Annotated in this window: 49 protein-coding genes and 1 pseudogene (1 of these 50 running past the window's edge); 11 read left to right on the top strand and 39 right to left on the bottom strand. The window is 57.1% G+C overall.

From position 1 onward, the window contains the following. Positions 1–127: 127 nt before the first annotated feature. From PSEMO_RS17705 to PSEMO_RS17725, 5 genes and pseudogenes are all read right to left on the bottom strand, one after another. A pseudogene (locus tag PSEMO_RS17705) lies at positions 128–1843 on the bottom strand (heavy metal translocating P-type ATPase); the annotation flags it as partial. A gap of 199 nt (positions 1844–2042) precedes the next feature. Beyond that, a complete protein-coding gene (locus PSEMO_RS17710; RefSeq protein WP_009394997.1) occupies positions 2043–2366 on the bottom strand; it encodes a DUF2790 domain-containing protein in 324 nt (107 codons plus the stop codon). Between the two features lie 155 nt (positions 2367–2521). Beyond that, a complete protein-coding gene (locus PSEMO_RS17715) occupies positions 2522–5683 on the bottom strand; it encodes a CusA/CzcA family heavy metal efflux RND transporter (RefSeq protein WP_009394998.1) in 3162 nt (1053 codons plus the stop codon). A 24-nt stretch (positions 5684–5707) separates the two neighbouring features. Further along, positions 5708–6958, bottom strand: coding sequence for an efflux RND transporter periplasmic adaptor subunit (locus PSEMO_RS17720; protein ID WP_009394999.1), 1251 nt, complete (start codon positions 6956–6958; stop codon positions 5708–5710). 66 nt (positions 6959–7024) lie between these two features. Next, a complete protein-coding gene (locus PSEMO_RS17725; protein ID WP_143502135.1) occupies positions 7025–8296 on the bottom strand; it encodes a TolC family protein in 1272 nt (423 codons plus the stop codon). 405 nt (positions 8297–8701) lie between these two features. Between PSEMO_RS17725 and PSEMO_RS17730 the strand changes: the two genes are divergently transcribed. Both PSEMO_RS17730 and PSEMO_RS17735 read left to right on the top strand, forming a co-directional pair. Then, complete coding sequence (locus PSEMO_RS17730; protein ID WP_009395002.1) at positions 8702–10045, top strand: OprD family porin; 1344 nt, start codon at positions 8702–8704, stop codon at positions 10043–10045. Between the two features lie 486 nt (positions 10046–10531). Then, the gene (locus PSEMO_RS17735; protein ID WP_009395004.1) at positions 10532–11206 is read left to right on the top strand and encodes a heavy metal response regulator transcription factor; all 675 of its coding nucleotides are present in this window, start codon (positions 10532–10534) and stop codon (positions 11204–11206) included. Positions 11207–11605: 399 nt separating this feature from the next. Here PSEMO_RS17735 and PSEMO_RS17740 read toward each other — a convergent pair whose 3' ends face one another. Next, positions 11606–12040, bottom strand: coding sequence for a hypothetical protein (locus PSEMO_RS17740; protein WP_037058650.1), 435 nt, complete (start codon positions 12038–12040; stop codon positions 11606–11608). A 298-nt stretch (positions 12041–12338) separates the two neighbouring features. On the opposite strand from PSEMO_RS17740, the gene PSEMO_RS17745 reads away from it, so the two are divergent. After that, positions 12339–13202, top strand: a complete 864-nt coding sequence (locus tag PSEMO_RS17745; protein WP_009395008.1) for a DUF5677 domain-containing protein — start codon at positions 12339–12341, stop codon at positions 13200–13202. A 258-nt stretch (positions 13203–13460) separates the two neighbouring features. Here PSEMO_RS17745 and PSEMO_RS17750 read toward each other — a convergent pair whose 3' ends face one another. Together PSEMO_RS17750 and PSEMO_RS17755 are read right to left on the bottom strand one after the other, a co-directional pair. Then, complete coding sequence (locus PSEMO_RS17750; RefSeq protein WP_043859632.1) at positions 13461–14546, bottom strand: IS630 family transposase; 1086 nt, start codon at positions 14544–14546, stop codon at positions 13461–13463. 54 nt (positions 14547–14600) lie between these two features. Beyond that, positions 14601–14813, bottom strand: a complete 213-nt coding sequence (locus tag PSEMO_RS17755; protein ID WP_037061891.1) for a hypothetical protein — start codon at positions 14811–14813, stop codon at positions 14601–14603. Positions 14814–15015: 202 nt separating this feature from the next. On the opposite strand from PSEMO_RS17755, the gene PSEMO_RS33015 reads away from it, so the two are divergent. Further along, positions 15016–15147: a YHYH domain-containing protein gene (locus PSEMO_RS33015; RefSeq protein WP_095158879.1), complete on the top strand. Its 132-nt coding sequence runs from the start codon at positions 15016–15018 to the stop codon at positions 15145–15147. Between the two features lie 72 nt (positions 15148–15219). Here the strand turns inward: PSEMO_RS33015 and PSEMO_RS17760 are convergent, their stop codons facing one another. Further along, complete coding sequence (locus PSEMO_RS17760; protein WP_009405340.1) at positions 15220–15816, bottom strand: TraX family protein; 597 nt, start codon at positions 15814–15816, stop codon at positions 15220–15222. On the opposite strand from PSEMO_RS17760, the gene PSEMO_RS33845 reads away from it, so the two are divergent. After that, positions 15815–15952, top strand: a complete 138-nt coding sequence (locus PSEMO_RS33845; protein ID WP_009405341.1) for a hypothetical protein — start codon at positions 15815–15817, stop codon at positions 15950–15952. The genes PSEMO_RS17760 and PSEMO_RS33845 overlap by 2 nt on opposite strands. Positions 15953–16003: 51 nt before the next feature. Here the strand turns inward: PSEMO_RS33845 and PSEMO_RS17770 are convergent, their stop codons facing one another. The 29 genes from PSEMO_RS17770 to rpmH form a co-directional block, all read right to left on the bottom strand. Next, the gene (locus PSEMO_RS17770; RefSeq protein ID WP_075804296.1) at positions 16004–17695 is read right to left on the bottom strand and encodes a TnsD family Tn7-like transposition protein; all 1692 of its coding nucleotides are present in this window, start codon (positions 17693–17695) and stop codon (positions 16004–16006) included. Between the two features lie 298 nt (positions 17696–17993). Continuing rightward, positions 17994–18812 (bottom strand): hypothetical protein, encoded by an 819-nt coding sequence (locus PSEMO_RS17775; protein WP_009405342.1) that lies wholly within the window; start codon positions 18810–18812, stop codon positions 17994–17996. A 324-nt stretch (positions 18813–19136) separates the two neighbouring features. Further along, positions 19137–19505 carry a histone-like nucleoid-structuring protein, MvaT/MvaU family gene (locus PSEMO_RS17780; RefSeq protein ID WP_009405343.1) on the bottom strand — a complete coding sequence of 123 codons (369 nt, stop codon included), beginning with the start codon at positions 19503–19505 and terminating at the stop codon, positions 19137–19139. A 102-nt stretch (positions 19506–19607) separates the two neighbouring features. Continuing rightward, positions 19608–21299, bottom strand: coding sequence for a TnsD family Tn7-like transposition protein (locus tag PSEMO_RS17785; protein WP_075804325.1), 1692 nt, complete (start codon positions 21297–21299; stop codon positions 19608–19610). Between the two features lie 15 nt (positions 21300–21314). Continuing rightward, the gene (locus PSEMO_RS17790) at positions 21315–22784 is read right to left on the bottom strand and encodes an ATP-binding protein (protein WP_009405347.1); all 1470 of its coding nucleotides are present in this window, start codon (positions 22782–22784) and stop codon (positions 21315–21317) included. Further along, positions 22781–24949 (bottom strand): Mu transposase C-terminal domain-containing protein, encoded by a 2169-nt coding sequence (locus tag PSEMO_RS17795; RefSeq protein ID WP_043860658.1) that lies wholly within the window; start codon positions 24947–24949, stop codon positions 22781–22783. The genes PSEMO_RS17790 and PSEMO_RS17795 overlap by 4 nt, the downstream gene beginning before the upstream one ends. Then, complete coding sequence (locus PSEMO_RS17800; RefSeq protein ID WP_037061886.1) at positions 24946–25800, bottom strand: TnsA endonuclease N-terminal domain-containing protein; 855 nt, start codon at positions 25798–25800, stop codon at positions 24946–24948. Before PSEMO_RS17800 ends, PSEMO_RS17795 begins: the two co-directional genes overlap by 4 nt. A gap of 281 nt (positions 25801–26081) precedes the next feature. Continuing rightward, entirely contained in the window at positions 26082–27917 is a 1836-nt protein-coding gene (gene glmS, locus PSEMO_RS17805; RefSeq protein ID WP_075804297.1) for a glutamine--fructose-6-phosphate transaminase (isomerizing), read from the bottom strand. A 2-nt stretch (positions 27918–27919) separates the two neighbouring features. Next, the gene (locus tag PSEMO_RS17810) at positions 27920–28696 is read right to left on the bottom strand and encodes a DeoR/GlpR family DNA-binding transcription regulator (protein WP_075804298.1); all 777 of its coding nucleotides are present in this window, start codon (positions 28694–28696) and stop codon (positions 27920–27922) included. 196 nt (positions 28697–28892) lie between these two features. Beyond that, on the bottom strand, positions 28893–30260 hold the full coding sequence (gene glmU, locus PSEMO_RS17815) for a bifunctional UDP-N-acetylglucosamine diphosphorylase/glucosamine-1-phosphate N-acetyltransferase GlmU (RefSeq protein WP_075804299.1): 1368 nt from the start codon (positions 30258–30260) through the stop codon (positions 28893–28895). Positions 30261–30383: 123 nt separating this feature from the next. Continuing rightward, positions 30384–30803, bottom strand: a complete 420-nt coding sequence (locus tag PSEMO_RS17820; RefSeq protein WP_075804300.1) for a F0F1 ATP synthase subunit epsilon — start codon at positions 30801–30803, stop codon at positions 30384–30386. A gap of 44 nt (positions 30804–30847) precedes the next feature. Beyond that, positions 30848–32224 (bottom strand): F0F1 ATP synthase subunit beta, encoded by a 1377-nt coding sequence (gene atpD, locus PSEMO_RS17825; RefSeq protein WP_075804301.1) that lies wholly within the window; start codon positions 32222–32224, stop codon positions 30848–30850. A gap of 27 nt (positions 32225–32251) precedes the next feature. Then, positions 32252–33112: a F0F1 ATP synthase subunit gamma gene (atpG, locus tag PSEMO_RS17830; protein ID WP_075804302.1), complete on the bottom strand. Its 861-nt coding sequence runs from the start codon at positions 33110–33112 to the stop codon at positions 32252–32254. A gap of 50 nt (positions 33113–33162) precedes the next feature. After that, on the bottom strand, positions 33163–34707 hold the full coding sequence (atpA, locus tag PSEMO_RS17835; protein ID WP_075804303.1) for a F0F1 ATP synthase subunit alpha: 1545 nt from the start codon (positions 34705–34707) through the stop codon (positions 33163–33165). Positions 34708–34728: 21 nt separating this feature from the next. Continuing rightward, entirely contained in the window at positions 34729–35265 is a 537-nt protein-coding gene (locus PSEMO_RS17840; RefSeq protein ID WP_075804304.1) for a F0F1 ATP synthase subunit delta, read from the bottom strand. A gap of 12 nt (positions 35266–35277) precedes the next feature. Continuing rightward, on the bottom strand, positions 35278–35748 hold the full coding sequence (locus tag PSEMO_RS17845; RefSeq protein ID WP_075804305.1) for a F0F1 ATP synthase subunit B: 471 nt from the start codon (positions 35746–35748) through the stop codon (positions 35278–35280). Positions 35749–35805: 57 nt separating this feature from the next. Next, the gene (gene atpE, locus PSEMO_RS17850) at positions 35806–36063 is read right to left on the bottom strand and encodes a F0F1 ATP synthase subunit C (protein WP_003097235.1); all 258 of its coding nucleotides are present in this window, start codon (positions 36061–36063) and stop codon (positions 35806–35808) included. A 145-nt stretch (positions 36064–36208) separates the two neighbouring features. After that, complete coding sequence (gene atpB / locus PSEMO_RS17855; protein ID WP_075804306.1) at positions 36209–37078, bottom strand: F0F1 ATP synthase subunit A; 870 nt, start codon at positions 37076–37078, stop codon at positions 36209–36211. A gap of 16 nt (positions 37079–37094) precedes the next feature. Next, positions 37095–37502, bottom strand: coding sequence for a F0F1 ATP synthase subunit I (locus tag PSEMO_RS17860; protein ID WP_009402534.1), 408 nt, complete (start codon positions 37500–37502; stop codon positions 37095–37097). Between the two features lie 149 nt (positions 37503–37651). Beyond that, a complete protein-coding gene (locus PSEMO_RS17865; protein WP_075804307.1) occupies positions 37652–38524 on the bottom strand; it encodes a ParB/RepB/Spo0J family partition protein in 873 nt (290 codons plus the stop codon). 9 nt (positions 38525–38533) lie between these two features. Then, positions 38534–39325, bottom strand: a complete 792-nt coding sequence (locus PSEMO_RS17870) for a ParA family protein (RefSeq protein WP_075804308.1) — start codon at positions 39323–39325, stop codon at positions 38534–38536. A gap of 18 nt (positions 39326–39343) precedes the next feature. Next, complete coding sequence (gene rsmG / locus PSEMO_RS17875; RefSeq protein ID WP_075804309.1) at positions 39344–39988, bottom strand: 16S rRNA (guanine(527)-N(7))-methyltransferase RsmG; 645 nt, start codon at positions 39986–39988, stop codon at positions 39344–39346. Beyond that, positions 39985–41877 carry a tRNA uridine-5-carboxymethylaminomethyl(34) synthesis enzyme MnmG gene (gene mnmG, locus PSEMO_RS17880; protein WP_075804326.1) on the bottom strand — a complete coding sequence of 631 codons (1893 nt, stop codon included), beginning with the start codon at positions 41875–41877 and terminating at the stop codon, positions 39985–39987. The genes rsmG and mnmG overlap by 4 nt, the downstream gene beginning before the upstream one ends. 566 nt (positions 41878–42443) lie before the next feature. Continuing rightward, positions 42444–43490, bottom strand: a complete 1047-nt coding sequence (locus PSEMO_RS17885) for a virulence RhuM family protein (protein WP_075804310.1) — start codon at positions 43488–43490, stop codon at positions 42444–42446. Positions 43491–43544: 54 nt separating this feature from the next. Further along, entirely contained in the window at positions 43545–44915 is a 1371-nt protein-coding gene (gene mnmE, locus PSEMO_RS17890; RefSeq protein ID WP_075804311.1) for a tRNA uridine-5-carboxymethylaminomethyl(34) synthesis GTPase MnmE, read from the bottom strand. Between the two features lie 82 nt (positions 44916–44997). Continuing rightward, positions 44998–46671 (bottom strand): membrane protein insertase YidC, encoded by a 1674-nt coding sequence (gene yidC / locus PSEMO_RS17895; protein WP_075804312.1) that lies wholly within the window; start codon positions 46669–46671, stop codon positions 44998–45000. Between the two features lie 2 nt (positions 46672–46673). Further along, positions 46674–46919 (bottom strand): membrane protein insertion efficiency factor YidD, encoded by a 246-nt coding sequence (gene yidD / locus PSEMO_RS17900; RefSeq protein ID WP_075804313.1) that lies wholly within the window; start codon positions 46917–46919, stop codon positions 46674–46676. Then, positions 46912–47316 carry a ribonuclease P protein component gene (rnpA, locus tag PSEMO_RS17905; RefSeq protein ID WP_075804314.1) on the bottom strand — a complete coding sequence of 135 codons (405 nt, stop codon included), beginning with the start codon at positions 47314–47316 and terminating at the stop codon, positions 46912–46914. Before rnpA ends, yidD begins: the two co-directional genes overlap by 8 nt. A 13-nt stretch (positions 47317–47329) precedes the next feature. Further along, positions 47330–47464 carry a 50S ribosomal protein L34 gene (gene rpmH / locus PSEMO_RS17910; protein WP_002551315.1) on the bottom strand — a complete coding sequence of 45 codons (135 nt, stop codon included), beginning with the start codon at positions 47462–47464 and terminating at the stop codon, positions 47330–47332. Positions 47465–48054: 590 nt separating this feature from the next. On the opposite strand from rpmH, the gene dnaA reads away from it, so the two are divergent. The 4 genes from dnaA to gyrB are packed head-to-tail and all read left to right on the top strand — an operon-like array spanning position 48055 to position 54286. Beyond that, positions 48055–49602, top strand: a complete 1548-nt coding sequence (gene dnaA, locus PSEMO_RS17915) for a chromosomal replication initiator protein DnaA (protein WP_075804315.1) — start codon at positions 48055–48057, stop codon at positions 49600–49602. A gap of 35 nt (positions 49603–49637) precedes the next feature. After that, positions 49638–50741 carry a DNA polymerase III subunit beta gene (dnaN, locus tag PSEMO_RS17920; protein WP_075804316.1) on the top strand — a complete coding sequence of 368 codons (1104 nt, stop codon included), beginning with the start codon at positions 49638–49640 and terminating at the stop codon, positions 50739–50741. A 19-nt stretch (positions 50742–50760) separates the two neighbouring features. Then, positions 50761–51864: a DNA replication/repair protein RecF gene (recF, locus tag PSEMO_RS17925; protein WP_075804317.1), complete on the top strand. Its 1104-nt coding sequence runs from the start codon at positions 50761–50763 to the stop codon at positions 51862–51864. A gap of 4 nt (positions 51865–51868) precedes the next feature. After that, positions 51869–54286, top strand: a complete 2418-nt coding sequence (gyrB, locus tag PSEMO_RS17930) for a DNA topoisomerase (ATP-hydrolyzing) subunit B (protein ID WP_075804318.1) — start codon at positions 51869–51871, stop codon at positions 54284–54286. Between the two features lie 171 nt (positions 54287–54457). Here gyrB and PSEMO_RS17935 read toward each other — a convergent pair whose 3' ends face one another. Further along, positions 54458–55747: a sigma-54 interaction domain-containing protein gene (locus PSEMO_RS17935; RefSeq protein WP_075804319.1), complete on the bottom strand. Its 1290-nt coding sequence runs from the start codon at positions 55745–55747 to the stop codon at positions 54458–54460. Between the two features lie 239 nt (positions 55748–55986). Here PSEMO_RS17935 and PSEMO_RS17940 point away from each other — a divergent pair, with 239 nt between their 5' ends. Together PSEMO_RS17940 and PSEMO_RS17945 are read left to right on the top strand one after the other, a co-directional pair. Next, positions 55987–56871 (top strand): MBL fold metallo-hydrolase, encoded by an 885-nt coding sequence (locus PSEMO_RS17940; RefSeq protein WP_075804320.1) that lies wholly within the window; start codon positions 55987–55989, stop codon positions 56869–56871. 36 nt (positions 56872–56907) lie between these two features. Next, positions 56908–57671, top strand: partial view of an NAD(P)/FAD-dependent oxidoreductase gene (locus tag PSEMO_RS17945; protein WP_075804321.1) — the 5' portion only. It continues 490 nt past the right edge of the window; the window shows 764 of its 1254 coding nt (coding positions 1–764); the start codon lies at positions 56908–56910; the stop codon falls past the right edge of the window.

Raw genomic sequence — 57671 nt, forward strand, 5'->3', positions numbered from 1 at the left:
CATCATTTCCATACTGATCACCCTGTGTTCTCCTGCTCAAAAATTGAGCAGAAGCAGTTGAACACCTGGGTCAGTTTTCAGTCGGCAGAACAGCCTCTACTGGGTCAGTTTTCGGTCAGCGGCAACACCCCACGCTAGAATTGGCCATGGCCGGGGCGTCATTCACACCATCCCCTACCATCGCTACTTTGGAGGTGATGCGCAGGTTCTTGATAGCCTGAACCTTGTCATCCGGCATTAGATCCCCCCACGCCTCATCCAAGCCCACCTGTTTGGCGACAGCTTCTGCAACGCGACGGTGATCGCCTGAGATCATGATCATGCGTTCAATGCCCATTTGCTTGAGCTCCTGAAGCGCCTCCTTCACTCCTTCCCTGGGCGTATCCAACAATCCAATCGCTCCCAGATCACGATCACCACGGCGCACAATCATCGTTGTGCGACCTGATTGACGCAGTCGCTCCACAGCTTCCAGAGCAGGTTCGGTGAGGGAGGGAATACCATCAGCACCAAACATCTCAACTTTGCCGATCCAAACTTGCTGACCATCTAGCTCAGCCTGGACACCCCGACCAACCAGGTTCCTCACATTCGTTGCTTGGGGTTTACTTCTGGTTCCAATCATCTCTTCACCGTCGCGCACAATGGCTACAGCGAGCGGGTGGTCGCTCATCGACTCTACGGAGATTGCAACAGTCAGAAGGTCTTCGATCTTGGTACCGCCCACGGGTACTACATCGGTAATACGAGGGCGTCCTTCGGTTAAGGTACCAGTCTTGTCGAATGCCATGGCGCTCAATGAGCCAAGCTCTTCAAGCGGTGCACCACCCTTGATCAACACCCCACCCCGAGCAGCTCTGGCGATACCTGAAAGAATGGCGCTGGGTGTTGCTATCGCAAGCGCACAGGGACTTGCGGCTACCAGAACGGCCATGGCGCGATAGAACGAATCTCGGAAAGGCTCGTCGAGAAAAATGCCGGCAAATACCAGGCCTGCCACCAAGAGCAGGATCAAAGGGACGAAAATCCGCTGGAAGCGATCCGTGAATCGCTGGGTCGGCGACTTCCGGACCTCTGCTTCACTGACCATTTTGATGACTCGCGCCAGGGTGCTTTCCGTGGAGCGCCGTGTCACCTCGATCTCGATCAGATTTTCGCCGTTGATGGTGCCCGCGAAAACCTTGGATGCAGCATCTACAGCATCCGGCTTACTGCGCGCGAGAGCTGCGCTAGCGACTGGTTTTTTGTCCACTGGGACGCTCTCACCGGTCACAGGAGCCTGGTTGATGCTCGAGAACCCTACGACCACAAAACCATCGGCTGGCAGGCGATCATTTGGGCGTACGATGACAACGTCACCGGGCACCACAAGATCCACTGGCATTTCCTGCGTACCATCGGAGCGTCGTACGATGGCGGTTGCAGGTGCGAGTTTGGCCAGCGCCTCAATAGCTTTTTTCGCCCGGCCCATCGCATAGCTTTCAAGGGAATGCCCCAGACTGAAGAGGAACAGTAGCAGAGCCCCCTCTGCCCAAGCCCCCATGCTTGCAGCCCCTACGGCCGCAAAAAGCATTAGCGTATCGATCTCGAAACGTTTTTGGCGAAGGTTGGTGATAGCTTCCTTGGTTGTGAACCAACCACCGAAGACATAAGCAGATACGTAGAGTATCAGCGGCAGTCTATCAATCAGGCCGAGTTTCCCTGCGAGAGCTCCGGCTCCCAGGAGAGTGCCACAGATTAGCGCGAAGACCAGTTCGGTGTTCATACCAAATATGCCACCATGCTCATGACTATGGCTTCCAGACCCTACTTTTTCGTCTGGGTGTTCAAGCAAAACTTTCATAACTCGTCCTTTCTGAGGCTACTACCTTTGGGGGCAGTTATTGGGCATCGTGTCTGGTGACCTGATATTTATTCCACTACGTACTCGCAGGCGCCGAAAAACAAGACCAGCCGTTACCAAATAGCTGCAGAGAAAATAAAAAATGCCAAGCATTGCTTGGCATTTATAAAATCGATTATTTTTCGAAGAAAAACGAACACTACTTATCATTTACGCACTGCGAATACAGAGAATAACGGACTGTCTTTAGCGTACCCTGGGAGTCTTCGAAGGTCATCAACCGCGAGTAAACCTTGCAGGTACGGGGGTCTTGAGATTGACGAACAAATTTTGCTACATCAATTTTCATACCGTATTTATAGTCCTGTATCTCCGGCATAGGTTTGCCATTTTTCTCCGCGTACTTTGCAACAGCAGTCTGATGCTCCTGGATATATTGCAGCTGTCTTTTCTCCGAAAAAGTGCTGGCTTGCGAAGCTATTGAAAAAATAACAAGTGCAGCAGCAACAATAATTTTCTTCATACATCCTCTCAATGTAAGACTTTCTCGGATGTAACTCTAGCAACCTACAGACATCACCGGCATGACGAGAGACTTACAATTTTGTAAGGTTGGCTAAACTAGTTCAGATAGAAAAAAGCCCACAATGCATATTGTGGGCTTTTTCTTAACGAGTATCAGTTGACGACTTCGACCTCATCGCCGTCTTCATCCTTGCGGTGCGCCCAATGATACAGGGCGGGAAGTACCAGCAAGGTCAGCGCCGTGGAAGACAAGATCCCACCGATCACCACCGTCGCCAGTGGCCGCTGAACTTCTGCCCCGGTACCAGTGGCCAAGGCCATCGGGATGAAGCCCAGTGATGCAACCAAGGCAGTCATCAGAACGGGGCGAAGTCGAGTCAGAGCGCCCTCATCGACGGCTTGTCTGAGCGTGCGTCCTTCCTCTCGCAGGCCTCGGATGAAAGCAATCATCACCAGGCCGTTAAGCACCGCCACACCTGAGAGCGCAATGAAGCCAACACCTGCGGAGATCGACAATGGGATGTCCCGCAGCCACAACGCCATGACCCCACCAGTGAGAGCGAATGGAATGCCGGTAAAGACCAGCATGCCGTCTTTGAGGTTATTGAACATCAGGAACAGCAAGGTCATGACCAGCAGCAAAGCGACCGGAACGACAATCTGCAGACGTTTGGCAGCCGACTGCAACTGCTCGAACTGACCACCCCAATTGGTCCAGTAGCCGGCGGGGATCTCCACATTCGTTGCCAGGGACGCGCTGGCCTCTTCAACGAACGACCCAAGGTCGCGGCCCCGGACGTTGGCACTGACGATCACCAGACGCTTGCCGTTCTCGCGGCTGATCTGGTTCGGACCCAGTTGCAGGTCCAGGTTGGCGACCTGCGACAACGGGATGAATCCAATCTGATTGGCGCCTTGAGAGGCATTGGCCGGCACAGGGATCAGAAGGCTGGACATACCTGCTACATCGGTACGCACGGCCTCAGGCAGGCGCACCACCATGTCGAAGCGACGGTCACCTTCATACAACGTGCCGGCCGTACGGCCACCGACAGCGATGGCGATCGAGTTCTGAACATCCGCAATGTTCAGACCGTAGCGTGCGGCTTTCTCACGATCAATGTTGATAGTCAGCACCGGCAGGCCGGTGGTCTGTTCAACCTTGACCTCCGAAGAGCCCGGTACCGCCTTGAGCGCTGAGGCAATCTTGTTAGCCGTGCTGTTGAGCACACCCATGTCGTCGCCAAAAACTTTCACAGCGACGTCGCTTCGAACGCCGGAAATCAACTCGTTGAAACGCAGTTGGATGGGCTGGGACAACTCATAGTTGCTGCCTGGAACGTTGGCAGCAGCTTTCTGCACTTCAGCAATCAGCTCATCGCGAGGCTTCTTGGGGTCGGGCCACTGGTCCTTAGGTTTGAGCATGATGTAGGCGTCGGAGATATTGGGCGGCATCGGGTCAGATGCAATTTCTGCCGTGCCCGAACGCGCAAACATCCTCTCTACTTCCGGCACCTGTTCAATCACGGCCTTCTCAAGGCGCTGTTGCATTTCAACAGACTGGCTCAAGCTCGTCCCAGGCACACGCAAGGCCTGCATAGCAAAGTCCCCCTCACTCAGACTAGGGATGAATTCGCTACCCATACGACTTGCAAGCACACCGCTCAGCACGACCAAGACTACTGCGGCCGAGAAAGCAATATTCCGATGCCCAAGTACCCATTGCAGAACCGGCTCATAACGGCGCCGCGCAGTGCGCATCACCACACCTTCCTCTTCCTTGACCTTGCCAGTGACAAACATGGCGATGGCCGCAGGTACGAAGGTGACGGAAAGAATCATTGCACCCAGAAGCGCCATCACGACGGTGAAGGCCATGGGGTGGAACATTTTGCCTTCGACGCCGGTGAGGGCGAAGATCGGCAGGTAAACCACCATGATGATCAACTGGCCGAAGATCAGTGGCCGGCGAGCTTCACCCGCGGCAGCGAAGACCTCATGGAAGCGCTCGGCTTTGGTTAGCATGCGGCCATGCTTGTGCTGTGCATGAGCCAGGCGACGGATCGCGTTTTCCACGATAACCACGGCACCGTCTACGATGATGCCGAAGTCGAGCGCCCCTAAACTCATTAGGTTGGCACTGACCTTGTTGTTGAACATACCCGTGAAGGTGAACAGCATGGACAGCGGGATCACCATCGCGGTGATCAGTGCTGCACGGATGTTACCGAGGAACAGGAACAGAATGGCGATTACCAGGATCGCACCTTCCACCAGGTTCTTCTTCACCGTCGCAATAGCTTTTTCAACCAGGTTGGTACGGTCGTAAACAGTTACGGCGACCACGCCCTTTGGCAGGGTGCGATTGATGTCAGCCAGCTTGGCAGCGACAGCTTGGGACACGGTACGGCTGTTTTCACCGATCAGCATAAATACGGTACCGAGCACGACCTCGCGGCCGTTCTCAGTGGCAGCACCTGTACGGAGTTCTTTGCCGATGCTGACATCAGCGACGTTGCTGATGCGAATAGGAGCGCCATCCACACTGGAGATCACGATGTTGGCGATGTCTTCGATGTTGCCTAGCTGACCCGGCGCACGGATGAGCAACTGCTCACCATTACGCTCGATGTAACCGGCGCCAACGTTGGCGTTGTTGCTCTCCAGCGCTGCGACCAGGTCGTTGAGGGTTAGCTTGTAGGTAGCAAGGCGCTTCGGATCCGGCGCGACCAGGAACTGCTTGGCGTAGCCACCAATGGTATTGATCTCGGCCACACCTGGGACGTTGCGCAGTTGAGGCTTGATGATCCAGTCCTGGATTACCCGCAGGTCGGTGGGCGTGTACGGTGTACCGTCCTCTTTGACTGCGCCATCTTCGGCTTCGACGGTCCACAGGAAGATCTCGCCAAGACCGGTGGATACCGGACCCATTACGGCCTCTACACCCTCTGGCAGCTGTTCCTTCGCAACCTGCAATCGCTCGTTGATCAACTGGCGAGCAAAGAAGATGTCCGTGCCGTCCTTGAAGATCACGGTGACCTGAGACAGGCCAGAGCGAGACAGGGAACGGGTCTGCTGAAGGCCCGGGAGACCGGCCATGGCCGTTTCAACAGGAAACGTGATCCGCTGTTCGGTTTCCAAAGGCGAATAGCCAGGCGCTGAAGCGTTGATCTGCACCTGGACGTTGGTAATGTCGGGTACCGCATCGATCGGCAGCTTCTGATAGCTGTAAATGCCGATGCCGGCCATGATCAGAACAGCGATCATTACGACGATGCGCTGCTCAATGGCAAATCTGATGATACGTTCAAACATGAGAAATCATCCTGTCAGTTCGCATCAGTGCCCGTGCTCGGCAGATGCTTTGCCAAGCTCGGACTTGAGTGTGAAGCTGCCACTGGCTGCAACCTGGGCGCCGGCTTCGATGCCGTCGGTGATTTCCACATACCCATTGTCGCGGCGGCCGGTTTTTACCGGGCGAGTGTCAAAGCCCTCTGGGGTACGCACGAATACCGAAGGTTTGTCTTCCACGGTCTGTACGGCGCTTTCAGGAACTGCAACGGCGACTCGATCAGTCTGAGAGGTGACCGCGATGTTCACGAACAGACCTGGTCTCCAAGCGCCGCTAGGGTTGGTCAGGGTCACGCGGACGGTCGCTGCACGGTTTTGCTCGCCCAACAGGCTGCCGACATAACCCACCTTGCCGTCGACCGAGACGTTCATGTCAGGCGAAGAAACCTTCACGGCGCGGCCAGTCACGACCTTGCCCAAGTCGGTAGGAGGAACTGCGAAGGTGGCCCAGACTTGGTTGAGGTCGGAGAGAATGAAGGCGTTGGTCGCCTCGCTGACGACTTCACCCATGGTCAGATGCTTCTCCACCACCACAGCGTCAAAGGGGGCGCGAAGCTCGTAGCGATTACCGCCAACGGAATTGACCGAGGCACCGATCGCGCCGACCTTCTGCTTGGCGTTGGCCAGCGAGATCTCGGCCTCCTGCAGCGCCTGGCGTGCCTGGAGGTAATCCTGCTCGGCAGAGATCTTGTCCTGCCACAGCTGTTTCTCACGGTCGAAGGTCACGCGGGCCAGTTCTAGGCGACGCTGTGCGGCTTGTTGCTCACTGCGCAGATCAGAGATCTGTTGGCTAGCGATCACAGCGAGGACTTGGCCCTTCTTGACCGTCTCGCCCAAGTTGGCCTGAACAGTTTCCACAACACCCGGTACACGAGGAACAACGTGTGCAGTGCGGTCTTCATCGAAGCGAATCTCGCCTGGGAAACTCACAATTGTGCCCAGGTCACGAGGAGCTGCAGACTCCAAGACGACACCGGCTGCTTTGATCTGCTCGGCACTGAGCGTCAGCTTGCCCTCTTCCTCTCCACCCTCTTCGCTATGGCCTTCTTCACCATGCCCCTCATCACCAGCCTTTTGGGCGGATGAAGTGGTCTTTTTTTCGTCGCCATGGCCATCGTTAGCGCCGTGCTCGGCAGCGCCGGCTGCCTGCAACTCGGAACTGCTATCCCAGGCAAGGCTGCCAAATCCGAGGGCTGCCACAGCGGCAACCGCGAGGGCGATCTTGCGTTTGTTATCCATTGCTACTCCTGCTGATCGTAGGCACCGCGTTTTTCAAAACCAGTGCTCAAGAATTGTGTGTCCTGTTCAGCGAACGCCGGCACTCGTACCAACGTCGCCATAAACCCTTTCCACCTGCGCACGCGCATTGGTCGCAGCTGCCAGCGAGTCGAGGTACTGGCCACGCGCGAGGATCAAAGTGCGCTGGGCATCCAGCACCTCGATGAAGCCGAATTTGCCCATCTCGAATCCGCGGGTTGCGGTTTCCACAGCCTGCTGGGCAGACGGCAGAATGGTCTTGTCGTAGGACTCAACCTCTTGCATGGCGGTGGTCCACTGGTTCAGTGCGGTCTGGGTTTCCGAACGAAGTCGCAGTTCCACAGCGTTACGCTGGTCTCGGGCCTGATCTGCACGTCGAGAAGCGGAAAGAATGTTGCCCTGATTACGATCAAACAGAGGTAGTGGCATGGACAGTCCAACCAAATTGATACGCTCACGCACGGAGCGGTCGTATTGGCTACCCACACTCACCGTTAGGTTCGGAATACGTTGTGCTCTTTCTGCACCAAGCGAGGCGTCGCTCTTGTCGATCTGCACTACTGCCTGACGCATCTCGGCAGTCTGATCGAGTTTCGAAAGCAGTTCTTCCGTCTGAGGAGGCACCCCCGGAGACAGGGTCGGAGAGTCCAGACGATCAAATACGGTCACCGAGCTACCAGTAATTTGGCTGAGCTGCTGGTAGGCGTTCGCTTTCTCCGTTTCAGCGCGGCGAACCTGCAGCTTGGCTTCGGCCAGTTGCACCTGGGCACGCGTGGACTCCACAGGGGAAGACTTACCTGCGCGGACGCGTCCATCGACAACCCGAAGGCCACGCTCAGTCAACTCCAGAGATTGTTTAGCCAAATCCAACCCAGTCTGGGCCCGCAGGGCTGCGTAAAAAGCCTGAACGACGTCAGCCCGCAGTCCGTTTACACGACGATCTAACTCCAACTGCGCGACAGTTTGGCCGTAGGTGGCGACTTCAACGCGGGCACCCCGCTTACCACCAAGCTCGAGCGTCTGGCTAAGCGTAACGGTCGTTTGGCTGTTGCTCCGACGAGTGTCCTCAACGTCGTACGAAATTTCGGGGTTGGGGATAAGCCCAGCCTGCTTGCGGGCGCCGTCCGCTATCCCAATCTCCTGTCTAGCTGCAGCGAGATCTGGGTTGGCATCCATTGCTGTGGAGAGTGCTTGCGGCAAGCTGATGCTTTGAGCAAATGCACCAGGTGCCATCAATCCGGAGATAGCCACACAGAGCGCAGCGATCTTCCAGGGCGAGACAGAGGTCTTGGTTAAAATATTGCGGTTATACCGGGGCACTTTGATAGTCCTCGTGCACAAACTTTGATAAAGCTTGGCGAGAACGCGGAATCAGCTGCCAAGCCCCACTGGATTAGGTGATGGCACTCTAATCAGCGGCAGCTATCAGAGGGGTGGCTAGAAAATTACAATTTCGTAAGAAATGCCGGTATCACCTGTAAACACTGAAGAAATCGGCCCATGTGACGGATTTTATTACAGACCAGGCAAATGAGTAGCACGCGTAAAACCGAGAAAGATAACGAACAGATGACGAAATTGTAATTGATCTATCACCCTCTCGTTATCTTTGCCCTGCAAATATTAGCTCGGCGCTACGCTAGGCGCGCTGCCGGGTTAGAACATATAAAGACGCCCGCGCAAGTAAAACATAATAAAAGCTGCCATAAATCAAAGGAGCATCGAATGAGAATTAAGGTACCACTTTATCTGGCCGCAGTTTCTGCGCTCTCTGGAAGCTATGCTATCTCGGCACAAGCTGAAGAAAAGCCGGAAGGCTTTATTGAAGGCAGTAGCCTCACTGTCCTGAACAGAAACTTCTACTTCAATCGTGATAATCGCGATGGTTCTGCCCCTACCTATAATAGCGGCAAGGGCAATACCAATGGCTATTCCGAAGCCTGGGCACACGCGATCATTTCCAAATTCAACTCCGGGTTTACCCAAGGTACAGTCGGATTTGGTGTTGATGCCTTCGCTATGATCGGCCTCAAGCTTGATACCGGCGACGGACGCAACGGCGGCCGAAGCTCCTTCGACGTGCTTCCCGTTGATAACAAGGGCGAAGCTCGCGATGAGTACACCAAGGTTGGTGGCGCAGCAAAAGTCCGCTTGTTCGATACCGTGGTGAAGGTGGGTGATGTTTTTCCATCGACGCCCGTGGTTGCATCGGGCGACTCTCGCCTGCTGCCAGAGAGTTTCCGTGGTGTGACGGTTGAAAACACCAGCATCCAGGGCCTCACCCTGCAGGGGGGTCGACTGCATGCGATGAGCCAGCCGGTTTCCAGCAACCTGAACGATAACTTCGTTACCTTCTATGGCGGCCCGGTAAACTCGCCTTGGATCGGTTACGGTGGTGGCGACTATCAGGTCAACGACAATGTCACCGTGAGCGTATACGCCAGTCAACTGAAAGATGTCTGGAATCAATACTACGCTGGCACCAGCGTCGTTTACCCACTGAGCGACAACCTCGCGCTGCTCGGTGGCTTCAATTATTACAAGGCTGTAGATGAGGGCAAGCGACGCCTGGGTGAGTTCGATAACAACATCTGGAGTGCTAAGGTCGGAGTACGTTATGGTGCTCATACCCTCGCACTGTCGCACCAGCGCAACAACGGCGATGACGACTTCGATTATCTGCGTCAGTCGGATTCCATTTTCGTCGACAACTCGATCCAATACAGCGACTTCAACTCTCCGAAGGAACGCTCCTGGATGCTGCGCTATGACCTGAACATGTCTAGCTACGGCATTCCTGGACTTTCGTTCATGACCCGCTACGCCAGAGGCTCAGGCGCAGACTACTCGAACGCCAACCAGTTCTACATGCGCACTGACAATAACGGCGATCCACTCACCAATCAGAAGCGTTGGGAGCGTGATGTCGAGGTCAAATACGTCGTACAAACAGGTCCAGCCAAAGACCTGTCCTTCCGGTTGCGCCAGGCCACTACTCGCGCCACTGCGTTTGAATCGGATCTGGATGAAACTCGTGTGATCGTGGAGTACCCACTCTCGATTCTGTAATCGCACCGGTTGATTCGGATATTAATAAATATCCGAATCAACCAAAGACTTAACATCAAGAATTCACCTTGAGTAGCTTAATTGCTCCTTTGGTAAAAGGTGGATATTTGGCGTCCTTTGGGCGCCTTTTTTTCACCTAAAATTTAAATATTCGTTCGAGTACATGCATCGCATGTCGATGTAGCTCATGACTGCACCAGTGCTCGGTCTCTTCAATGTGAGGAACCTCTCCGTCATCTGAACGAAACGAGATCAAAACAAAGAAGAAAACAACCAAATATTTCATAAGGCTAAATCACCTTCTAGTCAAAGGGATCATGGTGACGAAAACTGCGACACAGTATACCGAAAGGTTATCAGGCGCATTGCTTACAAATTACAAATATGTAATTTGAGCCCTAATACGTTAGTCATGATTTATCATCCGTTCAGTAACACCGGCGCAAGCGCACGGTTAATGGCTCAGTGATATCGAGACAAAATCAAATGCGAATTCTGGTAATTGAGGATGAGGTTAAAACTGCGGAATATGTGCGCCAAGGCCTAACAGAGTGTGGTTATGTCGTTGATTGCGTACATACCGGTCCAGATGGTCTATTCCTGGCCAAACAACACGAATACGAGGTGATCATTCTCGATATAAACCTTCCAGATATGGATGGTTGGCAGGTTCTCGAGCTACTAAGGCGAAAAAATTGCCCTTCGCGCATCATGATGCTCACCGCGAGGAGCCGCTTGGTCGACAAGGTCAGAGGTCTTGAGAACGGCGCAGATGACTACCTGATCAAGCCATTTGAGTTCCCTGAGCTGCTTGCTCGCGTCCGCGCCTTGATGCGTAGGTCCGATCACCCATCGTCTACAGAAACAATTCGAGTAGCTGATCTGGAACTCGACCAGAGCCGCCACAGAGCATTCCGGGACGGGCAACGAATTGACCTGACGACTAAAGAGTTCGCGCTTCTGCATTATTTGATGCGCAACACCGGACTGGTGCTTAGCCGTACGCAGATAATATCTCAAGTTTGGGATATGAACTTTGACTGCGACACCAATGTAGTTGAGGTTTCTATCCGTAGGCTCAGGGCGAAAATAGACGACCCCTTTGAAAGCAAGTTAATCCATACACTTAGAGGGGTTGGGTATGTACTGGAGAAGCGCTAAAGCTCCAGCAACCAGCATATTTAAGTAGATCTCACGTAAACTTTTGTCACTTGCGAATACCAACCTCCTGCTTGGTTGGGTTTGCTTTTTCTCGGGGGTAATACTACGACGCCGATATTATTTTCCCGTGGACTTGGCGATCGGTTTTTAGCCCCGGCTTATCCCAAAAGGATTCTTTCCTATTTCTCGATAAATAATTTTTTGCGAGTTTTAGCCACGAGGGTAGCCGCTTGGCGGAGCCCCCAGGCGCGCGCTGGAACGCCGGCTGCAGGCGGCGCTAAGCACTCCTGTCTTGGAACTGCATCCGACAATCGCATCGCTTCTCGAACTACCTATTTCGGATCAGGTTGGGTTTAGGGAGCGCCTACTATCCAAAAGCGCCTCCAATGTAGACCTGAACTAACCTTGGAGGAAGCTACAGACCTCGGCACGAGCCGCTGAGGAGACGAGCGCAGGATCGAGAAGCAAGAGCTCGAGTGGCTTCTTACCCGCGAGATAGCTATTGGAACTACCGAACCAGAGCGCCATTCCTAAGCCAGTTTTCCGGGGGGATAACGTCAGGATGATATCGTTCATGCATTGCAGCAACTCACCTTCGGGTGAAAATGCGTAGAGTGGATACAGGGCCTCATGATCCACAATGATCGAGAACACACGGTTCTCGGCTTCCCAGGTACTGAGGATTGATCGGGATAGGTTGGGTTGAAAATGGATGCGACTAGCTAAATCTTCAAAGCAAAGAAGATCGCCGCTGCCAAGGATCCTGGATACAGCTCTTTCAAGGGATTGAGCCTCTCTCAGACGCGTCTTACGTCGAATCTCATCGTTGTCCATCATCGCCTCCCCCCTCGCCAGACCCCGCAATCAGATCCACACCAAATCCGTACGCGCAATGAGCTCGCAGCTCATGCCCGTCTTCAGACTGATTCAAAATTTACCAATCCACGAGCAGATACGACCGCTATCCGATAGGTGGTTTCGACATGCTTCCGCGAAGCGAGCAAAGGCGCTATTCCGGGCTTGCACCGTCTCGCAGATCCAGGGTTGGCCTGTGCAGTCGTTGACGGCTCCCTGAGCGTTCACGCTCAGCCTAGACTCAGCGTACTGGAACGTTGCGATAAGGAGGATGTGTATGCAGTACAAGCGAGAGACCGGGCTGGAAAAAGAGTTCGAGGTCCTCATCGGGTTGATGGCTGAAATGATCACAGCCCAGGCAGAACAATCCGACCCGGCAGCCGACACCCCAGCGTGGATGTTCAGTCAACATGATTTGGCCAAGAAACTCTTTCGGCACATGTGCTCAGTGAGGACACTGCTCGAACCGTCTCCATTCAGGAACGAGACAATCCCTGCGGGCAGCTTCATTGATCACTCTTCGATGGCAGTTCTGACCCGTTCGGCGCTTGAAAATTACCTGGTAATGACGTGGCTCCTTAGCGGCGGGGATGATTCGCTGCGAGAGTTTAGGCATAACGTTTGGGAATACTGCGGCTGGAAGAAACGAAGCAAAATAGCAGCAACCATCGATGACGCCAGAGTAGCCCGAAACAAGGCAGAGACCGATGCAGCAGCACTATGGCCCTCTATTCAAAGCTCACCGCACTTCCAAAAATATGCTGCTCCCCAGCAAGACCGCCTTCGCAAAGGCAGCTGGGACGTAGGGTGGCATTGGAACGACCTAGCGGTGGATGCGGGGCTACACAAGACTTATTTCACCTCCTACTACCCGTTTCTAAGTGGCCACGCACACAGCGATTTCATCGGTACCCTCCAAAGTAGCCAAGCGAGAAACCTCGCAGATCAATACATGCTAGGGTCGGCCAACTTGCAGGTAATTCTGATGCTGATCGGGCATTTTTCCCATCACTACTCAAGCCTGTTTCCTCCCGCTCGTGAGGTACTGCTCAATGCTGAAGGTGCCCGGGAAACTGCTGAAAAATGGAATATCCGCGCAGAGGATATGGATTACGTTTACAAGCCAGACAGCCATGTGTAATTGCACCCACGTGACCACCTGTTTGCATTCGATGTGACCATCGATTGGCGTTCGATCTGACCAGTCGCTTGCATAGCTGAGCGGCGAAAGTATCCATCGACGATTGAGAGCTAACGACCCAAAGCTGCTCTTGGCGGAAGGCTGCTAATGACCCCAGCAGCCCTCCATAAAAGGCAGCTTTGGGTCCAGAGGGGCAAGAGAAGCTGTAGACATAAACCTTTAATGAAGAGGCCTAGTGTGGTGTTTCACAAGTAACATTCATATTTTTCGGCCTAATACCTCGGCCGCCCGGCCGACGCTCGCCAAAATGTCCTCGGCCTTTCGATACCAGCGAAACGGTCGAGGGTTGGCGTTGTAAGTGGACAAGTAGTACTCAATCGACTCCTCCAGATCCTTCACGCTGGTGTGTGCCTGGCGCTTGATCCACTTCTCGCTCAGCGTCGAGAAAAAGCGCTCCACCAGATTCAACCAGGATGCCGATGTCGGTGTGAAATGCACTTGGTAGCGCGGATGCGCTGCCAACCATGCTTTCACTTTGTCGGTCTTGTGTGTCGCGTAGTTGTCCATCACCAGATGAACAGGCATGTCCTCTGGTACGTTGGCGTCCACCTCTTTGAGGAAGGCAAGAAATTCCGTGCTTCTATGTCGACGCTTCAATCTTCCGATGACTTCACCCGTAGCAATGTCCAGCGCCGCGAACAACGATGTGGTTCCATGGCGTTTGTAGTCGTGTGTGCGAGTGACGGGATTGCCGGGGGCAAGAGGTAAGCTTGGCTGGGTACGGTTCAGCGCCTGAATCTGGCTTTTCTCGTCGATACAGAGCACCAGAGCCTTGTCGGGCGGGTTGAGATAGAGCCCAACAATGTCGTGGACCTTGTCGACGAACAGAGGATCGGTCGAAAGCTTGAACGTCTTCTCAAGGTGAGGCTTGAGTCCGAAGGCATGCCATATCCGCATGACGCTGGCTGGAGAAATACCGGTTGCCTGACTCATCGAGCGAGTACTCCAGTGGCTGGCATCTTCGGGTTTGGATTGCAGTACCTGATTAACCACGTCCTGTACTTGTTCATCGGTAATGCTGCGAGGCCGACCTGAGCGATGTTCGTCATTCAAACCATCAAGCCGCAACCGACTGAATCGCACCCTCCAACGTGAAACCGTGTGCACGCCAATACCGAGCCTGTGGGCGATCGAGGTGCCTGACTCTCCACCTGCACACGCCAAGATGATTTCGGCCCGAATTCGGGATTCGGCGGGGCCTTTACGTTGCCGGGAGCGGCGAAGCAGTTCGAGGTGTTCTTCGTCGCTCAACTCAATCAGGGCAGCAGGTCGGCCGGTTTTCATATCGTTGCTCCGAGGCATTTCTGATGCTGAAAAGCCTAGACCAAAATATGAGTGTTACTTGTGAAACACCACACTAGTTGGGCCTCCAAATACTTGAAGTTGGTACTCCGAAACGGCCTCAAGTAACGACTCCGCCAGAATTCTCAGGTGCTCGGTCTCATCGGATGGGCGCCCCGCAGCTTTGGCTTCGTGGTACCTTCGCAATGCCTCAATGGCCTGCTGCATCAGTGGCTCACCCGCCTCTATCTTTTTCCGTAAATCGTCCATGCCGTCCTCCGGTTTTGCCAACGGGAGTATAGGACGCATAGCAGATCACTCCGTTAGATACCCGTCATGAACGACAGCTAACGACCCATACCAGTCATTCCTTTCATCGGCTTCGCGGCAATTAGGATTGTTAACGGGAGGCACTTGGCCATATGCTCGCCAAGGCAATTTGCCACTACAACGCTGAGCATGGAGTAGCCTGATGAAAATCGTTTCCCTCGTGATTGCTGCCGTCCTTTCGTTCTCCTCGATAGCCGCCTTCGCACACAGCGGTGGTACTGACTCCAAGGGTTGCCACACCAATCACAAAACGGGCGAGCGCCACTGCCATTAAGGCAGTGCGTGGGCTCTTTCAGCGCTGGCGTTCTTGACCCAGGGGATGCCAGCGTTAAAGCAAAGCCCGCAGCTAAAGCAGGTTGTGAATTCCCAGAAGCCCTGACGGGTAGAACCAATAGCTCCACTGTGTGACTGGCAAGATCTTGAATGGCAGCCGGGCCCAGAACAGAACCAAACCGAGCAAAGGAGCCAAAGCCGCGATCAGCAGCGCCAGAACAGCGAACGGCTCAAGCTGCGCCGCCTGTTCGAATAGGCCAGTACGAGAGTTGACGATTAGTTCGGGGCGTTTGATGGCAAGCACCAGAGCCGCCGGCACGAACACCCCGTAGAAGCAGTACATCAGCGGCTCGCTCAGCAGATAACCCACCAGAATTGCACCGCCAGCCATTACTAGGCTTTCGAGCGTCCGGTGCTGAACTCTCCAAGCGACCAGAAGCCCTAGCGCCAACGTGACCAGGACATTGAAGGTGCCCGAGGTGCTGACCATCCGGTAAGGGACTTCAGAAAGAGCAGCGAACAGCACCAAAAATGCGAGGTACCGACCATTGCTCTGAGTGAATAACTCACCTGGCTGATTGCGTAAAACGTTGATCACGACTGCCAGACAGAACTGGGGAAAAGACAATCTCGGCTCGCGAGCCCTGAAGAATGGCTGGCTGTGGGCCATGGCCGGCGCCTCGTTCGTGGTGATCTTCGCCCTCAACGTGCCGTTCCCGCTGATCGTGCTGGTGGACGCCATCATCCTCGCCATGTTCTTCGGCTCTCACGTGCTTTGGCCACAGAGCTTCAGTGGGGGCATTTGATTGGCCTTCCGCGATGATCGCGGTGACGGCAGCGATTACTCTGCTCCACTGTTAGCTCAGCACGTTGCTTGAGGGCCCGCTTGATGACTTTCTGCGATAGTACGCGTTCCCCCCAAGCAAAAAGTCGAATCCTGGGGGCCCCTGCCAATCCCTAAGAACACCGGTTGATTTGAGAAGTGCTTCGGGGTCAACACCGTTCCTGGAAAAGCTGTCTAAATCCCACTCAAAAAAACTGACAAGAACAGAGAAGACCGGATTAGGTACCGTGGATACCAAATTTAGACCGCCGGTGTTAAGTGGCAGCTTTAGTCTTGTCATATCCGCAATCGCACAAATCAACCTTCTCAGTCGAAAATGCCAAACAGACTCCAAATGAAGTTCAATCTGCTGCACGGTGAGCGGGAATCTGCTCTTACGTACTGATGGACTCGGAGGCAGGCGAACAGGAAGTAGTTTTTGCAGATTGGCGAGGTTCACCCGTTTCTGTTCTTTAGAAATCAGGTAAAGATCCTCAACCTTCGCTTTCAGAATGGCGGCGAACGCGCTGTCTCGCTTATCGCTGACGTCCTCGACCTTAAGCGATTCGGGCTTCGATCCACTAAGCTTCGCCATCAGCCAGGTGTTATCGTTTTCGTTAAGCCACCGTGTGGCTTGGTAAGCCTTTCTCCAAAGATACTCCAGACTGACATCTGTTCGTGCTGCTAGAATCGTCTCGATTTTTTGCCGACACTGTTCTTTTTTACCGACTTTTGGCTTTTCCAAGTTCGAACGAGATCTTGCACCTGAAATACTTTGAAGAATTAGTTCTTGCCTCAATGCGCTCTCAAATTCATCTACTGTTCCAAAAAGATGTAGCGCAATAATTAGATGACGCGCGAGCGGCATATCCATCTGACCTCGATGAGAAGTAAACCTAAGCCACTGCGAACGCTTACCTGCTCCATAGGCTTTGTCCATTTCCGATAGAGATTCATCACCATATTTAGATTGGATACTGTCGAATAGCTTTGAAGTGCCTGTAAATCTACCGTGTATAAACCCGCGCTTTCTGCATTGGCGCAGATAGCAAGAACACAAGGCCTCACTACTCATCGTCTGTATATTTCGCTGAAGCAGTTCGTGTGCGAACTCCGCGAACTTCTGTTGAAGATGACTTCCCTTCTTTGCCGCCGCTGGAGAGAGAGCACTCCAACCGCATGCGCAAGGCTCGGTAAGACTCGGAAGCAACCGAAGCTTTCGGAAGAACGGATGGGTGCATTCGGGACAAACATGCATCAGTAAGTCACCGTGACGCCAACAGACGGAGACACCCGGTATATGGTGGGACCGGTGCCAATAGGCATAACCCAGTTCAAGTAGATCCTGCTGCACACAGCTGGGGCACAGTTTAGCCTTGCCGTGGACGGATCCTTCGCGACGGGGAACACGCGCAACCCGGCAAAAACTGAGCCCTGTCGCCCCATCATTCCCCTCTTGAGCGATGCCTAGAAAAGGTCTGTACAAAGGGAAAGTGGTGTTCGTGGAAATCAGCTCCTCGAGGTTGGCCTCTGCATCGCCAGGTAGCCTGGCAGCGAGCACCTCTAGCCGCTTGGGTAGCGTACCTATGGAGAAAACGTCCGAGCCAAAAAGGTCACGAAAAGTTTCCCCAACGGTTTTGTTACCTGAAAGGAAGTGATAGCGAGTTATACGAGAGTGCAGCATCTCGCCCGGCATAGTCATGGGAAAAAATAGAAGATCAGACATCGGTTACCGACTTACAAATTAGGTTCGGGAAGAACACTCATTCCGTGATCGGTACACTTGTATCACACCAAACCCTGTATCAGGGTCAGGACTTTTAGAAATTTACAAAAGTGTGATGGCGCATAGCCAGTATACTTTCAACACTTTTTTGCCAATATGGCTGTGTGCATCTGCTCGGCAAATATCAAGTGCGCGCCATGATTTTCGGGGGGTTGAGGGCAGTGCCACTCTCAAATTCTTTAACACTTTCTTGAAAAAATGTGTGCATCACATGGCGAGCTGACCACCACCCACAAACTCAGTTTTCGCTCGGCTTTACGAATTCCAAGGCAGAGGCAACATTCTCCTGGGAAGGGCGCTGAGGCGCAGCGGCGCTTCGGACAGGCGGCTTGTCCTCCTCTTCGAGCGCCGGCCACCGCGTATCGAAACCTCGCACTAAATATCGGTTCGTCCGGTCAAATTGATGCTCGTTGTGAAACTCACCAGGGCGGAACGAGACCAGCTCCATGGCATACAGCTGCGTGATCGTATCGGCGATGTGATGTCTGGGAACCCCTGTGTAGCTCGCCAGACGGTCGTAGCTGATGGTCGCTATTCCGCGGCGATCTCGGAATGCCAAGATCGCCAGATAGATCTTCATGGCGTGAAATGACAGCTGCGTAAAGTTGAATTCGCTCAAACGCAGCATACGTCCGAGGTTGCCGTCGTATAGCCACAGCTTCGGGATTTTCCCCCAACCGTAGTCATCATTCCATTTCTCGATTTTGATCAAGGACCCACTCTTGAGGGCGCGCGTCTCGCGAGCGATCAATCCGGCATTTTCGAGTCTGAGAAGGGACCGCGCTACCACCGCTCTAGACATCACACCAAGCTTGCACAACTCCGTATAGGTGACCTTGGCCATTCCTGTGGAGAAGTCCGCGCGGCAGCACAGCACCAGAAAGAGCTTGAGCGCTGCCAGGCTCTCGTTGCGCAGTGCAGGAGCATCGACCTCTGGCTGCACAAGGTGCAAAAACAATCGGCTGCTTGGCCTGGTTGATCGGCCGCGGAAGTCTACAAGAGCTCCCTCGTGGATCCATCTGATCGGCAGCTTCGCCCACTCACTCTTGGCCGCCATCACGCCTTCCCCCATGCAAGCCAGACAACATAGAACATCAGCGCAAGGCTGATCATTAAGCAAAATAACGCAAGATTAACTGGATTGGAGGAAAGCGCTTTCTCAAAAAAACTAAGTAGGTTTTTCACTGTTGCAGCTCCGAAAACTGATCAAGGCTCAACTGTGAAGATCTCGCGCCGCCTTATCTAGATGGAGGCATACCGATTTTCCTTCTCTAGCCCATGTAATACGTGGCTTTCAGGAAAAATTTATAGTTCATTTGAGTTCAGATTCAGAGCCCAAATCGGGGGGGAGGAGACCAATCAAGGATCAGTCTCCTTTCATTCATCGCTGAAGCCACGACTCGACCGTGTCAGCGCCGTGTTCTGACTTCCAGTACTGGAGGCGCTTGTGGTTACCCCCTTTTGTCTCGATGACCTCACCACTGTGAGGATTGAGGTAGACCTTCAGCGCGCGCTGCTTACGCTCCGCTCTAATCTTGGGCTCCCTGACAGGGCGTACGATCGTGGCTTTCGGATCCAGCAACTCAATCACCTGCGGCAGGCCAAAGCCATGTTCGGCCAGAAGGGCTCGAAGCTTTGTCTCAAACTCGATCTCGCGTTTAAGGCCCTCATCGTTTTTCAATGCTTCTAGTTCAGCCAGCTGAGCTGCAAGCTGTTGTTCAAGTTGACGAAACTCCGCCAAGCGCGACATTTGATGACTCCATTTTTGGGATTGGCTGACATCGTAACACTATGGATCAGGTGGACAGGTGGGCCGAGCCCGTCAGCTTGAAGCTCGCGCGGTACCTGCCGGCTAAAAGCCTTTACCCTTCTTGGACGACACCCTCGGCCTTATGCAGGCAGTGCGGTACAACGACGATTGAGTCACGCTTCGTTGCTCCGACAACAGTTTCTCCTGAGCCCATTGCAGACGCCGACGATGAAACTGCTCAGCAGACTCGCATTCCTGCTCCAATGCTCCCGCACAGAGTGGGAGTTTGGCGAGTTGCTTCTCGAACCGCGACAGTGCGTTGAGCTCCCTACCAATCCTGGTACGCGATACTCGAACGGGTTTTCCAGATACTGCTCGAAGCCTCTGAGCACAACTTCTGATCTGCTCAGCAAGTTCCGCGTCGAGGACAACGAATACGCCGGCACTATGCGCCCGGCCTCCGTGGGCATTGCGATGCTCCGCGATGCAGTCCGTAAGCCATGCGCGATCGCATCGATAGAGCCACGCATAATCACGACATTCGCGAGCCTGGAGCCGACGATGAGCCTCCTCAAAGGCTGTTCGCCGCTGCCGGCGCTCGTTTAAAAATCTCGCTTCTCGCCAGGCGCTCGGACCACCTTCCACGGCGCGGATGGCCCGATAAACGTAAACCACGGACACATTCAGCGAGTCGGCGATCCTCAATGCATCGTGTCCGGAAAGCGCTAGCTTCCAAACTGCCGCTGGCAGACCATCCAGCTCTTCAACTCTGGGACTCGCCACCCTCAGGTGTGATGAGCGGACCTCAATTGGCAGTGCTCTCCCCTCCCTGGGCAATAGCAGCTCCCCAGTGTGTGGGATGCTTGCCAGTTCAACTTTCAAAGCGCTGGCCAGCAAGATGTACTTGAGAGGATGGTGGGTGCCTCTGGGCCTTCGAAGCAGCTTGGTAACCCAAGTCGCAGGCAGTCCTGGAGAGGCCTCACGAAGAATCGAATACTCCCCTGCGACCGGGAGTTCGTTGAAAAAACTGTTCATATGCGCAGCCAAACGGCACAGATCCAACCGATGCGCTTCACCGCAAGCCAGATCAAGAGCTGCAGCGCCTTGCAGGAGAAAGGATTGCACTACAGTAGCGGCTAGCGGACCTAGACGTGAACGGAGCAATTGCTGTGAGTTCAATGCGACCTGGTGCAACCTGGGGACGTACTCTTGGGCAACCTCCAGTTGGACTGAATGGCCTTGTACTTCGTCATCGTCTGGAAGATTGAGCTGTCGTGAGTTTCGGCTATGCCAGCCGTGATCCACTACCTTTAGCAACTGGCAATGGTCGGGACATACCAAAACACCGGGTAGTTGGTGGGTTCGATGCCAGTAGGCCGCCCCATCCCGAGCGATATCTTCGTCGATACACAGGGGACAAAACCGCACTCTCGAAGCGCCCTCGATCCGACTGGCATTGATGCCCAATTTCAGCATCAGTCCTTTACCATCTACCGCCATCACGCCCTGAGCGTGCTGCATTTGGTCATGGGTGAGGAAGGGTGCGTAGTAAGGCAACACGGTATGCAGCTCGATGATTCGAGCAACGGAGAGATCAGTGCCGTGGGGAAGTAACTCGGCCAAATCAGCCAACCGACTCGGAAACGCCACGTTCTGCGTAAACGAGGCCGCGGCGAGCTCGCCAGCGAAGGCAGCTTTACGGCTACCTCCACAAAGCCGGGCGTATCGAGAGAGGACACTGTGAAGTGTCTCGTCGAGAAAAGCTGCTGGGAAGAAATGGAATTTGAGCCCCATCTCCATACCCTCGAATCATGATTTACGGTAGCTTGGTGAAAACTCAAAGAGGTCCGTAGAGATCCAACCAGCTGACTTCAGCGCTGCCAGGGTGTCAGGCTGTTGACTCAAGGCCTTTGCCTCCGATGATTCCACAGCAACAGCTGCGGGCGCGGTAGGAGCTGTAGGCTTACTCTCTACAGCTGTGGGAGCCTGGGTCTCCGGCTTAGAGTGCGGCGTCACACCACGCAGCAATGCAATACGCTCTGAGCGAGGGAGTCCGTCAAACGCCATCATGGCTATCAGCTGCTCCTCGATAGGAAGCAAGTCGTCGAACTGCCGCATACGTGCAGGGTTGCGGCTGCGTAAAGCCGAGATAGCCGGTTTGAGAATCTGCATCTTGGCATTACTGACCTGGGTAATTATCTCGGCAGTCAGACACTCAACACCGCTCTGAATAGCATATCGCTGGCTAAGTACCAAAATCTTAACCAAAAAGTCCGTTACGCCTTGGGTGTGCTCGTACAGCGCGTCGAAAATTTTGGGAGTGAGTTCAGCCTGCTGCTTGCACCATTGATAACTCCAGAGGTTCTGAACCAGAAACTGCCACTCTTCATCATCTTTCTCGAATCGCTTGAATTCGACCATACCGCCACCGCAACTGCGCCGTGCAACACGCATAACGTCAGAGAACAGGCTGATCATCGAATTCGTACCGATGAACACGACAGGAATTCCGATATTGTTTACGAGGTGGAGGAAGAAGTTGAGCATGCTGTCCTTCCCACCCGTCTTCGCCAAGTGAAGGTTCTGAAGCTCATCAATAAGCAAAGCACCAATGTAGAACGTGCTGGCGACCTGCTCCATCTGCTGCAGCGCATCGTCGATGTTCCTGTACCGATGTCGCTTGTGATAATCCGCATCTCCCAGTGCCTTACCAACGGCATGGAAAAACTGTCGGCAAAATCCAGCAAGCGAGCCATCTCGCGGACAATCCAGCTTGAGCCACGTGATTTGTGTTTGGACGAACTGCTTGCCCTCAAAACGCTCATGCCGAATCGTCTGTGGATAAAGGCTCAAAATGGCGTGCAGAGCAGTGGACTTCCCAATTCCACTCAAGCCTACAACACTGAACGAGTCAGCGGTCGACTTGAATGAGTCATGGTAACGCTGGGCCCCTGACAGGGAATGTAGATGCCTTACCGTGGTAGGTGAGGTTGGGTTGCGTCCAACGTATCCCCGGCGGATCAGCAGGGAAATCATGGACTCCAGCTCCAAATGCAGCAGGAAAGGTTGAACGACTGTCCTCAAGCGCTCGATGCAGTGAACCCGTGTTGCACCGTCGAGATCAAGCTCTGCGGGTGTAACTGGCTCGGGGAAATTCGATATCAAATCGATAGCATCCGTATCAACAAGAATCGGCGGCAGAGCTTCGATCAAGGGGTTTCCCGCGTACTCAGCGATCGCTTGTTTGGTATAGCTCGCAAAAATTTGTGCGCCTTTCATTGAGTTTTCCCCGGCCGCGTTCTTTTAAGGAGATCGATCACCTGCGCGCGGCGAGGTCCCGCATACGAATCATGCGTAATTAAAGGTGTGTCGGCAGCGGGTTTTGCAGGCTCGGCACGGACGCCATCAGGAACAAACGCATTCTCGCGCTCACGCTCCCGTTCCTCGGACCGGTTTTGGCGGATATTACCCACCGCCTCAGCCTTGGTGCTGGCAGCTGGTTCATCCTTTCGCTCGGCCCGCGCATTGCTGATGATTTGTTCGACCGTGTCGACCAAGCTCACACGGCTCTCCAGCTCCGCGCGTTTATGAGATGGGGGCAACTGTCGATACGCTTCCAAAAGATCGTAGATTTCATCCGAACGGTAGTCGGCGTACTTGAAGTCCGAGCCTCGAAGGTCACAGCGGACGAACTGCTTGTTCTCACCCTGAATCCAGATATGCGCCGCGGAATTCGGATCAAACCGACAGTCAATCGACCAGACACCATTACGTCGAGCCTTGGCAAACCAGTTCTCTTTGATGGCGAGCTCGCAAACATAGTGCATTCCGCGAAAGAGCATGCCGCCCTTTTGCACGGTGGCTCGTTCGCGAGGCAGCAGGTGGAGATAGATCAATTCGTCAGGCCGGTTATTGGCGTGAATCAGGTCATTCTCCAAAGCCCAGGTCCATATGCCCGTCGGAGTAGGCTCGACGCCATCGTTCATCATCGCCTGTGTGAGGCGATCCGGCTGCCGATGAAAACGGTTGTAATGAAGAACGGACTCAATGACGATCTGGGTAAATTCCTTCAGGTTCAGCGTGGCATCGAGTCGACAGTCCCGCTCGCCCCGCTCTTTATCTCGTGCGGCAACGCCGCCTGGAAGCCACCTGATATCGGTTAGATCATTGAGGATACCGAATCGACTTTCGACCATGGGCTTCCAATCTGGTCTGTACGGAGGTGCCGTACCCATCTCGATGCCCAAGCCGCTTGCCAGCCCTTCTGCTGCAAGGGACAGCATCTCGCCCCGGTCGGCGTAGATCTGATGTGGCAAATGATGACAGTCCCAATCACCGGGGGCGATCTCGACACCGTTCTTCGCACAGAACTCCACCTTGGAGGTAAAGGCGTTGAACAATGCCTGCCGAGCGCCGTTCCAGCTAGGCCCCTCCAGGCCGACATAGAGACCAACAATCATTCCCGAGAAGCTGTCCACAACGACGTATACCACCGGACGACCGATAGTCATCCGCCGCGAGTAGCTGTTAACCAGGTAGATGTCCGCAATCGTCGCGTCGATCTCAAACTGGTGGCACGGGCCACGAAGCCAATCGCGAACAGTGCCTGCGATTGGGCGGCAATCCTTAAGCCACTTCGTCAACCCTTTACGCCCACGATCAGTTTCAATTTCATCAAAAAACTGCTTTCCCCAGTAGTCGAACTGAGTGAATGTTGGAATTTCCGATTCCGGAAGAAGTCGTACCCGATTTTCCGAGTTTTTCGAAAGATCCTTTACAGAATAAAATTTCTTAAGCATCTTGTCGTAAGCAATACGAAGAGATGATGTTTTATTTTTTGCATAAAGCGCATAACCTACTTTTATGCATCGCTTATCAATAGCACTGAGCAATTTACAAGGGGATACAAGTACCCCCTGAAATTTTGGTTTCCGTCCTGGTCGTACGCCAGGCGAGTAGTTTCTGTTCGCCACTCCTACAGCCGAATAGTTCTTAAGAAACGCATTTCTTACCTGACCATAAAACCAGTATCGATACAGTAAGCGGTAAATGGTCTTTCGCTGGATACCCAGCTCAGCGGCCCTGTTCCCAACCAGCCGGCCCATCTCGCCCTGCACGAAAATCTGTCCTGGATAAGCCGGGTCTAGGAGAGGCTCGATAATTGCCCACTTCTCATCTCGATCACGCTTAGTGCTGTCATCGAGGTCATCCTCCAGAACGAGCAGAAACTCAGGCACGGCAGTCACTACCGGCTTGGTGTCGCCAGACTCTAACGACAGCCTGAGCTCCTCAAGGCCCAAAGGATAAGGTTTACCTGGCGGCTCGGTCAGAGCTATCACCATTACGGCGTCCTGAGCCTCAATGAGGTGAAGAACTCTAACCATGGACGAGATCACAGAGTGTTCCGTTACAGGTTCAAACACCTCATTCACTGAAATATTCATGATAATTTCTCAATGAATGAGGTCATCTCGGCGGGATAAACTACCTTGAGATCTGGTAACGGCGATTTGAGGTGAAGCGGAGCGCTGCTCAAATCGACCTGAATCATCTTGCTCCAGATAAGATGGAAGAACATGTCCCGCGCCTCGGTATACGGTATAGACAAACGGGTTGCGATTTTTCGCAAAGACTCAGATGTCGACCAAGGGTAAGCCTTACTAGCCTCAAGGATTTCGAGAAAATCGGAGTGCAGAGATGAACTCATCAGAGGCCGGGGTAGCCGTGCATATTGTCTCAACAGCCCGAGATTCTTAATCAGATTAGGTGTGAACAACTCCTCGGTGACAATGCTCCAGTCCACGTCCTGGCTCATCCAGAATCGTCTCTCAATCTCCAATTTCTCCAATGTCCGGACAGAGTCCTCCCCGACGAGATCTTGCTGATACTTGATTGTCCTTGCGACGGACCTGAAATCCCCATTCGGCTGCTTCACGGTCAAAAGGAAGTCTGTCGTCATGACTAGCGGGAGGGTGGTTCCTTTGTATCTCGGATATCGGACACCAATTGCCCGGGCAATTGCTTGGGTGCTTTCCACCTGGAGCAGCGGATACTGCTCACGGATGTCCACGACGTCTTCAGAGAATTCGCAAACCAGGAAAAAGGCGCGTTCGAGATCGGACAAAAAGTGATGTATACGATCGATTTTCACGCCTTGGATTTTGTGAGACCGCCCCCGCGACGGGACGTCCTGTACACGCAACCAGGGCACGTAACTGGCTCCGGCTCCGGCACCAAATCCGTTGGCAATGTGCCGTTCAATATCCTGCTTCGAAGCAAACCTACGACCGCGCAACACTGCCTCCTCAGACCAAACGAAGCGCTGTACCTCACATTCAAAAAAATAGTTCTAGGAAAACACCGCCCACGAGGAGCTGCTCAGAGGGTCGTACCTAGACTACTCCGGCTGAAAAGCGAAGCAGCTAATCCGGACCAATGGCGTGGTCCAGAAACGGGAAACCCCCGTAAATACGGGGGTTTGCGCGTTGTGTCAAACTTTAATAGCTTGTGTCAAACTTTATTATTTTGTGTCAATCTTTATTATTCAAAGCCATCGAACGCTTCAGTTCCTGCCCTTTACTCGACAGTCACCGACTTCGCCAGATTCCGCGGCTGATCCACATCAGTCCCCTTCAACACCGCCACGTAATACGAAAGCAACTGTAGCGGAATGGTGTACAGAATCGGCGCCAGCGCATCAGCGATATGCGGCATGGCGATCACGTGAGTGCCTTCGCCATTGCTCATCCCCGCCTGCTCATCAGCGAACACCACCAACTGACCACCACGGGCACGCACTTCCTGCAGGTTGGACTTGAGCTTCTCCAGCAGTTCGTTGTTCGGCGCGACAGTGACCACCGGCATGTCGTCATCTACCAGTGCCAGCGGGCCGTGTTTCAGCTCGCCCGCCGGGTAGGCTTCGGCGTGGATATAGGAGATTTCCTTGAGCTTCAGGGCACCTTCCATCGCCACCGGGAACTGCGCGCCGCGGCCGAGGAACAGGGTGTGGTGCTTGTCGGCGAACAGCTCGGAGATCTTCTCGACCGTGGCGTCCATCGCCAGGGCTTCACCAAGGCGTACCGGCAGGCGACGCAGTTGCTCGACCAGCTCGGCTTCGACGCCGGCACCGAGGGTGCCACGCACCTGACCCAGGGCCAGGGTCAGCAGCATCAGCGAGACCAGCTGGGTGGTGAAGGCCTTGGTCGAGGCGACGCCGATTTCCGGACCGGCCAGGGTCAGCAGGGTCAGGTCGGATTCGCGCACCAGCGAGCTGATGCCGACGTTGCAGATCGCCAGGCTGCCGAGGAAGCCCAGTTCCTTGGCATTGCGCAGGGCGGCCAGGGTGTCGGCGGTTTCGCCGGACTGGGAGATGGAGACGAACAGGGTGTCCGGCTGCACCACCACCTTGCGGTAGCGGAATTCGCTGGCGACTTCGACCTGGCAAGGAATGCCGGCCAGTTCTTCCAGCCAGTAACGGGCAACCATGCCGGCGTGGTAGCTGGTACCACAGGCGACGATCTGCACGTTGCGCACCTTGGCGAACAGCTCGGCCGCATTCGGACCGAAGGCCTGGACCATCACGTGATCGGCGCCCAGGCGACCTTCCAGGGTGCGCTGGACCACGGTGGGCTGCTCGTGGATTTCCTTGAGCATGAAGTGACGGTACGCGCCCTTGTCAGCCGCTTCCGCACCTTCGTGGTATTGCACGGTTTCACGCTGGACCGCGACACCGTTGGCGTCCCAGATACGCACCTGCTCACGCTGGATCTCGGCGATATCGCCCTCCTCCAGGTACATGAAGCGGTCGGTGACCTGGCGCAGGGCCAGTTGGTCGGAAGCCAGGAAGTTCTCGCCCAGGCCCAGGCCGATTACCAGCGGGCTGCCGCTGCGGGCGGCGACCAGGCGGTCAGGCTGCTTGGCACTGATCACGGCCAGGCCGTAGGCGCCATGCAGTTGCTTGACCACGGCCTTGAGGGCGTCGGCCAGGTCGGGAACGGTCTTCAGGGTGTGGTGCAGCAGGTGCACGATCACTTCGGTGTCGGTTTCCGAACTGAACACGTAGCCCAGGGACTTCAGGTTCTCGCGCAGGACTTCGTGGTTCTCGATGATGCCGTTGTGCACCACCGCCAGCTCGTTGCCGGAGAAGTGCGGGTGGGCGTTGTGTTCGGTCGGTGCACCGTGGGTGGCCCAGCGGGTGTGGGCGATACCCAGCTGGCCAGCCAGCGGATCGGCCGCCACGGCCGCCTGCAGTTCGCTGACCTTGCCGATGCGCCGACGGCGCTCCAGGCTGCCCTGCTGGGTATAGACGGCCAGGCCGGCGCTGTCATAGCCGCGGTACTCGAGACGCTTGAGGCCTTCGATCAGAATGGCGGTGATATTACGCTCGGCGACGGCGCCAACGATTCCACACATAGTCAATGCTCCTGGCTGATAGCGGCACAAATCACGTTGATGCCGCGGGCTTCAATCTGTTCGCGTGCCTGACGGGGCAGGCTTTCATCGGTAATAAGGGTGCTCACGCTGCTCCACGGCAGCTCGAGGTTGGGGATCTTGCGCCCGACCTTGTCGGACTCGACCATCACGATCACTTCCCGCGCCACCTCCGCCATGACCCGGCTCAGGCCGAGCAACTCGTTGAAGGTGGTGGTGCCGCGAACCAGATCGATGCCGTCGGCACCGATGAACAGCTGGTCGAAGTCGTAGGACCGCAGCACCTGCTCGGCAACCTGGCCCTGGAAGGACTCGGAGTGCGGGTCCCAGGTGCCGCCGGTCATCAGCAGCACCGGTTCGTGTTCCAGTTCGCTGAGGGCGCGGGCAACATTCAGGGAATTGGTCATCACCACCAGGCCAGGCTGCAAGCCGAGCTCGGGGATCATCGCGGCAGTGGTACTGCCACTGTCGATGATGATCCGCGCATGTTCGCGAATCCGCGCAACGGCGGCGCGAGCGATGGCTTGCTTGTATAGGGAAACCGGCTGGGCCTGGTCGGCGATCAGTTCCTGGGGCATGGTGACCGCGCCGCCATAACGGCGCAGCAGCAGGCCATTGCTTTCCAGGGCAGCGAGATCCTTTCGAATGGTCACTTCGGAAGTTTCGAAACGCTTGGCCAGCTCATCCACGCTCACTTCGCCCTGTTCATTGAGCAGAGCAAGAATGTTGTGGCGTCTTTGAGGTGTGTTTCGTTTCGACATTTGCGCTTAAGTTTCGGTTCGAAAGTTAATGACGGCAATCAAAACCTGAATCTTTCGTTGGGTCAAGCGCCAATTGGACAAAAGGCGATGTGGATAACATTCTTTGCACGGGTTGGCTTATCCACAGCACCGACATAAATGCAAAAGGCCGACTTATGCACAATGCAGGCCGGCCTTTTGTCACGCTGTGGACAACTCAGCTTTTCTTGATCTTCTCCGGCCGTTTCCAGCCGTCGATATTGCGCTGACGGGCACGACCCACGGCCAGTTGGGCGGCGTCGACATTCTGCACGATGGTCGAACCTGCTGCGGTGGTGGCGCCGGAAGCGATATCCACAGGGGCAACCAGCGAGTTGTTCGAACCGATGAACACGTCCTCGCCCATAGTGGTCTTGAACTTGTTCGCACCGTCATAGTTGCAGGTGATGGTGCCGGCACCGATGTTGGTGCGGGCGCCGATTTCGGCATCGCCCAGGTAGGTCAGGTGGCCGGCCTTGGCGCCTTCGCCGAGGTGAGCGTTCTTCAGTTCGACGAAGTTACCCACATGGGCACGGGCGTCCAGCACACTGCCCGGACGCAGGCGGGCGAACGGACCGGCATCGCTGCCCTCGCCCATCACCGCACCTTCCAGGTGGCTGTTGGCCTTGACCACCGCGCCCTTGCGCAGGGTGGTATTCCTGATCACGCAGTTCGGACCAATCTGCACGTCGTCCTCGATGATCACCCGACCTTCGAGAATCACGTTGATGTCGATCAGCACGTCGCGGCCGACGGTGACTTCGCCACGCACATCGAAACGCGCCGGGTCACGTAGGGTCACGCCGAGGGCCATCAGGCGCCGGGCTTCACGGAACTGGTAATGACGCTCCAGCTCGGCCAGTTGCCGGCGGTCGTTGGCGCCCTGCACTTCCATCGGGTCCAGCGGTTGCTCGGTGGCGACCACCAGGCCATCGGCCACGGCCATGGCGATAACGTCGGTCAGGTAGTACTCGCCCTGGGCGTTGTCGTTGGACAGGCGGCCCAGCCAATCGGCAAGACGCTTGCCCGGGACGGCGAGAATGCCGGTGTTGCCTTCGCGGATGGCTTTCTGCGCATCGCTGGCGTCCTTGTGCTCGACGATGGCGGTGACCTTGCCAGCGGCGTCGCGGACGATACGGCCATAGCCGGTCGGGTCGTCGAGGGTCACGGTGAGCAGGCCGAGTTGCTGGTCGTTGACCTTGGCCAGCAGGCGCTGCAGGGTCTCGACCTCGATCAGCGGTACATCGCCGTAGAGGATCAGCACAGTGTCGGCACTCAGCGCCGGCAGGGCCTGGGCCACGGCGTGGCCGGTGCCCAGTTGTTTGTCCTGGAGTACGAAATTCAGATCATCCGCGGCCAGACGTTCACGCACGAGTTCGGCACCGTGGCCAATCACCACGTGAATACCTTGGGGCTGGAGCTGGCGGGCGCTGTGGATAACATGGCCGAGCATGGAATCACCGGCAACCGGGTGAAGCACCTTGGGCAAGGCGGAACGCATGCGCGTGCCCTGGCCCGCAGCGAGAATAACGATATCGAGAGACATTGACTGGCTACCAATCCTGGGTGGTCAGCGCTGTGACCGGGAGAAAAAACACGGAAAAAGAAAAAGGGTAGCCGAGGCTACCCTTTTACTCAATCGCTTCAGAAATGACCGGCTGAATGCCGATTACTTCTGACGACGCATTTGCTGGACGGTACGCAGCTGGGCTGCGGCCTCGGCCAGACGAGCAGCAGCGGCCGAATAATCGAAATCCGCGCCTTTGCTGTTCAGGGCATTTTCAGCAGCTTTCACTGCTTCCAGCGCCTGGGCTTCGTCCAGGTCACCTGCACGTTGCACGGTGTCGGCGAGAACCTTGACCATGCTCGGCTGGACCTCAAGGAAACCACCGGAGATGTAGTACACCTCCTGCGCGCCACCCTGCTTGGTCAGCGTGATCGGACCCGGCTTGAGGTTGGTGATCAGCGGCGCGTGGCCTGGAGCGATACCAAGATCACCCAGGTTGCCGTGAGCTACCAACATCTCGACCAGACCGGAGAAGATTTCCCCTTCCGCGCTGACGATGTCGCAATGGACTGTCATAGCCATTTGCTTGCCTCGACCTGATTAGCGCCCCTTTCGGGGCGCCGGGATTACAGTTTCTTGGCTTTCTCGATCGCTTCGTCGATGCTGCCGACCATGTAGAACGCTTGTTCTGGCAGGTGGTCGTAGTCACCTTTGAGGATGCCGCTGAAGCCAGCGATGGTGTCTTTCAGGGAAACGTATTTGCCTGGAGAACCGGTGAAGACTTCTGCCACGAAGAACGGCTGGGACAGGAAGCGCTGGATCTTACGAGCACGAGCAACGAGTTGCTTGTCGGTCTCGGACAGTTCGTCCATACCCAGGATCGCGATGATGTCCTTCAGCTCTTTGTAGCGCTGCAGAACATACTGAACGCCGCGAGCGGTCTCGTAGTGCTCGTTGCCGATCACCAGCGGGTCCAGCTGACGGGAAGTCGAGTCCAGTGGGTCTACCGCTGGGTAGATACCCAGGGAAGCGATGTCACGGGACAGAACGACGGTGGCGTCCAAGTGGGCGAAGGTGGTCGCTGGCGACGGGTCGGTCAGGTCGTCCGCAGGTACGTATACGGCCTGGATCGAGGTGATCGAACCTTCCTTGGTCGAAGTGATGCGCTCTTGCAGCACGCCCATCTCTTCAGCCAGGGTCGGCTGGTAACCTACCGCCGAAGGCATACGGCCCAGCAGTGCGGATACTTCGGTACCGGCCAGGGTGTAACGATAGATGTTGTCGACGAACAGCAGAACGTCGTTACCTTCGTCACGGAACTTCTCGGCCATGGTCAGGCCGGTCAGCGCTACGCGCAGACGGTTTCCTGGTGGCTCGTTCATCTGACCGTAGACCAGCGCTACCTTGTCGAGAACGTTGGAGTCCTTCATCTCGTGGTAGAAGTCGTTACCCTCACGGGTACGCTCGCCCACACCAGCGAACACGGAGTAACCGCTGTGTTCCATGGCGATGTTACGGATCAGTTCCATCATGTTTACTGTCTTGCCTACACCGGCACCACCGAACAGACCGACTTTACCACCCTTGGCGAACGGGCAAACCAGGTCGATAACCTTGATGCCGGTTTCCAGCAGGTCGTTGCCGCCTGCCTGGTCAGCGAACGAAGGCGCAGGCTGGTGGATACCGCGACGCTCTTCTTCGCCGATCGGGCCGGCTTCGTCGATCGGGTTGCCGAGGACGTCCATGATACGGCCCAGGGTCGCTTTACCGACCGGTACCGAGATGGCTGCGCCGCTGTCGACAACGTCCAGGCCGCGTTTCAGGCCTTCGGTCGAGCCCATCGCAATGGTACGAACCACGCCGTCGCCCAGCTGCTGCTGAACTTCGAGGGTGGTTGCCGCGCCTTGTACCTGCAGCGCGTTGTAAACGCTCGGAACCGCATCACGTGGGAATTCCACGTCGATTACGGCGCCGATGATTTGAACGATACGTCCGCTACTCATAGCAGTATCCTCTGAATATTTGAACCGTTAAACCGCGGCAGCGCCGCCGACGATTTCCGAGATCTCTTGGGTGATCGCAGCCTGACGCGCCTTGTTGTAGATCAATTGCAGCTCTTTGATCAGGTCGCCGGCGTTGTCGGTGGCGTTCTTCATGGCGATCATCCGGGCAGCTTGTTCAGCCGCGTTGTTCTCGACCACCGCCTGGTAGACCTGCGACTCCACGTAACGCACCATCAAGCCGTCCAGCAGCTCTTTGGCGTCAGGTTCGTAGAGGTAGTCCCAGTGGTGCTTGAGCTCTTGATCCGGGGTTGCAACCAACGGAACCAACTGCTCGACCGTTGGCGTTTGCGTCATGGTGTTGACGAACTTGTTCGATACCACGGACAGGCGGTCGATACGACCGTCCAGGTACGCGTCCAGCATGACCTTGACGGAACCGATCAGATCATTGATCGATGGTTCTTCGCCCAGGTGGCTGATCGCTGCAACGACGTTGCCGCCGAAGCTGCGGAAGAACGCCGCGCCCTTGCTGCCGATCACGCACAGGTCGATCTCGACGCCTTGCTCGCGGTTTGCCGCCATGTCCTTGACCAGGGCCTTGAACAGGTTGGTGTTCAAGCCACCGCACAGACCACGGTCACTGCTCACCACGACATAACCAGCACGCTTCACAGGGCGCTCGATCATGAATGGGTGGCGGTATTCCGGGTTGGCGTTGGCCAGATGACCGATCACCTGGCGGATGCGCTCCGCGTAAGGACGGCTAGCAGCCATGCGCGTTTGAGCCTTGCGCATCTTGCTGACCGCCACTTTTTCCATGGCGCTGGTAATTTTTTGCGTGCTTTTGATGCTCGCAATCTTACTGCGAATCTCTTTTGCGCCTGCCATGTAACACCTATCAGGTTAGCAAGCGGGGGCTGCAAAGCCCCCGCTGCGGCTTACCAGGTTTGGGTGGCCTTGAACTTCTCGATACCGGCCTTGATGCCAGCGTCGATTTCGTCGTTGAAGTCACCCTTCACGTTGATCTTCGCCATCAGGTCGGCGTGATCACGGTTGAAGTAAGCGATCAGGGCTTGTTCGAAGCTGCCGATCTTGGCGATTTCAACGTCGGTCAGGAACCCACGCTCAGCGGCATACAGCGACAACGCCATGTCAGCGATCGACATAGGAGCGTATTGCTTCTGCTTCATCAGCTCGGTAACACGTTGACCGTGCTCGAGTTGCTTGCGGGTAGCTTCGTCCAGGTCAGAAGCGAACTGGGCGAATGCCGCCAGTTCACGGTACTGAGCCAGAGCGGTACGGATGCCACCGGACAGCTTCTTGATGATCTTGGTCTGAGCGGCACCACCCACACGGGATACCGAAACACCGGCGTTCACTGCAGGGCGGATGCCCGAGTTGAACATGGCCGATTCCAGGAAGATCTGACCGTCGGTGATCGAGATCACGTTGGTCGGAACGAACGCGGAAACGTCGCCAGCCTGGGTTTCGATGATCGGCAGTGCGGTCAGGGAACCGGTCTTGCCAGTTACAGCGCCGTTGGTGAACTTCTCGACGTACTCTTCGGAAACGCGCGATGCACGCTCCAGCAGACGGGAGTGAAGATAGAACACGTCACCTGGGTACGCTTCGCGTCCTGGTGGACGGCGCAGCAGCAGGGAGATCTGACGGTAGGCAACGGCCTGCTTGGACAGGTCATCGTAAACGATCAGTGCGTCTTCACCGCGGTCACGGAAGAACTCGCCCATGGTGCAACCGGCGTATGGCGCCAGGAATTGCAGTGCGGCGGATTCCGAAGCACTGGCAACCACCACGATGGTGTTGGCCAGGGCGCCGTTTTCTTCCAGCTTGCGAACGATGTTGGCAACGGTGGAACGCTTTTGGCCGACAGCGACATAAACGCAGAAAATACCGGAGTCTTTCTGGTTGATGATGGCGTCGATGGCCATGGCGGTCTTGCCGATCTGACGGTCACCGATGATCAGCTCGCGCTGGCCACGGCCGACAGGGATCATGGCGTCAACGGACTTGTAGCCAGTCTGTACAGGCTGGTCTACCGACTTACGCCAGATCACGCCTGGAGCAACTTTCTCGACCGCGTCGGTCTCGGTGTTGCCCAGTGGGCCTTTGCCGTCGATCGGGTTGCCCAGTGCGTCGACAACGCGACCCAGCAGTTCCTTACCAACCGGAACTTCCAGGATGCGGCCAGTGCACTTGGCGCTCATGCCTTCGGCGAGGGTGTCGTAGGCGCCCAGTACTACCGCACCAACGGAGCCTTGCTCCAGGTTGAGGGCCATACCGTAGACGCCGCCTGGAAACTCGATCATTTCGCCGTACATAGCGTCGGCCAGACCGTGAATCCGCACGATGCCGTCAGAAACGCTGACGACAGTACCTTCGTTGCGGGCTTGGGAGGCTACATCGAGATTCTCGATGCGGCCCTTGATGATTTCACTAATTTCGGAAGGATTGAGTTGCTGCATTGCTCTGCTGCCCCTTCAAACTCAAGATTTCAATGCTTCGGCCAGTTTCGCGAGCTTGCCGCGAACCGAGCCATCGATAACCAGGTCGCCTGCGCGGATCACGACGCCACCGATGAGGGCGGAGTCTTCCGTCGCATGCAGGCGCACTTCCCGGTTGAGTCGTGCACTGAGAACCTTGGCGAGTTTGTCTTGCTGTTCTTGGTTCAACGCAAAAGCACTGGTGACTTCCACGTCTACGGATTTTTCCAGTTCGGCCTTGTACAGCTCGAACTGCGCCGAGATCTCCGGCAGAAGCAGGAGACGGTCGTTTTCCGCAGCGATGTGGATGAAATTGCGTGCTTGCGCGTCGAACTTGTCACCGCACACGTCGATAAACGTGGCGGCCTTTTGTGCGCTCGTCAGTCGCGGGGCCTTGAGCAGGCGCTGCATGGTGTCGTCTTGCGACACCGCAGCAGCCAGGCCGAGCATGGCTGACCAATTGGCCAGTTGCTGCTGGGCCTGGGCATGCTCAAAGGCAGCCTTAGCGTAAGGTCGGGCCAACGTGGTCAGTTCTGCCATGATCGCCCTCGCTTAAATTTCAGCGGCCAGTTTGTTAACCAGCTCCGCATGCGCGTTTTGATCGATTGTGGCGCCAAGGATCTTTTCAGCACCGCCAACGGCCAGGCTACCCACTTGGGCGCGCAGCGCGTCTTTGACGCTGTTAATTTCCTGTTCGATCTCGGCCTGAGCCTGAGCCTTCACACGGTCAGCTTCGACGCGGGCCTGATCACGGGCCTCTTCGACGATCTGCGCACCGCGCTTCTTGGCTTGCTCGATGATTTCAGCTGCCTGAGCCTTAGCTTCGCGCAGTTGCTGACCCACTTTATCTTGGGCCAGCTCCAGGTCGCGAGCTGCTCGGTTGGCAGCGTCCAGTCCGTCCGCGATCTTCTTCTGGCGCTCTTGCAAAGCCGCGATGACCGGAGGCCACACGAACTTCATGCAGAACAGCACAAAGATGAAGAAGGCAACGGACTGGCCAATCAGGGTTGCATTAATGTTCACGCCAACACCTCGCTCGGTCTTTGTCCATCACATCCAATCACTCGAGAAACCGAGTGATTAGCCAGCGATTTGACCAACGAAGGGGTTCGCGAAGGTGAAGAACAGAGCGATACCAACACCGATCATGGTTACGGCGTCGAGCAGACCGGCAACGATGAACATTTTAACTTGCAGCATTGGAACCATCTCTGGCTGGCGAGCAGCGCCTTCCAGGAACTTGCCGCCCAGCAGGCCGAAACCAATGGCGGTACCCAGAGCACCCAGGCCGATCAGCAGAGCAACAGCGATAGCGGTAAGACCAACTACAGTTTCCATCTTTCCTCCCGACTTTTACGTCGTATTGGTTAGGTTTTTTAGTTTGAAGCGGTAAAACAAAATCGTTTTGTACAACGATGCCCTTGCGGACGTTTTCGACCCTCTCTCACACCGACAAGAGGGTCATCAGACACGCCAGGCGGTCTTAATGGTTATCTTCGTGAGCCATCGACAGGTAGACGATGGTAAGCATCATGAAGATGAAAGCTTGCAGCGTGATGATCAGGATGTGGAACACAGCCCACGCCCACTGCAGGACGACACCCAGGCCGCTCAGCCACAGCAGGCCGGCGCCGAACATCACCGCGATCAGGATGAACACCAGCTCGCCGGCGTACATGTTGCCGAACAGACGCAGTGCCAGCGAGATCGGCTTGGCGATCAGGGTGACGAACTCGAGCAGGAAGTTGACCGGGATCAGCAGGGCCTGAACGAAGATGTTCTTGCTGCCGAACGGATGCAGGGTCAGCTCGCCGATGAAACCGCCCAGACCCTTGACCTTGATGCTGTAGAAGATGATCAGGGCGAACACGCAGAAGGCCATGGCCAGGGTGGCGTTCGGGTCGGTGGTGGAAACGGCGCGGAACGGAATGTGCGGATCACCCGAGATCGCCATGGCCAGCTGAGGAATCCAGTCGACCGGTACCAGGTCGATGGCGTTCATCAGGAACACCCAGACGAAAATGGTCAGGGCCAGCGGGGCGATGACCGCACTACGGCCGTGGAACGAGTCCTTCACGCTGCCGTGGACGAACTCGACCAGCACTTCGACGAAGTTCTGCAGGCCGCCAGGCTGGCCGGCAGTTGCTTTCTTCGCCGCGGCGCGGAAGAGAAGGATGAAGATCAGGCCCAGCCCGAACGACCAACCCAGGGTGTCCACGTGGAACGCCCAGAAGCCCATTGCCTTGGCTTCTGCTGCGGTGTGGGCAAAGCCCCAGCCGCCGTCTGGAAGTTGACCGAAGGTCAGGTTCTGCAAGTGGTGCTGGATATAGCCCGAAGCCGTTGTTTCTGCCATGTTTGCCTCAAACGCCCTAAGGTCTCGAAAGTCTTGTTTTCATCAGCAGGGGCGCGAACCAGCTGACCAGTTGGGTCAGCAAGAAGACGCCGAATACTGCTAATGGCGCCAATGGCTTCACTCCTGCGAACGTCAGTGCGAACAGCACCGCCGTCAAAATCAATTTGCCCGCCTCGCCTGCGTAGAACGACTTGACGATGGCTTGCGCTGCCCTGGCCCCGGTGAACCTGAAGGCCTTCCAGGCGAAATACACGTTCGGTAGCCAGGCGATCAGCCCTCCGCAGAGGCCTGAATATCCGCTGACTGTCCCGCGCCACTGCCACAAAGCCAAAGCTGCCAACAGAAACACGACACATTGGGCCAGCAGTACCGGGAAAACCGCCCAGCGATGGAAAGGCAGGCGGTTTGGCGTGCGGGTTTCCATCAAAACTGCTCCCCCGAAGTCGGCCAACCAGTCAACTATGACTTGGCATAATTTGTGCCGACAAAATGCGCGCAGAGTATAGGGGCGGATTAACCCCTATTCAACTGCCGGGTAGTGATTTCCGACTGCGCGCTACAAAGGGAATTGTTTCAGCGGATGTGAGCAAGAACGCCCTGCAACTCATCTAGCGAGTTGTAGCGGATAACCAATTGGCCCTTGCCCTTATTACCGTGGCGGATCTGTACAGACGAGCCCAAACGCTCGGCCAGACGCTGTTCCAGGCGGGTGATATCCGGATCAGGTTTGGCCGTTTCGACCGGTTCAGGCTTGCCACTCAACCACTGGCGAACCAGGGCTTCGGTCTGACGAACGGTCAAACCGCGTGCGACAACGTGTCGCGCACCTTCGACCTGCTGTTCTTCAGGCAATCCGAGCAGAGCACGGGCATGGCCCATCTCCAGATCGCCATGGGACAGCATGGTCTTGATCACTTCCGGCAGGGAAATCAGGCGCAGCAGGTTGGCCACGGTCACCCGCGACTTGCCGACCGCATCGGCGACCTGTTGCTGGGTCAGGTGGAATTCGGTCTGCAGGCGCTGCAGGGCGATGGCTTCCTCGACCGGGTTGAGGTCCTCGCGCTGGATGTTCTCGATCAGCGCCATGGCGATCGCCGCTTCGTCCGGCACATCCCGGACCATGGCCGGGATGGTGTCCAGACCGGCCAGCTGGGTGGCGCGCCAGCGGCGTTCACCGGCGATGATCTCGTAGCGGTCACCCGGGATCGGGCGCACCACGATCGGCTGCATGACGCCCTGGCCCTTGATCGACTGGGCCAGTTCTTCCAGTGCCTGCTGGTCCATGTCCCGACGCGGCTGGTATTTGCCGCGCTGGATCAGCTCCACGGGCAGGTGTTGCAGTTCTTTCTTGTCGACCTTTACAGCCTGCTCTTCGAGCGCGCTGACGGTCGGACCACTCAACAGTGCATCCAACCCACGTCCGAGACCCCGTTTCTTGACGGCCATGCGGATTCCTTAAGTTGTTTGTGCAGTGCGAGATTGACGGCGCTGGCGGCGATGAAGTTCGCCGGCCAGGGCCAGGTAAGCCAGGGCGCCACGGGATTGCTTGTCGTAGGCCAGTGCCGGCATGCCGAAGCTCGGCGCCTCGGCCAGGCGGATGTTGCGCGGGATCACGGTGTCGTAGAGCTGCTCGCCGAAGTGCTCCTTGAGCTGCACCGAGACATCGTTGTTCAGGCTCAGGCGCGGGTCGTACATGGTCCGCAGCAGGCCTTCGATCTTCAGCTCCGGGTTCAGCCGGGCGGCGATGCGCTTGATGTTATCCACAAGGTCGCTGAGACCTTCCAGTGCGTAGTACTCGCACTGCATGGGGATAATCACGCCATCGGAGGCGACCAGCGCGTTGAGCGTCAGCATCGACAGCGACGGCGGGCAGTCGATGAGGATGTAGTCGTAACTCTCGCGGATCGGCGCCAGCGCGTTGCGCAGACGGCTTTCCTTCATCTGCATTTCCAGCAGGACCACTTCGGCGGCGGTCAGGTCACGGTTGGCCGGCAGCAGTTGATAACCGCCGTGCTCGGAGATGTGCATGGCCTGGGCCAGGTCGCACTCGCCGATCAGCAGATCGTAGACCGAATGTTCCAGGACGTGTTTATCCACACCACTGCCCATGGTGGCGTTGCCCTGTGGATCGAGGTCGATCAACAGCACGCGGCGCTTGGTCGCTACCAGCGACGCCGCGAGATTGATACAGGTCGTGGTTTTACCCACACCCCCCTTCTGGTTCGCGATCGCGAATACCTTAGCCATTCTTGCTTGTGTTCCCAGTCATGCCGTGCGGCGCAGTATCAGCAGATGGCGCTGGCCTTGGCAACCGGGTACGGTCAAGGCCTGCTCGCTATCCACTTTGAAGTCTGCCGGCAATGCTACCAGCTCATCGGCCGGATGCAGTCCTTTCATTGCCAGCCACTGTGTCTGGGAATCCCCCAGGTGCCGCGTCCAGCTAGTGAAGTTTTCCATGCTGCTGAAAGCACGGGAAATGATCCCGGTGAAGGGCTGCGCGGGCTGGAACTCTTCGACCCGCTTGTGGATAACCGTGAGGTTGTCCAGTTTCAGCTCCAGTTTCACCTGGGTCAGGAAACGGGTCTTCTTGCCGTTGCTGTCGAGCACCGTGACCTGCTTGTCCGGATGCAGGATAGACAATGGAATGCCGGGCATGCCACCGCCGCTGCCGACGTCCAGCCAGTTCGCGCTGTGGATAAAACCCATCACGCTGAGGCTGTCCAGCAGATGGCGCGAGACCATCTCGTCCGGATCACGCACGGCGGTGAGGTTGTAGGCCTTGTTCCATTTGATCAACAGGGCCAGGTAGGCCAGCAGTTGCTGCTGCTGGAACTCGCTCAGTTCGAGACCGAGCTGGCGCGCGCCTGTGGACAACTCTTCGGCATGTTTTGCGGTGACCATAGAACTCAAGCGCTTTGCTCCAGACCGCGGCCAGCGCCGCGTTTCTTCAGGTGAATCAACAACAGGGAAATCGCCGCCGGGGTCACACCGGGAATACGCGACGCCTGGCCCAGGGTCTCGGGCCGGGTCTGGCCGAGCTTGCCCTGGATCTCCTTGGACAGACCGGAAATCGAGCTGTACTCGATGTCGTCTGGCAGGCGGGTATCTTCGCTGGCGCGCAGGCGAGCGATTTCTTCCTGTTGCCGGTCGATGTAACCGGCGTATTTGGTCTTGATCTCGACCTGCTCGGCGACCTGCTCGCTCGCGTCACTGCCGCCGGTCGCTGCCACCAGGCCGGCATAGTCGATTTCCGGCCGGCTCAGCAGGTTGAGCAGGTTGTATTCGTGGCTCAGCGGCGTACCGAAACGCTCGACGATGGCCTGGCCCTGTTCGGTGTCCGGGCGTACCCAGGTGGATTTGAGCCGTTGCTCTTCACGCTCGATGCCTTCGCGCTTGGCGCAGAAGGCGGCCCAGCGGTCGTCATCCACCAGGCCCAGTTCGCGGCCCTTTTCGGTCAGGCGCAGGTCGGCGTTGTCTTCGCGCAGGATCAGCCGGTATTCGGCGCGCGAGGTGAACATGCGGTACGGCTCCTGGGTACCGAGGGTGATCAGGTCGTCGACCAGCACCCCGATGTACGCCTCGTCGCGACGCGGGCACCAGCTTTCGCGGCCCTGCGCGCGCAGCGCGGCGTTGGTCCCGGCCAGAAGGCCTTGCGCACCGGCTTCTTCATAACCGGTGGTGCCGTTGATCTGGCCCGCGAAGAACAGACCGCCGATCACCTTGGTTTCCAGGCTGTACTTCAGGTCACGCGGATCGAAGTAGTCGTACTCGATGGCGTAGCCCGGGCGAACGATATGGGCGTTCTCCATGCCGCGGATCGAACGGACGATCTGCAACTGCACATCGAACGGCAGCGAGGTGGAGATCCCGTTCGGGTACAGCTCGTGGGTGTTCAGGCCTTCCGGCTCGATGAAGACCTGGTGGCTTTCCTTGTCGGCAAAGCGATGGATCTTGTCTTCGATCGACGGGCAATAACGCGGGCCGATGCCCTCGATCACCCCGGAGTACATCGGCGAGCGGTCCAGGTTGGAGGCGATGATCTCGTGGGTCCGCGCGTTGGTGTGGGTAATCCAGCAGCTGACCTGACGCGGGTGCATCTCTTTCGAGCCCATGAACGACATCACCGGAATCGGCGTATCGCCTGGCTGTTCGGACATCACCGAGAAGTCCACGGAACGGCCGTCGATACGCGGCGGGGTCCCGGTTTTCAGACGGCCGACGCGTAAAGGCAGTTCACGCAGGCGATGGGCCAGGGCAATCGCGGGCGGATCGCCGGCACGGCCACCGGAATAGTTCTGCAGACCGATGTGGATAAGTCCGGCGAGGAAGGTGCCGGTGGTCAGCACCACGGAATCAGCAAAGAAACGCAGACCCATCTGGGTGACCACACCGCGCACCTGGTCCTGCTCGACGATCAGGTCATCGCAGGACTGCTGGAATATCCACAGGTTCGGCTGGTTTTCCAGGATCTCGCGCACCACCGCCTTGTAGATAGCGCGGTCGGCCTGGGCACGGGTTGCCCGTACGGCCGGGCCCTTGCGGTTGTTCAGCACGCGGAACTGGATGCCGCTCTTGTCGGTGGCCAGCGCCATCGCGCCGCCGAGAGCATCGATTTCCTTGACCAGATGGCTCTTGCCGATGCCACCGATGGCCGGGTTGCAGCTCATGTGCCCGAGGGTTTCCACGTTATGGGTCAACAGCAGGGTTTTCACGCCCATGCGTGCTGATGCAAGCGCAGCCTCGGTACCGGCATGGCCGCCGCCGATGACGATCACTTCAAAACGGGAAGGGAAATCCACCACGCACCTCGTGCCTGTTTCGGGAATGTAAAAGGGATAGCTGCCAAGTATAGGGACTTACCCCCTCCTAAAGGAACCTTTTGCACAAAATTTAACCAGCCTGTGGATGAATGGCCGGCAATAGAAATAACGAAAGGAAGATTTATAAAAGCTTTGTTTTTATGTTTATTCTTAGGGGCGTACCTATCTGTGGATAAGGTTATACAGGCCTTTATTTACGTGCTGTACAGAGATTCATAACCCTGTGCTTCAGTGGTCATGAGAGGTATGGATAAGCGCCTTGAACCTGTGGATGAAATGGGTGTTTACCCACAGGTGGATTTATCTTCAGGCTAGAGGGGTAGTTATCAACGGAGCTGAAGGGGAGTTTTCCACAGGGCTTATTTGGGCATTGTGAATGAGCGGGCAGGCGAAAGCGCCGGAAGCGCGCCGGGGTTTTCGACTGTGGAAAAGGGGAGTTAGTACTGAAGGAGATTGACGGCCCATGCAGGTCGCGTCAGGACTGTGGATAAGAGCATCTGATTGAGGTCGCTACAGAAGGTCGTTCTGCTTGAGCGTGACCGGCCTCAATTTGCCTCGCCAGTGTTCCGCTTACCGGTCACCAGCTTCTTCAACGTTCTGTCGAAATCGCTCTCGAACAGACGGTCCTGAACGATTCTGTACTTCTCAAATTCACTCTCTGCATGCATCTGGGCAAGCTTCGCGGAGACCTTGCCACTGTCTTGAAGCACTTCGCGGTCATCAAACTCCAGGAATGCGTCCAATCGCTTGGACCAATCCTCCATGCTCATGGGTATTTGACGGCGAGCACGGTCTTCAGCCAGTTCCAGGTAGGCATTGACCACACGCCCCAACGATGCGAGCTCTTCCTGACTTAGGTAGTTCTTGGCCACAGCAACGTCGGTTTTAAGGACCTTTCCGTCAGGGGCACTCGCCCAGGACGTCAGACCCATTTGCGGCTTGCTGCTATCGGCCCGCTTGCAGATCAGTTCTGCTGCCGTGTGCCCATGGATCGCATAGTGGAGTTTGTTCTGTACCTTGGCGAAAAAGGTCTTGGTAGTCGGTGCGTCCTTGTTGTAGTCCACGCTGGTGGAGTAGATATCGGTGATTTTCTGGTAGAACCGTCTCTCGCTGAGGCGGATCTCACGGATCTCCGCCAACAGTCGCTCAAAGTAGTCCTCGCCCAGGAAACCACCGTTTTCCATGCGCTTACGATCGAGCACATAACCCGTCATCGCGAACTCGCGCAGTACACCCGTTGCCCACTGGCGGAACTGCGTGGCACGTATGGAGTTGACTCGGTAGCCAACGGAAATAATGGCGTCCAGGTTGTAGAACTCCACCATGCGGGACACCTCTCTCTGACCTTCTTGCTGAACTATCCGGAATTTCCGGATGGTTGCTTCCGGGGCAAGCTCATCACTGCCAAAGATATTCTTCAGGTGTTCACTGATGGTACGCACATCCACCCCGAACAATTCCGCCATGAGCTTTTGTGACAACCAGAGGGTTTCGTCCTCATAGCGAGCCTCAATGCTCTGTTCTGCCGTTTGACCGGTAAAGATCAGAAACTCGACGGTGCTGTTGCGAATGAAGGTGGGTTTACTACTCACAAGGCATTTCCTCTCGTGCTCATCATCCCCTGCTGGATGACAACGAACCCTATCTCACTTCCCAATGCAGAAGCTGGAGAAAATCCGCCCCAGCAGATCATCGGAGCTGAACGCCCCAGTGATCTCACCCAGCGCCTGCTGCGCCTGACGCAGATCCTCAGCCAACAATTCACCAGCGCCCGCCAACGTCAGCTGCTCACGCCCGTGTTCGAGGCTGGCGCTGGCCTGGCGCAAGGCATCCAGATGCCGCCGGCGAGCGCTAAAGCCACTTTCCGCCGTCTGTTCATAACCCATGCAGGCCTTCAGGTGATCGCGCAGCAGATCCAGCCCCATGTCCGGCGCCTTTGCGCTCAGGGTGATGGTGACGTGGCCATCCTCGCTTTCTTCCAGACCAATGGCCTCGCCACTCAGGTCGGCCTTGTTGCGGATCAGGGTGACCTTGTCCGGCCGCGGGCGCTGATCGAGGAACTCAGGCCACAGGGCGAATGGATCGCTGGCCTCAGGCGCACTGGCATCCACCACCAGAAGCACCCGGTCCGCCTCGCCAATCGCCTTCAGGGCGCGTTCCACGCCGATCTTTTCCACATGGTCCTCGGTATCGCGCAGACCAGCAGTATCCACAACGTGCAGCGGCATGCCGTCGATGTGGATATGTTCGCGAAGGATGTCCCGGGTGGTGCCGGCGATATCGGTGACGATGGCCGCCTCGCGACCCGCCAGCATATTCAGCAGGCTGGATTTGCCAGCGTTCGGACGACCGGCGATCACCACCGTCATACCGTCACGCAGCAAGGCGCCCTGCCCGGCTTCGCGCATGACCGAGGCAAGATCGCCACGCACCTGGTCAAGCATGCCCAGCACATGGCCATCGGCGAGGAAGTCGATTTCCTCTTCCGGGAAGTCGATCGCCGCTTCCACATAGATCCGCAGGCTGATCAAACGCTCGGTCAAGTTATCCACACGGCGGGAGAACTCGCCCTGCAGCGAGCGCAAGGCATTGCGCGCAGCCTGTGCAGAACTGGCCTCGATCAGGTCGGCGATGGCTTCGGCCTGGGCCAGGTCGAGTTTATCGTTGAGGAACGCGCGCTCGCTGAATTCCCCCGGCCGCGCCAGGCGGCAGCCAAGTTGTACACAGCGCTGCAGCAGCATATCCAGCACCACCGGGCCGCCATGGCCCTGCAGTTCCAGGACATCTTCGCCTGTGAATGAATTCGGCCCCGGGAAGAACAGCGCAATGCCCTCGTCGAGGACCAGGCCGTCGTCACTGCGGAACGGACCGTAGTGAGCGTGCCGCGGCGTCAGCTCGCGACCGGTGATCGCCTGCCCGGCCTGGCGCGCCAGCGGTCCGGAAATACGCACAATACCCACCCCGCCGCGGCCCTGGGCGGTAGCGATGGCGGTGATGGTTTCGCGACGGGAAGTCATGTCATGGCCTCGGAACAAAAACGTCAGATAGCAAAACGCCCCACGAGTGGGGCGTTTATCCACAGATTAGCTGGCTAATCCGTCAGGCTGCGGCCTTCTTGGTCGCTTTCTCGATGCTGTTGGTGATGTACCACTGCTGTGCGATGGACAGGCAGTTGTTCACAACCCAGTACAGAACCAGACCAGCAGGGAACCACAGGAAGAAGAAGGTGAAGATGATCGGCATCATTTTCATCACCTTGGCCTGCATCGGATCCGGTGGAGTCGGGTTCAGCTGCTGCTGGATGAACATGGTCGCGCCCATGATGATCGGCAGGATGAAGAACGGATCCTTGATCGACAGGTCGGTGATCCAGAACATCCATGGGGCCTGACGCATCTCGACGCTTTCCAGGAGTACCCAGTACAGCGACAGGAAGACCGGCATCTGCACCAGGATCGGCAAGCAGCCACCCAGCGGATTGATCTTCTCTTTCTTGTACAGCTCCATCATCGCCTGGGACATCTTCTGGCGATCGTCACCGAACTGCTCTTTCAGCTGGGCCAGGCGCGGCGCAACGGCACGCATGCGCGCCATCGAACGGTAGCTGGCGGCGGACAGCGGGAAGAACAGGCCCTTGATCAGCATGGTCAGGACGATGATCGACCAGCCCCAGTTGCCGAGCAGGCTGTGGATATGTTGCAGCAGCCAGAAGATCGGCTGGGCAATGAACCACAGGATGCCGTAGTCGACGGTCAGTTCCAGGCCTGGGGACAACTCTTTCAGCTTGCTCTGGATCTTCGGACCGGCATACAGGGTGCTGCTGGTTTCGGCCTTGGCACCCGCGGCGACGTTCAGCGCAGGGCCGTTGTAGCCGATGATGTAGTTGCCTTGGCTGTCCTTGCGGGTCTGAACGAAGTTGTTATCCGAGCTTTCCGGGATCCAGGCCGTTACGAAGTAGTGCTGCAGCCAGGCGACCCAGCCGCCGTTCACATTTTCTTTCAAATTGCCCTTGTCCATGTCCTTCATGGACACTTTCTTGTAGGGCTCAGAACTTGTCCACAGGGCAGCACCCAGGTAGGTGGCGGTACCAGTGGCGGTCGACGAGGAAGGATCGGAGCTGGCGTCACGCTTAAGCTGGCCGAACATGTTGCCGGTCCAGGCCTGGCCGCTCTGGTTGTCGATCAGGTAGCTGACCTTCAGGTCGTACTCGCCGCGGTTCAGGGTGAAGCGCTTGATGTAGTTGACACCGCCTTCGCTGAACTTCAGGTCGACGACCAGTTGGTCCTGGCCGTCAGCCAGTTGATAACTTTTCTGCTCGGCGGCGTACAGCGGGCGACCAGCGGCACGTGCGTCCGGGCCGTTGGCGCCGATCAGGCCGCTCTGGGCCAGATAAACGCGCTCACTACCGTTGTCGAACAGCTGGAATGGAATTTCCGGGTGATCCTGGCGACGCGGGTACTTCGGCAGGGTCAGCTGGACGATGTCACCACCGGTTGGGTCGATAGCCAGATCGAGGACATCGGTCTTGACCCGGATCAGGTCCTTGCTGACAGCGACCGGCGCCAGTTCGGCCGGGGTTTCGGCGTTGACGCTCGGAATATCGGCGTTGGAAGTGCCGGCATTCGGGCTGTCCGGCAGGGACGGCGCGATGGTGCTGGAGGCAGCAGTCTGATTCGGCAAGGCAGCCTGGCCGTAGTCCTGGTTCCACTTGAGGACCATGACATAGGACACGATTGCCAGGGCGGCGATCAGGATCGTGCGTTTAATATCCATGATTACTCGGCTATCGAAGAAGTACGGGAAGGAGGAATGGGCGGAACCGGATCAAAACCGCCTGCATTCCAGGGATGACAACGACCCAGCCGACGAACGGTCAGCCACCCGCCACGCAAGAGACCATGAGTTTCAATGGCTTCGTACGCATAGCAGGAGCAACTTGGGTAGAAACGGCAATGACTGGCCATCAACGGGCTGATGGCGTAACGGTAAAACTGGATCGGAACGAGGGCCAGTTTACGCATCTGGACGGTCCACCCCTACGGATTCGGTCTTGACCTCTGGAGAGGGCCGAGTACGAGCGAGGCGCTTCCAGATCTTGCCAAAATGCTGGTGCAATTCCGGGTTTTCTACGTCGCCAAGGCCTTTGCGCGCGACGATGACTATGTCCCAGCCGACCAGGATGTCCTGGTGCAGACGGAACGAATCGCGCATCAAACGCTTCAGGCGATTGCGCTGAACGGAAAGCTTCACGGCTTTTTTGCCGATCACCAGGCCCAGGCGGGGGTGATCCAGTCCGTTCTCGCGGGCAAGGAGCAAGAGACTCTTGCCGGGCACCTTGCCTGATGGAGAGTCAAAGACCGCTTTGAAGTGTCGGGGTGTCAGTAGACGTTTATCCCGACTGAAGTCCTGACTCACCACCTATGCCGAAAAATCAAACTGCCAGGCGCTTACGGCCTTTGGCACGACGGCGGGACAGAACAGCACGGCCGTTCTTGGTGGCCATACGTGCACGGAAACCGTGAGTGCGAGCGCGCTTGATGGTGCTTGGTTGGAAAGTACGTTTCATGGCGTGTTACCTGGTTCGTGACTACGGGCCGGAATGGCCCCCGTTTTAAGAGACCGGCGATTCTAGAGAAAGCAAGCCCGTAGGTCAATTTCCAACCAGCTTTTCCTTATAGGGAGATGAACCGGCCACGGATTCGATCCGGGCAGGTTCGTCAGGGTCATCGCGGTTAAACATAGAAAAAAAGAGGAGAGGTATTTAAAGCTTTTCTGAAGAACTTATGAATCTTAGCTCGAGAATTTCTGTGGATAGATCGCTACAGGCCACATTTTACGTACTGTACAGAGATTGATAACCCTGTCGGGAAACGGTGCTTTGCCTGTGCCGCACAGGCGCAAAAGCAGTGGATAAAAAAGGCAGTTATCAACAGGCGAGTTTTCCACAGGGTTGGACCCCGACTTGTGCATAGCCCTCGTGGACGGTTATCCACAGAGCTTATTCACACCACCTGGAGTGCATTTTGGTCGGCAAATGACTGATTTAGCATGGCTCTTGAGTCGCCTGCGTGTGGATAAGTACGCGGGTGCCCGGTACAATGGCGGCTTGTTTTTGCCTCACCGGCCTTTGCAGGCTTTCAAATTCAGGGGATATCCGTGTCAGTGGAACTTTGGCAGCAGTGCGTGGAGCTTCTGCGCGATGAGCTGCCTACCCAGCAATTCAATACCTGGATCCGTCCACTACAAGTCGAAGCCGAAGGCGACGAGTTGCGCGTCTACGCGCCTAACCGCTTTGTGCTCGACTGGGTGAATGAAAAGTATCTGGGTCGTTTGCTCGAACTGCTCGGCGAACACGGCAACGGTTCGGTGCCTGCGCTCTCCTTATTAATAGGCAGCCGTCGCAGCTCGGCACCGCGTGCCGCGCCGAATGCACCGCTGGCAGCTGCCGTGGCCGCTTCCCAGGCGCAAGCCGCTGCAGCCCAGGCCGCTCAGGTCCCGGCGCCAGCAGTCAGCGAGCCGGTCAACCACAAACCGGCGGCACCTGTTGCCGAGCCGGTGGTGGAAGACGCACCGTCCCGGGACAGCTTCGACGCCATGGGCGGCGATGCTCCGGCCGCAGCACCTGTCGCCGCCAACGGCCGTTCGGAACAACGCACCGTCCAGGTCGAAGGTGCGCTCAAGCACACCAGCTACCTGAACCGGACCTTCACCTTCGAGAACTTCGTCGAAGGTAAATCCAACCAGCTGGCCCGCGCTGCGGCCTGGCAGGTGGCAGACAACCCCAAGCACGGCTACAACCCGCTCTTCCTTTATGGGGGCGTGGGTCTGGGTAAGACTCACTTGATGCACGCTGTGGGTAACCACCTGCTCAAGAAGAATCCCAACGCCAAGGTTGTCTACCTGCACTCCGAACGCTTTGTCGCTGACATGGTCAAGGCACTGCAGCTGAATGCGATCAACGAGTTCAAGCGTTTCTACCGTTCGGTGGACGCCCTGCTCATCGACGACATCCAGTTCTTCGCCCGCAAGGAGCGTTCCCAGGAAGAGTTTTTCCACACCTTCAACGCCCTTCTTGAAGGCGGCCAGCAGGTGATCCTCACCAGCGACCGTTATCCGAAGGAAATCGAAGGCCTGGAAGAGCGTCTGAAATCCCGCTTTGGCTGGGGCCTGACCGTTGCGGTCGAGCCGCCGGAGCTGGAAACCCGGGTGGCGATCCTGATGAAGAAGGCCGACCAGGCCAAGGTCGACCTACCGCACGACGCCGCGTTCTTCATTGCCCAGCGCATCCGTTCCAACGTTCGTGAACTGGAAGGCGCCCTGAAGCGAGTGATCGCTCACTCCCACTTCATGGGCCGCGACATCACCATCGAGCTGATTCGCGAATCGCTGAAGGACCTGCTGGCGCTGCAGGACAAACTGGTCAGTGTGGATAACATCCAGCGCACCGTCGCCGAGTACTACAAGATCAAGATCTCCGATCTGCTCTCCAAGCGTCGTTCGCGTTCGGTGGCCCGGCCGCGTCAGGTGGCCATGGCCCTGTCCAAGGAACTGACCAACCACAGTCTGCCGGAGATCGGCGACGTATTCGGCGGGCGCGACCACACCACCGTGTTGCACGCCTGCCGCAAGATCAACGAGCTCAAGGAATCCGACGCGGATATCCGCGAGGATTACAAGAACCTGCTGCGGACCCTGACGACCTGATGTCAGCGCAGCTTTTCAAGGCAAGGGACTAGACCATGCATTTCACCATTCAACGCGAAGCCCTGTTGAAACCCCTGCAACTGGTCGCAGGCGTCGTCGAGCGCCGCCAGACCTTGCCGGTACTGTCCAACGTACTGCTGGTGGTCCAGGGTCAGCAGTTGTCGCTGACCGGTACCGACCTGGAAGTGGAACTGGTTGGCCGTGTTCAACTGGAAGAGCCAGCCGAGCCAGGCGAGATCACCGTACCTGCGCGCAAGCTGATGGATATCTGCAAAAGCCTGCCCAACGATGCGCTGATCGACATCAAGGTCGACGAGCAGAAGTTGCTGGTCAAGGCCGGTCGTAGCCGCTTCACCCTGTCGACCCTGCCTGCCAATGACTTCCCGACTGTGGAAGAAGGTCCGGGCTCGCTGACCTGCACCCTAGAGCAAAGCCGCCTGCGTCGCCTGATCGAACGCACCAGCTTCGCCATGGCCCAGCAGGACGTGCGCTACTACCTGAACGGCATGCTGCTGGAAGTATCCACAGGCACCCTGCGTGCAGTCGCCACTGACGGTCACCGTCTGGCCATGTGCTCGATGAGCGCCGACATCGGCCAGGCCGATCGTCACCAGGTCATCGTGCCGCGTAAAGGTATCCTCGAGCTGGCGCGCCTGCTCACCGAGCCGGATGGCACGGTCAGCATCGTCCTGGGTCAGCACCATATCCGTGCTACCACCGGCGAATTCACCTTCACCTCGAAACTGGTGGACGGCAAGTTCCCTGACTACGAGCGCGTCCTGCCGAAAGGCGGCGACAAGCTGGTGCTGGGCGATCGTCAGGCACTGCGTGAAGCCTTCAGCCGTACCGCGATCCTGTCCAACGAGAAGTACCGTGGTATCCGTCTGCAACTGGCTGCCGGTCAGCTGAAGATCCAGGCGAACAACCCGGAGCAGGAAGAAGCGGAAGAAGAAATCAGCGTCGACTACAACGGTGCATCCCTGGAAATCGGCTTCAACGTCAGCTATCTGCTCGACGTGCTGGGCGTAATGACTACCGAGCAGGTTCGTCTGATCCTGTCCGACTCCAACAGCAGTGCCCTGCTGCAGGAAGCGGACAACGACGATTCCTCCTATGTCGTCATGCCGATGCGTCTGTAATCTTTCCAGACAATTCCAGATGTCCCTAAGTCGTGTCTCTGTCACCGCGGTGCGCAACCTGCACCCGGTGACCTTCTCCCCCTCCCCGCGTATCAATATCCTCTACGGCGCCAATGGCAGTGGCAAAACCAGCGTGCTGGAAGCCATTCATCTGTTGGGGCTGGCGCGCTCCTTCCGCAGCACTCGTCTTAACCCGGTCATTCAATATGAAGAAGCCGTGTGTACGGTGTTTGGCCAGGTCGCGCTGGAGGATGGTGCATCGAGCAACCTGGGGGTTTCCCGGGAACGCCAGGGAGATTTCACCATTCGTATCGACGGGCAAAACGCCCGTGGTACCGCGCAGCTGGCGGAAATCCTGCCACTCCAGCTGATCAATCCGGACAGTTTCCGCCTGCTTGAAGGCGCGCCGAAGATCCGCCGACAGTTTCTCGATTGGGGAGTGTTCCACGTGGAACCCCGCTTTATGGGAACCTGGCAGCGCTTGCAGAAGGCGCTGCGGCAGCGAAACTCATGGCTGCGGCATGGTACACTTGACGCCGTTTCGCAAGCGGCCTGGGACCGTGAATTGTCCTTGGCCAGCGCTGAAATCGACGAATATCGCCGTAACTACATCAAAGCGTTGAAGCCTGTCTTCGAACAGATCCTTGGCGAACTGCTGGATCTCGAAGGCCTGACCCTCAGTTATTACCGTGGGTGGGACAAGGACCGGGAGCTGACTGATGTGCTCGCGGCCTCTCTTCAACGTGACCAGCAGATGGGGCATACCCAGGCTGGTCCGCAACGCGCAGATTTGCGCCTCCGACTGGGCGCCAACAATGCCGCGGATATCTTGTCCCGCGGTCAGCAGAAGCTGGTGGTCTGTGCGCTGCGTATCGCCCAAGGACACCTGGTCAGCCAGGCGCGCCGCGGTCAGTGTATTTACCTGGTGGATGACTTGCCGTCCGAGCTGGACGAGCAACACCGTCGTGCACTGTGCCGCTTGCTGGAAGACTTACGCTGCCAGGTATTTATCACCTGTGTAGACCACGAATTACTGAGGGAAGGCTGGCAAACGGATACGCCGGTTGCTTTGTTCCACGTGGAACAGGGCCGTATCACCCAGACCCACGACCATCGGGAGTGAAGGCATGAGCGAAAATCAAACGTACGACTCCTCCAGCATCAAGGTGCTGAAAGGGCTTGATGCCGTACGCAAACGTCCCGGTATGTACATCGGCGACACCGATGATGGTAGCGGCCTGCACCACATGGTGTTCGAGGTGGTCGACAACTCGATCGACGAAGCCCTCGCCGGCCATTGCGACGACATCACCGTAATCATTCACCCTGACGAATCCATCACCGTACGCGACAACGGTCGCGGTATCCCGGTCGATGTGCATAAAGAGGAAGGGGTTTCCGCGGCTGAGGTCATCATGACCGTTCTCCACGCCGGCGGTAAATTCGACGACAACTCCTACAAGGTTTCCGGCGGTCTGCACGGTGTAGGTGTTTCGGTAGTGAACGCCCTCTCCGAGGAGCTGACCCTGACCGTTCGCCGTAGCGGCAAGATCTGGGAGCAGGTCTACGTTCACGGTGTTCCACAAGCCCCGATGAAAATCGTTGGCGAAAGTGAAACCACCGGTACCCAGATTCACTTCAAGCCTTCGGCTGAGACCTTCAAGAATATCCACTTCAGCTGGGACATCCTGGCCAAGCGGATTCGTGAACTCTCCTTCCTGAACTCCGGCGTCGGCATCCAACTGAAGGACGAGCGTGCCGGCAAGGAAGAGTTCTTCCGCTACGAAGGTGGTCTGCGCGCATTCGTTGAATACCTGAACACCAACAAGACGGCGGTGAACCAGGTCTTCCACTTCAGCGTCCAGCGTGATGATGGCGTAGGCGTCGAGATTGCCCTGCAATGGAACGACAGCTTCAACGAAAACCTGCTGTGCTTCACCAACAACATTCCGCAGCGCGACGGTGGTACCCACCTGGTGGGTTTCCGCTCCGCGCTGACCCGTAACCTGAACAACTACATCGAGCAGGAAGGTCTGGCCAAGAAGAACAAGGTCGCGACCACCGGTGACGATGCCCGTGAAGGCCTGACCGCGATCATCTCGGTCAAGGTACCGGATCCGAAGTTCAGTTCGCAGACCAAGGACAAGCTGGTTTCCTCGGAAGTGAAGACTGCCGTGGAACAGGAGATGGGCAAGTACTTCTCCGACTTCCTCCTGGAAAACCCGAACGAAGCCAAGGCCGTTGTCGGCAAGATGATCGACGCTGCCCGTGCCCGTGAAGCTGCGCGTAAAGCCCGTGAAATGACTCGCCGCAAAGGTGCACTGGATATCGCAGGCCTGCCGGGCAAACTGGCGGACTGCCAGGAGAAGGACCCTGCCCTCTCCGAACTGTACCTGGTGGAGGGTGACTCCGCGGGTGGCTCGGCCAAGCAAGGTCGTAACCGCAAGACCCAGGCCATCCTGCCGTTGAAGGGCAAGATCCTCAACGTCGAGAAAGCCCGTTTCGACAAGATGATCTCCTCGCAGGAAGTCGGCACCCTGATCACCGCGCTGGGCTGCGGTATCGGTCGCGAAGAGTACAACATCGACAAACTGCGCTATCACAACATCATCATCATGACCGATGCTGACGTCGACGGTTCGCACATCCGTACCCTGCTGCTGACCTTCTTCTTCCGTCAGTTGCCAGAGCTGATCGAGCGTGGCTACATCTACATCGCCCAGCCGCCGCTGTACAAGGTCAAGAAGGGTAAGCAGGAGCAGTACATCAAGGACGACGAGGCCATGGAAGAGTACATGACCCAGTCGGCCCTGGAAGACGCTGCCCTGTACCTGAACGAGTCGGCCCCGGCAATTTCCGGCCCTGCGCTGGAAACCCTGGTCAACGAATTCCGCGGTGTGATGAAAACCCTCAAGCGTCTGTCGCGCCTGTATCCACAGGAGCTGACCGAGCACTTCCTGTACCTGCCTGCGGTTTCCGTTGAGCAACTGGCCGACCAGGCCAAGATGCAGGAATGGTTGGGCAAGTTCCAGGAGCGTTTGAACGGCGTCGAGAAATCCGGCCTGCTGTACAAGGCCAGCCTGCGTGAAGACCGCGAGCGCAATATCTGGCTGCCGGAAGTGGAAATCACCTCCCACGGCTTGGCCAGCTATGTCACCTTCAACCGTGACTTCTTCGGCAGCAACGACTACCGCACTGTCACCGCTCTCGGAGCACAGCTCGCCTCGTTGCTGGAAGACGGCGCCTACGTTCAGCGTGGTGAGCGCAAGAAAGCCATCAACGAGTTTAAGGAAGGTCTGGACTGGCTGATGACCGAAAGCACCAAGCGCCACACCATCCAGCGATATAAAGGTCTCGGCGAGATGAACCCGGACCAGCTGTGGGAAACCACCATGGACCCGACCGTGCGTCGCATGCTCAAAGTCACCATCGAAGACGCGATCGCTGCCGATCAGATCTTCAACACCCTGATGGGGGATGCGGTGGAACCTCGTCGGGAGTTCATTGAAAGCAATGCGCTGTCGGTGGCTAACCTGGACTTCTGATTGGTCGCAGGTTGCTTGCTGAAAAGGCCAACCCTTCGGGGTTGGCCTTTTTTATAGGCGAAGGGAAAGTGGCGTTTTCGAGTGGCGCGGCTGGAGTTCTTCGTGTGTGGCGAAGTGGCGCGAATGGTCAATATGGGAATACGGTTTTGAAGTGTTCCACGTGAAACATTACTAGACCCCGAGTTCTTTCAAGCGCCGATAGAGGGTTCGCTCACTCACCCCCAGATGCTTCGCCAGCTCACTTCGCGGCCCATCGAAGCTCTCCAATGCATGTGCCAACCGCCTTCGCTCATCTGGAGCAATGCGACGTCCAGCAACACCCAACCCAGCTCCACTGATCTCCTCAGGCAAATGCTCCCCCCGAATCACCCCATCATCCGCAAACAACCTCGCCCGCTCCAGAACATTCCGTAGCTCCCGGATATTCCCGGGAAAGCTATAGGCCTGAAGCAAACGCAAAGCCTGCTTGTCGACCTGCGGCGCCGCAGCGCCAGCGATGCGCTGCAACAAGGTCTCGATCAACAGCGGCAGATCCTCTCCCCGCTCTCTCAACGACGGCAGGCGAATCGGGAAGCCGCTGATGCGGTAATAGAGGTCTTCACGGAAAGTCCCGGCGGCCGCCATTTCCCGCAGTGGCTTGTGAGTGGCGCAGACCAGACGAAAATCCGCGTGCACCGTACGCAGGCTCCCCACCGGCCGGAAACTGCCCGACTCGATCAGCCGCAGCAACTTGACCTGCATCGCCAACGGCACCTCGCCAATCTCATCGAGGAACAGCGTCCCGCCGTGGGCCGCTTCCGCCAACCCGGTCTTGCGTTGCAGCGCCCCGGTGAAGGCGCCTTTCTCGTAGCCGAACAGTTCGCTTTCGAACAGGGACTCGGTGAGCCCGGTGCAGTCCACCACCACCAACGGACCTTCAGCCCGCGAACTGCCCAGGTGCAACGCCCGGGCAAACAGCTCTTTCCCTGTCCCCGACTCACCCTGCAGCAACACCGGAATCTGTGCCGGCGCTGCCCTTTTCAGCCCTTCCAAAGCCGTCTTGAAAGCTGCCGAGCGTCCGACCAGCCCATGCTGCTGCGGCTGAGCCGACGCCAGGGTGATCCGGTTCATGCGCTCGACAAACGCGATAACCAGACCATGCTCATCAAGGATCGGCCGCAACTCCACATCCACATGTTCGGGGCCCCTAGGCGTGTGATGCACATGCAGCATGCGCTCGGCGACACGGCTCTCCCGCGCCTTGCGCATCGGGCAGACCTCTCCCGCCTGGTCACAGGGCACGGCGTAGTGATGCGAGACGCGATGACACTTGGCGCCCACCGCTCCCCCGCCGAACTGGCGCTGATACGCCGCGTTGGCGGCAAGGATGTTGTAGTCGGTATCGAGCACGATCGACGGCTGCGGATCGTGCTCGAGATAGGACACCAGCGCCTGGATGGCGGGGTGGGAGATAACGGTCATGGCGACACCTGGCAGAACTCGCAGCGAGCTTAACCGAAGACCCCGGCACTGCCAAAGACTGCCAAGGTCTGCCACTCACCCGCCATCTGCCACGGCAGTCACTGTCAGCCGCCTGGTCCAGACTCAATGAATCCGGGGCCAAAAGGTCGTCGAAGCCATGGCACATATCTTGAAAATGCCCACGGCAACGATTGGCAAGCCTGCGTGCTGGCGCCAGCCAACCTGTCTGGAGAATGACAATGATCATCGGCTGCAATCTTTATGTGGAAGCACTGTTCGACCCTGCGACCTGGACCATCAGCTACCTGGTGATGGACAACCAGACCCGGCACTGCGCCCTGGTCGACAGCGTCCTCGACTACGACCCCAAGTCCGGGCGCACCGATACCCACAGCGCCGATCGCCTGATCGCCCGGGTTGGTGAACTGGGCGCCAGCGTGCAGTGGATCCTGGAAACCCATGTGCATGCGGACCACCTCTCCGCAGCGGCCTATCTGAAGCAGGCGCTGGGCGGACAGTTGGCGATCGGCAGCCATATCACCCAGGTGCAGAAGACCTTTGGCGCCCTGTTCAACGCCGGCTCCGGTTTCGCCCGGGATGGTAGCCAGTTCGATGTGCTGTTCGACGATGACAGCACATTCAGCATCGGCGGCCTGAAGGCGCGCGCGCTGCACACCCCGGGACATACACCGGCCTGCATGACCTACCTGGTTGAAGCCGGGGAAGAGACCATCGCCTTCGTCGGCGACACCCTGTTCATGCCCGACTACGGCACCGCCCGTTGCGACTTCCCCGGTGCCGATGCACGCACCCTGTTCCGCTCGATCCAGCGCATCCTCGCCCTGCCCGGCCAGACCCGGCTGTTCATGTGCCACGACTACCTGCCCGGTGGCCGCGAGCTGCGCTACATGACCACGGTGGCCGAGCAACGCGCCAGCAATATTCACATCCGCGAAGGCGTCAGCGAGGACGACTTCGCCGCCATGCGCCAGGCCCGCGACGCCACCCTGGAGATGCCCGTGCTGATGCTGCCGTCGGTGCAGATCAACATGCGCAGCGGCCAGTTTCCCGAGCCCGAGGACAACGGCGTGAGCTACCTGAAGATCCCGCTCAACGCGCTGTAAACCCGCTTCGAACCCATTATTAGAAAGGATGTACCCATGCCTGCTGCCACCCAACACACGGTACTGATCGTCGGTGCCGGTGCCGCCGGGATCGCTGTCGCCTCCAGCTTGCTGGCGCGTGATCGTTCCCTGGATATCGCCCTCATCGATCCCGCCGACGTCCACTACTACCAACCCGGCTGGACCATGGTCGGTGGAGGAATCTTCAAGGCCGCCAGCACGGCGCGCACGATGACCTCGACCATTCCTTCCGGGGGGAGGTGGATCAAGGCGGCCGTCAGCCGCTTCGAGCCCGAAGCAAGAAAAGTGATCCTGAGTGATGGCCACGAAATCGGCTACCGCCAGCTGATCATCTGCCCCGGCCTCAAGCTCGACTGGCAAGCCATCGAAGGCCTGGAGGAAACCCTTGGCCGCAACGGCGTCACCTCCAACTACCGTTACGACCTCGCGCCCTACACCTGGGAGCTGGTGCAGAGCCTGCGTGAGGGCCGCGCCCTCTTCACCCAGCCACCGATGCCGATCAAGTGCGCCGGGGCGCCGCAGAAAGCCATGTACCTGTCCTGCGATCACTGGCTGCGCAAGCAACGCCTTGGTTCGATCCGCGCGCAGTTCTTCAATGCCGGTGCCCTGCTGTTCGGTGTTGCCGACTATGTGCCGGCGCTGATGGAGTATGTCGAGCGCTATGGCATCGATCTCAACTACAGCCATCGGCTGGTCGCCGTGGACGGACCGAATCAGCGCGCCACGTTCATTCGCACGTTGCCCGATGGCAGCAGCGAAACCCTGACCGAGGCCTTCGA

Origin of the sequence: Pseudomonas putida (assembly GCF_001941965.1) — a bacterium.
Classification (GTDB): domain Bacteria; phylum Pseudomonadota; class Gammaproteobacteria; order Pseudomonadales; family Pseudomonadaceae; genus Aquipseudomonas; species Aquipseudomonas putida_L.

Coding starts and splice junctions, on each gene's coding strand:
- PSEMO_RS17710 (WP_009394997.1), bottom strand. CDS start 2,366: ATGAAGAAAATTATTGTTGCTGCTGCACTTGTTATTTTTTCAATAGCT.
- PSEMO_RS17715 (WP_009394998.1), bottom strand. CDS start 5,683: ATGTTTGAACGTATCATCAGATTTGCCATTGAGCAGCGCATCGTCGTA.
- PSEMO_RS17720 (WP_009394999.1), bottom strand. CDS start 6,958: ATGGATAACAAACGCAAGATCGCCCTCGCGGTTGCCGCTGTGGCAGCC.
- PSEMO_RS17730 (WP_009395002.1), top strand. CDS start 8,702: ATGAGAATTAAGGTACCACTTTATCTGGCCGCAGTTTCTGCGCTCTCT.
- PSEMO_RS17735 (WP_009395004.1), top strand. CDS start 10,532: ATGCGAATTCTGGTAATTGAGGATGAGGTTAAAACTGCGGAATATGTG.
- PSEMO_RS17740 (WP_037058650.1), bottom strand. CDS start 12,040: ATGGACAACGATGAGATTCGACGTAAGACGCGTCTGAGAGAGGCTCAA.
- PSEMO_RS17745 (WP_009395008.1), top strand. CDS start 12,339: ATGCAGTACAAGCGAGAGACCGGGCTGGAAAAAGAGTTCGAGGTCCTC.
- PSEMO_RS17750 (WP_043859632.1), bottom strand. CDS start 14,546: ATGAAAACCGGCCGACCTGCTGCCCTGATTGAGTTGAGCGACGAAGAA.
- PSEMO_RS17755 (WP_037061891.1), bottom strand. CDS start 14,813: ATGGACGATTTACGGAAAAAGATAGAGGCGGGTGAGCCACTGATGCAG.
- PSEMO_RS33015 (WP_095158879.1), top strand. CDS start 15,016: ATGAAAATCGTTTCCCTCGTGATTGCTGCCGTCCTTTCGTTCTCCTCG.
- PSEMO_RS33845 (WP_009405341.1), top strand. CDS start 15,815: ATGGCCGGCGCCTCGTTCGTGGTGATCTTCGCCCTCAACGTGCCGTTC.
- PSEMO_RS17760 (WP_009405340.1), bottom strand. CDS start 15,816: ATGGCCCACAGCCAGCCATTCTTCAGGGCTCGCGAGCCGAGATTGTCT.
- PSEMO_RS17770 (WP_075804296.1), bottom strand. CDS start 17,695: ATGTCTGATCTTCTATTTTTTCCCATGACTATGCCGGGCGAGATGCTG.
- PSEMO_RS17775 (WP_009405342.1), bottom strand. CDS start 18,812: ATGGCGGCCAAGAGTGAGTGGGCGAAGCTGCCGATCAGATGGATCCAC.
- PSEMO_RS17780 (WP_009405343.1), bottom strand. CDS start 19,505: ATGTCGCGCTTGGCGGAGTTTCGTCAACTTGAACAACAGCTTGCAGCT.
- PSEMO_RS17785 (WP_075804325.1), bottom strand. CDS start 21,299: ATGGGGCTCAAATTCCATTTCTTCCCAGCAGCTTTTCTCGACGAGACA.
- PSEMO_RS17790 (WP_009405347.1), bottom strand. CDS start 22,784: ATGAAAGGCGCACAAATTTTTGCGAGCTATACCAAACAAGCGATCGCT.
- PSEMO_RS17795 (WP_043860658.1), bottom strand. CDS start 24,949: ATGAATATTTCAGTGAATGAGGTGTTTGAACCTGTAACGGAACACTCT.
- glmS (WP_075804297.1), bottom strand. CDS start 27,917: ATGTGTGGAATCGTTGGCGCCGTCGCCGAGCGTAATATCACCGCCATT.
- PSEMO_RS17810 (WP_075804298.1), bottom strand. CDS start 28,696: ATGTCGAAACGAAACACACCTCAAAGACGCCACAACATTCTTGCTCTG.
- glmU (WP_075804299.1), bottom strand. CDS start 30,260: ATGTCTCTCGATATCGTTATTCTCGCTGCGGGCCAGGGCACGCGCATG.
- PSEMO_RS17820 (WP_075804300.1), bottom strand. CDS start 30,803: ATGGCTATGACAGTCCATTGCGACATCGTCAGCGCGGAAGGGGAAATC.
- atpD (WP_075804301.1), bottom strand. CDS start 32,224: ATGAGTAGCGGACGTATCGTTCAAATCATCGGCGCCGTAATCGACGTG.
- atpG (WP_075804302.1), bottom strand. CDS start 33,112: ATGGCAGGCGCAAAAGAGATTCGCAGTAAGATTGCGAGCATCAAAAGC.
- atpA (WP_075804303.1), bottom strand. CDS start 34,707: ATGCAGCAACTCAATCCTTCCGAAATTAGTGAAATCATCAAGGGCCGC.
- PSEMO_RS17840 (WP_075804304.1), bottom strand. CDS start 35,265: ATGGCAGAACTGACCACGTTGGCCCGACCTTACGCTAAGGCTGCCTTT.
- atpE (WP_003097235.1), bottom strand. CDS start 36,063: ATGGAAACTGTAGTTGGTCTTACCGCTATCGCTGTTGCTCTGCTGATC.
- atpB (WP_075804306.1), bottom strand. CDS start 37,078: ATGGCAGAAACAACGGCTTCGGGCTATATCCAGCACCACTTGCAGAAC.
- PSEMO_RS17860 (WP_009402534.1), bottom strand. CDS start 37,502: ATGGAAACCCGCACGCCAAACCGCCTGCCTTTCCATCGCTGGGCGGTT.
- PSEMO_RS17865 (WP_075804307.1), bottom strand. CDS start 38,524: ATGGCCGTCAAGAAACGGGGTCTCGGACGTGGGTTGGATGCACTGTTG.
- PSEMO_RS17870 (WP_075804308.1), bottom strand. CDS start 39,325: ATGGCTAAGGTATTCGCGATCGCGAACCAGAAGGGGGGTGTGGGTAAA.
- mnmE (WP_075804311.1), bottom strand. CDS start 44,915: ATGACTTCCCGTCGCGAAACCATCACCGCCATCGCTACCGCCCAGGGC.
- yidC (WP_075804312.1), bottom strand. CDS start 46,671: ATGGATATTAAACGCACGATCCTGATCGCCGCCCTGGCAATCGTGTCC.
- yidD (WP_075804313.1), bottom strand. CDS start 46,919: ATGCGTAAACTGGCCCTCGTTCCGATCCAGTTTTACCGTTACGCCATC.
- rpmH (WP_002551315.1), bottom strand. CDS start 47,464: ATGAAACGTACTTTCCAACCAAGCACCATCAAGCGCGCTCGCACTCAC.
- dnaN (WP_075804316.1), top strand. CDS start 49,638: ATGCATTTCACCATTCAACGCGAAGCCCTGTTGAAACCCCTGCAACTG.
- recF (WP_075804317.1), top strand. CDS start 50,761: ATGTCCCTAAGTCGTGTCTCTGTCACCGCGGTGCGCAACCTGCACCCG.
- gyrB (WP_075804318.1), top strand. CDS start 51,869: ATGAGCGAAAATCAAACGTACGACTCCTCCAGCATCAAGGTGCTGAAA.
- PSEMO_RS17935 (WP_075804319.1), bottom strand. CDS start 55,747: ATGACCGTTATCTCCCACCCCGCCATCCAGGCGCTGGTGTCCTATCTC.
- PSEMO_RS17940 (WP_075804320.1), top strand. CDS start 55,987: ATGATCATCGGCTGCAATCTTTATGTGGAAGCACTGTTCGACCCTGCG.